A 52199-nucleotide genomic window follows, 5' to 3' on the forward strand; every position below is an offset into this window, starting at 1 on the left:
CTACGGACGCGGGATGGAGCAGTTTGGTAGCTCGTCGGGCTCATAACCCGAAGGTCGTTGGTTCAAATCCAGCTCCCGCAACCAATTTCACAAAAACACCCCCTACAACTCTCAGCAGCCAAGACAATATTCTCGTTATTGCTGAACCCTCTGCCGTGCTAACATCTCGTCACCCAACGCCACTTGCGCAAAATAACTCGATAATAAACAAAAAAGCCGCCTCGTAGGCAGCTTTCTCAATAAGTATTTATTTGGCAGACGGTTTGCTAATGCAGTTACGCTGCAGCGATTTGGCGCTTTACTTTTAAAGGTTGAAGACGGTCATTCATCACTTTAATGCATTCAAATTGACGCAATGACTTACTGCCATTGAGTGAGAGTTCAGGTTCAAGCAACATGACTAGCGATGCTTGGATATTTGACTCCACTACCATAACCTGTGCTTCGACACCTTGGCAGCGAAGTTGAAACACTTTAGCTAACTCGCTATATACGCACATACTACTGACATCAAAAAACCATGATTTTGGCATTTGCGGTTTCATAAGAAAATGCGCAGCTGTGGCATTCAGGGCTAATTGCACCCGCGCAGCATCCGATAACGAGGCAATTTTTACGAGCTTTTCAATAAACTCAATATAGAATTTGGCATGCTCAACATTAAACTCTAACGCCGACATCGCATCGGGAATCAAAGTCTTTGCTTTATAAGGAGTTAAAAACTCCATCTCTGAGCCTAACGAAACGCTTAACACACCATACGTATCGTTATATCTCCATTGCCAATCCCTTTTTGGCATTAATAACATAACGCTTACCTATTAAATAAATACCCCTCGATAATAGATGATTAATTGCCCAATATCAAAAAATTTTTATAAATTATAACTGAAATAACAATACCTTAAGACAAAAAAGCGCGATCGTTTTTCGATCGCGCGATCTGCAAATTAGATCAAATACGGATCAATTGATCAGCGCACTCGATAGGCATCAACAATCTCTTTGATCAATTGCGGGCCCTGATAAATAAAGCCGGAATAAATCTGTACCATCTCTGCACCGGCATCAAGCTTGTCCAATGCATCTTCGGCGCTATTAATACCGCCAACACCGATAATAGGCAGCTTGCCGCCTAAGGCGTCAGCTAACTGTTTAATCACTTTAGTTGACAATGAATTCAGTGGCTTACCACTTAAACCGCCAGCTTCATTTGAATTCATCAAGCCGCTTACACCGTCTCGAGTTAACGTCGTGTTGGTGGCAATTGCGCCATCAAACTCGTTGCGGATTAAGGAATCGGCAATCGACTGAACTTCTTCTTGGCTCAGATCTGGCGCAATTTTTAGCGCGATCGGCACATACTTACCATGCTGCTTGGCAAGATCTTTTTGTTTCGCTTTTAACGATCCCAATAGATCATCAAGCAGCTCACCATATTGCAAAGCACGCAGACCAGGCGTATTGGGAGACGAAATATTTACCGCAATATAAGCTGAATATTGGTAGACTTTGTCCATACAGATGAGGTAATCATCTTTACCCTGTTCAACCGGTGTGTCTTTGTTCTTGCCGATATTGACGCCGACCATCGCACCTGACTTGGCTGCTTTTAGGTTCTCGACGAGCGCATCAACACCTTTGTTATTGAAACCCATACGGTTGATGATGGCTTTAGCAGGTTTAATGCGGAATAATCGCGGTTGGTCATTACCAGGTTGAGGACGTGGTGTAACAGTACCCACCTCAATGTGGCCAAAGCCCATCGCATGAAACGCATCAATACACTCACCATCTTTGTCCATACCCGCCGCTAAACCAACAGGATTTGGAAAAGTGAGCCCCATAAATGTAACCGGTGCAGGATCAAACTTCTGGCCATAGAAGCAGTTTAATGGCGAATTAGCGGTAGATTTCAAGCTATGTATTGCGAGGTTGTGCGCTTTTTCAGGATCCATCTGAAACATCACCTTTTGCGCGATTTTGTAAAACATGCGTTCTCCTAGACCGAAAAAAGCCCCGGCAAATGCCAGGGCTAATAGTTATTATTAATTGTCTACTTTTGACCTTCACAATGAAGGATAAGTAAATTGAGCTCTCGCAGTGCGACAGAGAACTTCGCAAATTCGTGGCTTTGAGAAGTCTTAAAGTCTGCAAGCATGTGGAACCATCTCTCCAACAAGCCCTGGTTGGAGTCAATCCACTGCTCAATAATGGTTTCTGCATCACAGCTAGCTGTACATGTGCGTAAAACCACAGAGCTTAATGCACGTTGCTGCCAATCTAACTCTTCTCTAAATGCCGCTCTTGCCAATGCTTGCCAGTGATTCGCTACTGGTTGAGCACTAATCTGGTCAAGGAACCAATGCAGTTCTACACGTGCACCTAGTTTAAAGTAAGTTTCAGCAACTAATGCCACTGGCTTGTTTTCAAACTCAGCAATTTGAGAGATATCAAGTGCAGAGAAAAGTGTACTCATATTGACAACGTCAGTAGCAACACTTTCGGTCACGCCTTCTTTAGCAAGCGCGATAATCTCAGCTTGAATATCACCAACTTCATCAGCAACCATATACTGGTGAACGTTAGCGCGTAACTCTTCAAATACTGGGCTGTAGAAAGCCACCGTCTGCTCTATGCTTTGGTTACGATTGCGATGGCGTAGGAACCAACGACACGCTCGACGCATGTTACGACGTAACTGATGCAGCATTTCACCTTGTACAACAGCCGGCACAATACCGTTTAATGCCGTAATTGACTTAGTTAAATCAGCTAAACCAAATACTTCACGAGCCATAGTGTAACAGATTGCCGCTTCGGCAACTGAGGCACCTGTCTCATCTTGCATACGTTGTACAAAATTTAATCCCATATCGTTAACGAGCTCATTTGCCAACGATGTGGCAATAATTTCTGCGCGCAGTGGATGCGCAACCATACGCTCACTGTACTGGTCTTTAAGTTGCTGCGGGAAATAAGCAATAAGCAGCTGGCTCAAGAAAGTATCTTCGGTAATTTCCGGCGTCAGTAGTTGCTCTTTGAGCACCATTTTCGCATAGGCAACCAGAACCGATAACTCTGGTCGTGTCAGTGCTTTGCCATTCGCTAAACGCTCAGCTAGCTCATCTTCTGTAGGCAAGAACTCCAGCGCTCTATCAAGCTTATCTTCTTTTTCAAGATAATGAATGAAACGAATTTGTTCTTTAAGCTGCTCTGCACCGCGTACTTGAGTAACTGAAATTGTCCGCGTTTGATCTTTACAATCTTGTAAGACAATACGGCTGACTTCTTCTGTCATATCAAGCAATAAACGGTTACGTTGCTTCATGGTTAGCTCACCATCGGCAACTAAAGCGTTCAGAAGAATCTTAATATTCACTTCGTTATCAGAGCAGTCAACACCGCCAACGTTATCAACAAAGTCAGTATTCATACGGCCGCCATTAGCGGTGTACTCTATACGACCAAGCTGAGTGCAACCTAAGTTACCACCTTCACCTATGATTCGTGCTTGAACTTCATTACCGTTTACACGTAATGCATCGTTTGCACGGTCACCCACTTCAGCATGCGACTCAGACGTGGCTTTAACATAGGTACCAATACCCCCATTCCAAATCAAATCGACCTTCATTTTAAGCAGCTCTTTAAGCAACTCATTGGGCGTCATGGTTGATTTCTTAGTCTCAAGCATGGCTTTCATTTCTGGCGTCAAGCTAATTGACTTCGCCGAGCGAGAGAAAATGCCGCCGCCTTTTGAAATGAGCGATTGGTCATAATCTTCCCAACTTGAACGTGGCAGCTCAAACAAACGCGCACGCTCTTTATAACTGCTTGCTGCATCTGGATTTGGGTCGATAAAGATATGTAGGTGGTTAAACGCTGTAACCAAACGGGTGTGCTCTGATAGCAGCATGCCGTTACCAAATACGTCACCGGCCATATCACCCACAGCGAGACAGGTAAAATCTGTGGTTTGGCAATCAATGCCAATTTCACGGAAGTGACGTTTTACCGACTCCCATGCACCACGTGCGGTGATCCCCATCTTCTTATGATCATAACCATTACTGCCACCTGATGCGAAAGCATCACCCAGCCAGAAGTTATATTCTTCTGAGATTTCGTTAGCAATGTCAGAGAATGTCGCTGTCCCTTTATCGGCAGCAACAACTAAGTATGGGTCATCTTCATCATGTCTAACAACGTTAACTGGTGGCACAACTTCGCCATCGATAATGTTGTCTGAAATATCTAACAAGCCGCGAATAAACAAACGGTAACATTGTTGACCTTCAGTAAAGAATGCTTCTCTGCCACCTTCAACAGGGAGTTGTTTACAAACGAAACCACCTTTGGCACCCACAGGCACAATCACGGTATTTTTCACTTGTTGCGCTTTCACTAAGCCAAGTACTTCGGTACGGAAGTCTTCTCGTCTGTCTGACCAACGTAACCCGCCGCGAGCCACTTTACCGCCACGCAGGTGCACACCTTCTACACGTGGCGAGTAGACAAAGATTTCGAACTTAGGCAAAGGCTTAGGCATTTCAGGAATGTCATCTGGAGAAAACTTAAATGAAATATAAGCTTTCTCAGTACCTTGCTCATTGACCTGATAAAAGTTGGTTCTCAATGTGGCATTAATCAAATCTAAATAACGACGAATGATACGGTCGTCATCAAGACTTGATACATCATCTAGACGTAAATCAATTTGCTCAACAAACTTACTTAATGTCCGTGTTTTAAGTTTAGGGTTGAACTTACGAATAAACATCTTAACCAAGAGATCCGCAATTTGCGGATAGCGGCTAAAGGTCTCTTCAATGTATGCTTGGCTGAAAGTCGCATCGATTTGGCGCATATACTTAGCGTAAGCACGCAAGATAGACACCTCTCGTCCAGTCAGGCCAGTAGCCAACACCAAACGGTTAAAACCATCATCCTCTAGCTTCTTGTTCCATACTTCTGCAAGTGCAGTTTGGAAACGGTCTTGGCTATCGGCTAGATTTTCTGTAGCACCGCCCTGCACTGTCATTAAGAAGTCTAAAATCCAGAATGTCGCACCATCATCCGTTTTCACTTCATAGGGACGTTCATTGATCACACGTAGACCAAAGTTCTCAAGCATTGGTAGCACATCAGAAAGATGAATAGGCTCATCTTTATGGAACAGCTTTAAGCGTACTTTGTTGTCGTTTAATGCGGTCTCTTGCGGCTGATAAAACAACATACCCAGCTTATGCGAATCATCAAGTGCTTCTAGTTGCTGTACATCTACTACTGCCGAACTAGGCAACACATCTTCTTTATAACTGCGTGGGAATGCTTTGATATAACGTTTAACTAAGCTGTTACCAGACTCTTCACCTTGGGCAGTAGTTAGTGCGTTGTTGAGCTTGTCTTCCCAAGACTTCGCGGCCTCAGTCAGGTTATTTTCGATTGCAGCCACATCGACATCCATATTGTTATTATCAACTTTCACTATGTAGTGGGTACGAGCCAAAGTCGATTCTGAGAAATAAGTGGTAAATTCCACTTCTTCTTCACTGTTAAAGTGCTGAGCTAAAATGCGTTGAGTATCTTCACGTAGTTTAGTGTTATAGCGATCTTTAGAGACATAAACTAAGCAAGATAAGAAGCGACCAAAGTCATCTTTACGAACAAATAGCTTTAATTTGTCACGGTCTTGCATCTCTAACACGCCATGGGCCACTGATGCTAGCTCTTCAACATTGGCTTGGATCAGTTCATCGCGCGGCAGCGTCTCAAGAATATGCATTAATGCTTTGTAGTCGTGAGAGCGTGGCGTCAGACCTGAACGGTCAAGTACACGTTGTACTTTTTCAGCTAATAGCGGTATCTCGCGTGGACTGCGGTTATATAAATTAGATGCGTAAAGCCCTAAGAAGCGGTCTTCACCTATCACGTTGCCTTGCTTATCGAAGCGTTTAACACCGATATAGTCGACATAAGCTGGACGATGAACACGGCTCTTTTCACTGCTTTTAGTCAAAACCAGTAAGCTATTATCTAAGGCATCTTTACGAGCACTCTCTGATAAGCTTGATAGCATCAGCGACGCAGGCTTTGGCTTACCAGGAATATTCATTAGGCCTAAACCCGTTGATAGATCCGGTACTAGCTCTAAATCACCTTCAACTTTGTTCAAATCGTAGCGGCGGTAACCCAGCAAAGTAAAATGATGGTTGTTAAGGTAGCTTAAGAAATTAACCGCTTCTTCTAGCTCTTGCTTTTCACCTGGATAAGGACGTTTGGCTAAATCGCTAACGGTCTCTCCCAGCTTCTCAGACATTTTTTGCCAGTCTTTAACCGATGCTTCTACATCACCAAGGACTGATGCTAGCTCTTTTTCCAGCTGCTTAATGTCAGCGTTGCTGCTTAGACGGTCAATCTCAATTAGAAATACCGCAACTTTCTCAGCTTTGCTGCTGTCGTCATTGTAAGCAACTTTAGAAATCATCCCTTTGGTACGGGTAATTGCCATTGGGGTGTGCAGCATCATATGCGCGGTAATACCCATGCGGTTTAATGCCATGCCGACTGAATCGACCAAGAAAGGCATATCCGGCTGCACAACCTCGATAATGGAATGCGACGATTTCCAGCCATGCTTGGATTGAGCTGGATTGAACACGCGAATATGGCTACTACCTTTGGCCGTTTTATTTGTGGCATTCCAAAGGCTAAGCACTGCGCCATATAAATCACTATCATTACGCGCATACAGGTCGTCTTTTGACATATGTGCATACAGACAGGTGGCAAAGTGTTCTACTTGTTTGGCTTGTGTATTGGGAACTTTAGAGTGAATTAGGTTGACTACATTCTCAAGTAGTACTGAAGGCATTGCATCTTTCAAGGCCATGTTGCTGTTTCCTTAAGGGTCTATGGCAGCGTATTCTAGTTATATGGATGCTTGAGCATATGACGGGCCAGAAAATTGTGACCTAGGTCATAGCGCGAAGTTTATTACTAAATTTGCCATATTTCGAGAATTATTTTAGTGGTAGATCCTCATAAAAACCAGTTATAGCAACATTTTGCTGCGATAGATGCAAAAACAATCGACTATAGAGCGTAACTATGCAAAAAAAAGGAGAGCTAAGCTCTCCTTTTAATGACTAGGCGCGTGGTTTTCGCCAGAATACCGCCGCAATGGCTGGCAAAATAATTATTGCCCCTAACATATTCACTAAAAACATAAACGTGAGCAAAATTCCCATGTCCATTTGGAACTTAAGTGCAGAGAAGAACCAAGTACTGACACCAATAGCCAAAGTAAGGCCAGTGAATATCACCGCACTACCCCGTTCAACCAACGCCTGATAATAAGCATCTTGCACTGGTACGCCGTCCCTTAACTTCACCGCCATGGTCGACAAAATATAGATACCGTAATCCACCCCAATACCTACACCTAAGGCAATCACCGGCAGCGTACTGACCGCTAGACCGATATCAAGCTGGGTCATCAAGGCCTGAGCCAATGTAGAAACCACATACAAAGGAATAATCACTGCAACTGTTGCGCGCAATGAGCGGAAACTGAGTAAACACAGCACAAAGACCGCACCGTATACATAGAGCATCATGGGTAGCTGCGCTTCAGCGACGGCCTCATTAGTGGCAGCCATTACCCCAACAGGGCCTGAAGCTAAGCGGAATGTCAGTTGCTCATTATTCATCGTGGCGGCAAGGGTTTTAACTTTATCTACCACGACTTCAACAGTTTCAGCCTTATGATCTTGCAAAAACAGATACACAGGCATGACCGAGCAATCACTGTTAAGCAGCCCAGATGTAGTTGGAATACGCCCTACCGCCTGCACGAGACTCGCAGTTGTACGCGGCAAAACCTGCCACTTAGGATTACCCTCGTTAAAACCAGCATTAACCCTTTTCGCAACAGACGCTAAACTCGCGGTTGATTCAACACCCGGTGTATTGGCAACTTGCCACTCAAACTCATCTATTTGCATTAACTGATCATGATAGGTACACGCTTCAGGTTTTGCTTCCACAATGACAGTCATGACATCGGTTGTGATAGAGAAATGATCAGTGATGAAAAACGTATCTTGGTTGTAGCGCGAATCAAAATGTAGCGCTGGCGCACCGCCCTGCAGATCGCCAATTTTCATTTTATTGGCTTCATACAGACCAACCCCATAAAGTACCGCCGTGACGCTTAAGACAACCGCTGCATATTTTGGTGTGGCAAAACAGGAAAGTTTGCGCCAAATATCATTGCCATCAGCTTTTTTAACCGCTTTAACGCTTGGCGATAACTTACAGTATGAGATCAGTAACGGTAACAGGATCAAATTAGTCAAAATAATCACTGCCACACCTAATGAGGCAGAGATAGCCAGCTCACGAATAATACCGATATCGATAGCTAACAAAGTCATAAAGCCCACGGTATCAGACAGTAAAGCAATACCGCCTGGCACTAATAAGCTTCTAAAGGATGAAGCGGCAGCGGCCTTAGTGGTTTCACCTTCACCCACACGTCGGCGCACAGCATTGATCATCTGCACACTGTGGCTGACACCAATGGCGAACACTAAAAACGGGATAAGAATCGACATGGGGTCTAACCCAAAGCCAACAACCGTCAGCAAACCTAGCTGCCAAATTACTGCGACTAAACTACAAGCTAGCGGCAGCAGGGTAAGCAAAATAGATTTAGAAAACAGATACACCATTACCGCAGTGACTAAAATCGCGATTAAGAAAAACAGCACCACGCCTTTGGCACCTTCTGCGACATCGCCCGCCATTTTAGCAAAGCCGATAATGTGCACTTTGATATGCTCATTTTCAAATTCACCACGCAGCTGTTCTTCCAACTGGGCAGCAAACGCTAAAGTATCAAGTGGCTCGCCAGTTTGTGGGTCGAAATCCATCAACTGTGCGCTGACCATCGCCGCAGAATAATCCTCAGCAATCAGACGCCCAACAATACCCGCTTTTTCTATATTTCCGCGTACAATGGCAAGACCTGCATCGGTAGTTGAAAAATCGGCTGGGATAACCGGCCCACCGGCGAAACCATCTTCTACTACCTCAGTAAAACGCGTTGAAGGTGAATACAAAGACTTTACTTGGGCTCTATCCACACCTGGGATAAAAAACAGTTGGTCATGGACCTTTTTTAGCGAATCGAAAAAGTTAGCGTTAAAAATATCGCCGCTAGTGTCTTCTACCGCCACCATAATGCTATTTGCACCACCAAATTGTTTTTGGTGTTTCAAATAGGTCTTCATGTATTCGTGGTTCAGGGGAATATTTTTGACAAATGCCGCATCCATTTTCAAGTTACTGGCTTGCAATGCTAAAAATACTGTCACTAACAAGAAGGAGAAAATGACAACTAGCCTTTGCCTAAAAAGGAATGCCTCTAATCCATTTACAATTTTATCTAACATCTTAAGGCCCTATTATTCTTGTTCTAATTTAACGAACCCTTTGGTTCCAGCAATCCAGAGTTGACCTTGAGGATCGGTCATTATACTGACCAAATTTTCTCCTTGTCTTTGTGCGACCAGTTTAGCTTCGCCGTCGCTTTTAACATCAAGGATCACCCCTGCGTTACCAACCAAACGAACGGTAGAATCATTCAGCACTATGCCGCCGTTAATGGTCGACTGCGTTGGCAAACTGATTTCTTGCCATTGACCCGTTCCTGTATTGGAATAAAAAAGGTGGCCTCTGAGCCCCATCACGTACACACCGGTTTCGGTCACTACGCCATTAAACAGCGAACCTTCATAAAGAAAATCTTGCTTTTGCCAGGTAAAACCTAGGTCATCTGAGGTGGCCACAAGCCCTAACTCACCAACCATTAGTAATGCGCCACTATTAAGACGAACAATACGATTAAAGTGCGGCAGCAAGGTACTACGCTCACTTAAATAGAGTGCTTCATCCTCAGCTTTGAGTTCTTCAAGATAGGCAACGTCTTCTTCAAATAAGAGTTCGTGATGAAATTCGCTTTGCCATGTTTTACCGCCGTCCTGAGTGCGATAAAACAAGCCATATGCACCAACAGCAACACCGGATTTCTCGTCAAACATTAAAATATCAAGCAATGGCTTTTCAATTTCAGGAGAGCTCATCTGCACTTGCCAAGACTGACCTGCATCTTGGGTATAAAGAATAGTCGCATCGTGACCGACGGCCCAGCCCTGATCTGCATTAACCAAAAAAGCGTTAGTTAGGAGAGCTACCGTTGGCGAACTCACCTGCTGCCATTGACCGTTAAATTTAAATAGGTGACCACGTTCACCTACAGCGATAGCTGTATTACTAAAAGTCGCAATATCAAACACAAGAGATTGGTCGGCTAGTGGTTGCAAAGCGATCTCATTTACCGACTGCGCATAAGCGCTGATAAACAATGAAAGGGAGATAAAACTGACTACAACAAACCGAAGCATGCTAAACAACATACAAACTTCCTTAGATAAATGAGGGGCGCAACGCGCCCCTACTTTATTGCCGATTAACGTATACCTGCACGCCTTAGTGCTGCTGGAGTGAAGTTAGCTTCACTTAGCTTAGCGTCGAAATCATACATACGTCCTTCGTTATCTAAGCCCATAGCGATATAACGACGCGACTGTAAATCATGGAATACTTCTAAGGTACTCCAATGAGTTGGCACTTCGTAATAGTTAATCGCATGTGCTACCGCTACGCGATATAGCTCGTCACGGTTATCGTACATATCCGCTAATGACACCTGCCACGAATCTTCGTCAATATAGAAAGTACGTGTCTTATAAATATGACGCATGCCCTCTTTCAACTGAGCTTTAACCACCCAAACACGATGCTTTTCCCAGCGAACATGTTCTGGGTTAATGTGGCCTGCCTTGATAATCTGATCATATTTCAAATTGTCAGAATGCAGTTTGTAGTCATTGTAAGGAATATAGATCTCTTTTTTACCCAATAACTCCCAGTTGTAACGTACTGGTGAGCCGTTGAACATATCGAAATCATCGGTAGTACGCAGACCATCAGATACTGTACCTGGGGTATCGAAAGCCACATTAGGGGCTTTACGAACGCGGCGTTGTCCGGTGTTATAGGTCCAAGCCTGGCGTGGTAGCGCCTCTTGGTCCATCGTTTCTTTCACTAACAAAGCGGTACCCGCTAGACGTGCAGGCTGAGTCACTACCTGCTTAAAGTAAAATAGCGTATTGGTTGAGCTTAATTTATCTAAAGTAATTTCTGGTCGAGAATATTCAAAGCGAATCTCTTCTGCTGTTTCAACCAAGGTATACCCACCGCCGGCTGTTGGTGCAGCTTGGCTACGCGCAGTTTTGATATCAACACCGCGGAAACGTAATACGTGATTCCAAATAGCTTCTAAACCGTTCTGTGGGATTGGGAAAGGCACACCAATTGACGCACCTGAAATACCGTTACCATCTGCAACCAGCTCAGCGCGAGTCGCGTTGGCCTTTGTCGCTTCATAAACAAACTCAGGTACTGAAGCAGTACGGCGAGTTTGATATATATTCATTTTGAATGTATCTGGATACAGTTCAAACAGCTTACGCTGGCCATCAGTGAGATGGTCTTTATATTGATCTTTATTGGCATTGGTAATGGTAAATTCAATTTTGTCACCGGCAAAAGGATCTGGATGATGCATGCCTTTTTCATAGCCAGCAGGGGCAGAAGTGATGCCACCATCCCACGCTGGAATACTGCCATCTTCGTTCCCAGCCTTCTCGCCACCGAGTGGTGTTAATTCAGCACCCAGTTTAGCGGCTTCCGCTTCGGAGATTTTTGCATAGCTCGCTGGTGCACATAATGCTACCGCCACAGCTGCCGACAATATCGCAAGTTTGTTCATTATTATTGTCCTTGTGATTAAATTGAATACTTGATGTTGAAAGAGACATAGTCGCGATCTGACATCTGGTTAGTGGTACCTACTCCGCCGAAGAACGAGTTATAGGAAATATCCGCTCCCCAACGGCTACGGTAGTCAAAGTTAACGCCAACCGACACAGCCTTTTTACCTTCAGTAAACAAGAACATTGGATCTGGCGTAATACCGTCAACATCATGTGAGAAAATCACTCGTGGCGACATGTTCACACCGGCGAACAAGTTGTTGTAATCTGCTTTAGCCACTAAACGGTAACCCCAAGCGAAATCTGTTGGGAATGGGTTAGTCTCTGGTCCATTATGTAATGCTTCAATAATACCAGGCATATCTGGGTTGCCGCCTGAGCGCGCAGTTCCAGGTCCATTTAAGCGCAGCTCATCAAAACCTGGCATATCGTGGATCCAAACCCCGCCGACTTCGGCAAGCATTGTTAGGTTACTGGTACCTAGCACCGGACCAAACAAGTGGGTAAATGTCATCTGTGCTTGAGTTGTATCACGTAGGATATAACCCTGTGCACGCTCGCCAGGGCCTACATCGCTAACATAGCTGGTGTATTGCGATACACCATCAAGATCAGGACGTAAGCCAGCATTAGCTAGCTGTTGTGGCATCGCGGCAAATAATAGCTCAACATCATCGATTTGTAGCGGTTCATCTTGACGATGCGCAATTTCACCGGCAACCGACGTGTCACCCACTAAGGTGTTAAAGCTAAAGCCATAAAGTTTGATATCTTCTGGGTATTCAATTTGCGCTTTAGAGAACGTCTCAAGGGCGAGCATATCTTCACGCGTCACCGAGTTACCACTCGCAGCAATACCGGCAAGTGTAGCTATATCAGCTTGAATAGCATCAGCTTCAAAGTTGGCGGTAGTACCACTGATAAGTGGGCGACGGCTATGATAATTCATGTAGTACAAACCAAACTCAGTCTCACCTAACTGCGGTGCATAATAACCAAGCTTGATACCATACTGGCCAGAATCACTGGCACTTTTCTGATCGTCAACCAAGGTGACTTTCGTTGGGTAGGCCAGCGCTAAACTGCCCAGAGTCGCGGCATCATAGTTACCTGAGGCAATCATCGCCGCCAAGGTATTATATTCAGCTTGCAAGAAATCGAGGTTAATATCTGGGTTAGCATTAAAACCTAACTGAGCATTTTGCGAGTAACCGCCATAACCGGCAAAATCATTAGTTGAGAAATATGAACCTGGTGTTGGTACCCAAACTGGCTCCCAGTCGTACTGATAAAAACCTTCAACTGATAACGAGTCGGTAATGCCAAATGAAGCCCACACCATACCTTGTGGTCTAAAGGCTTCTTTGAGCTCCGCACCTGGCGCATTCAAAATATTCAAATCAACAGGGTTAATCACCCCAATACCATGGGCAATTAGCGTACTTTCACCCCAAGAAACCACTTGATTACCAACACGAACGGTCAGTGGGTTAGCACCATCATTAAAATCGAAATCAGCATAAACGAACGCATCTAACAAGCGAATATCTTTACATTGTACTTTTGACGCTTGGTCATCAGCACAGGGGTCATATTCTTGGCCAGTGATAGGGTCACTAAAGCCATAATCGCCATCATTGGCTTTTTGGTCATAAAAATACATACCACGGGCGAATAAGCCAAAGTTCTTATATTGCAAAGAAAGCTCATGCAAGCCCTTAAATACCATAGAGGTAACGTCACCTTGAGAGTAAAGCAGGTTACTCAAATCACCGTTACTTGAATATGAACCTGGCTGAGCCCAAATCTCAGACGAGGTATATTTGGTGTTATTAAATGCAGAGTAGTTAGACCAATCAAAACGTGGGTGATTCACTTTACCAATGTGATCGTTCCAGTTTCGCTCTTCAACACGCCAGCTAGCACCAGCACTGAAGGTCGAATCGAATGTCCCTTCTACTTCTCCCCAATTAAAGGATACTGCTTGCGCGGTAGTAGCACTTCCCATGCTTAGCGCTGCAACGATCCCCAAAGCAAGTGTCGACTTGTTAAAGCCGGTTTTCACGTTTTTCATTATTGCTATTCTCCGTAACCTGCTGGATTCTTGTTATAGGAATGATAACCAACAACTTGTTAGCGTTCAGATAACACCATTGTTACAGCATTTACATCGATGGAGCAAGACGAAAAATTAGAAAAATTACTCAAAAAATTGGTTACTTAAGTCAAAATTTAGACAGGAATTAAAACGGGTGATTTAAATTTGCAGAACATAATATAAGAATCAACAAGGTAAAAGGGTTAAAGTTATTTATAAACAATGAGTTAAAGCGCAGACGGTTGTTGAGCGGCAGTTCAAAAATATAATCAGTCGTTTGAAGTATATACTCTAAACTAGAGTTTATTGAGTGATTGAAATTCTCCTTGTTTGTTAAGAATTAATCGAAATTGGCCTTGTAATCCGTTTGCGGTGAGAAATTTTCGGAAGTAACGAGCATGGATCCACAAAGTCTTACCACTATGTTGATCACGCACCTCAATTTTGTCTACATACCCCTGATAATATTGTAAAAAGTCTTTATAGCTAATACGAACACTAAAATAAAATTCCATCATTTTTCGCTGTAACTTTTAAGTAAACCTTGCACATTAGGTTAAATCAATGTTGTAGAGGAGGCGCACTCAGCGCCTCCTCTATTTTAGCCTTAGGCTAACGCTTTAGATACTTTTTCAAACAGATCTTTTGATAGATTATCCAATGCTAATAGTTCTTTGAGTGCAGACTTTATCAACTCTTGACGCTGATCGTCGTATTTCTTGAATTGAATCATAGGTGTAATAATACGAGCAGCAACCTGAGGGTTCAACGTATTGAGCTTTTTAAGGGCCCCAAGCAAGAATTGATAACCACTGCCATCTGCGGCATGAAACTCGAATGTATTAGCAGCAGCAAACGCACCAATTAATGAACGCACTCGGTTAGGATTTGAATAACTAAAAGCAGGATCTTGGGTAAGCGCTTCTATCGCAGCCACTCTTCCTGCTGCCGGACACGTCGCTTGCAATACCAGCCACTTATCCATCACAAGCGGTGTATCTTGCCATTGATTGTAAAATTCAGCTAACAAACGCTCTCTAACCGCATTGTCTTCACCATTAATAGCCTGCAAAGCCCCCAGACTGTCAGTCATGTTAGTCGCACTTTCAAACTGACTAACGGCGTAATGCTGATACTCATCTGACACACGTTGTAATAATAGCAAACAGGCATTTTTTAACGCCCGTGAAGCAGGCTCGTTATACTTGAGCATTTCACGGTAAACCGTCGCAAGCTCATCTTCACAACGCGTGGCTATCTCTTCAACCACAAAGCTTCTAGCCTTTTGCAGCAAGTTAAGCTCCACTTGGTCGACTTGCTCAATTAGTGTTGATGCATTGGGTAGCGTTAAAATTTCGGCCAGTAATGCTCTATCTAATTCTGGATTTAATAACAATCCCTTAAAAGCATCGCTGACTTCGCTCGGTAAGCTCATCGCTTGGCGCTGCGACAACGCTGCCACATTGTGCCAGGTCGCGTCACTAAACAAGGCAACTGACGCCTCCCATTTGGCGACCTCACTTGATGCATAGCGGATAAGGTGAATAAGCTGTTTATTACTATAGTTAAACTGCAATTTAACTGGCGCTGAGAAATTTTGTAATAATGACGGTACAACGCCAGCGCCAACACCCTCAAATTCGAATGTTTGTGATGCTTCAGTCAAATTAAGCACCTGATTAATAACGCTACTTCCCTCTTTGCCAATAAGTTCTACATCAAAAGGAATGTGCAATGGTAATTTAGCTGCCTCACCCGCCATCGCTGGGGTATGTTGAGTCACGGTTAGCGCATATTTGTTGTTGGCTTCATCATAAGATTCCGTTACGTCAACAATCGGCGTACCGGCTTGGCTATACCACAATCTAAACTGCATTAAATCAATACCTGATGCATCTTCCATTGCCGCCACAAAATCATCACAGGTGACCGCTTGGCCATCATGACGCTCAAAGTACAACGCCATGCCTTGCTGGAATGCTTGTTCGCCTAGCAAGGTGTGCATCATACGAATCACTTCCGCGCCTTTGTTATACACAGTTACGGTATAGAAGTTATTCATTTCAATAACAGACTCAGGACGAATAGGATGAGACATTGGTCCTGAATCTTCCGCAAACTGCTGATTTTTTATGACTTTAATCGCTTGAATCCGGTTCACCGCTCGTGAACCTAAGTCTGAGCTGAACTCTTGATCGCGAAAGACGGTCAATCCCTCTTTCAAGCTCAACTGAAACCAATCTCGGCAAGTCACGCGGTTACCCGTCCAGTTATGGAAATACTCGTGGCCGACAACAGATTCAATACCATGGTAGTCATCATCAGTTGCTGACTCGGTATCTGCTAACACATACTTAGTATTGAAAACATTCAAGCCTTTGTTTTCCATCGCCCCCATATTGAAAAAGTCGACAGCAACAATCATATAAATGTCTAAGTCATATTCAAGATTAAACCGCTCTTCATCCCACTGCATGGCTTTTTGCAGCGATACCATTGCATGCTTAGCTTTATGGAGGTTACCGATATCGACAAACACTTGCAGCAAAACTTCGCGGCCACTTTGGGTTACAAACTTATCTTCCAATAAGTCAAAGTTACCTGCCACTAGAGCAAACAAATACGCAGGCTTAGGGAATGGGTCTTGCCAGCTAACAAAATGACGGCCATCAGCCAGATCACCACTGTTAACTTTGTTGCCGTTACTTAGCAGATACGGGAATTGCGCTTTGTCAGCTTCAACGAGTACATCGTAGGTCGCAAGCACATCGGGTCTATCAAGGAAGTAGGTAATACGGCGAAAGCCCTCAGCTTCACACTGAGTGCAATACGCACCATCCGACATATACAGGCCTTCTAATGCCGAATTAGCTTCAGGATCAAGCGCAGTCACAATTTCTAAACTGAATTCGTTTTTATCAGCAGCAATGACCAGCTGTTCATTATCAAAGTGATATTGGGCTTGGTCACCATCTATTTTCAATGACACTATCGTCATGTTATCGCCATCAAGGACCAATGACTTTTTAACGTCATCAATACGCTTCACTTGGCTTACAGCAGTAACCTGTGTTGCAGGGCCTTTAAGGTCAAAATTGAGATCGATATGATTAATCGTGTAGCTAGGCGCTTGATAATCCTTGAGGTGTTTAGCTTGCATTTGAGACATTTTCTTCCCTCTGTTTACGCGTTCGAATTCTTATATAAAAAAACGCGCCTAATGCGCGTTTTTGTGTTCAGGCTCAGTAACTTTTAATCACTCAGCTTGATTTTTGGCCAATCTACCCGCATCGACCATATCTAAAGTGATATTGACCGTTTCATCAAGGAACGCGTCAGGTGTCTCAACATCGTCCTCAACATCATCAAGGTTTTTAACCACCTCAAGGCCATCAGCAACACGTCTTTCGTTAAAACGATCTAACTGCTTCTTATCCGCGGTTTCACGCTCTTCAATGCGCTCACTTTCAACCAAAGAAACGGTTGTTTCATCGTGATGCTTCTTAAACTCAGCAATATCCTGGAAAATATAGCTAAACTCAACATCTTGCTTAATACGCTGCTCATGCTTACCGGCTAATTTAGCAATTAACGCTGGGTCTATGTCACCTAAGGTGCCGTATTGGGCAACCGGTACTTTATCCCATGGTAATGCATTGTCTTCCTCTGCCTCACCGTACTCACCTGGTTCTAAGGCACTTGGGAAAGCGATATCAGGTGTAACACCTTTTAGCTGAGTTGAACCGCCATTAATGCGATAGAACTTAGCAATGGTGTACTGTACATGGCCAACAGGCTTCTCATACATGTCATAAATCTGACCAAGGCTCTTATGCTGCTGCACGGTCCCTTTACCAAAGGTAGACTCACCAACAATCAGTGCACGATCATAATCTTGCAGTGCGGCAGCAAAAATCTCTGAAGCCGATGCACTGTAACGATCAACCATTACCGTTAATGGTCCGCTATAACTGGTGCGGCCATCGTTGTCACGATTTTGCGATACCGTTCCGTTAGCGTCACGGATCTGTACAACCGGGCCTTGCTCAATAAACAAGCCAGTTAATAAAGTCGCTTCAGTTAACGCACCGCCACCATTACCACGTAGGTCGATAATAATACCTTCAACCTTGGCTTCTTTCAGTTTAACCAGTTCTTTAGAGACATCTTGAGACAGGTTCATATAGAATCCTGGAATCTCAATCACGCCGACTTTGCGACCGGCATACTCTCCTTCAGTCGGCTCCATCACCTCTGAAGTTGCAGCTCTGTCTTCTAAACGAATTTTGTCACGAACGATGGTCACATCAAACGGTTTCGCCGCTGAGCCACCCTTTTTAGGCAAGATCTGTAAAACAACTTTACTGCCCTTAGGACCCTTGATGAGTTCGACAACATCATCAAGTCGCCAGCCAATCACGTCGACGATTTCTTCGCCGTCTTGGCCAACACCCACAATACGGTCCTCTGGGGACAATTTCTCACTTGCTGCAGCCGGGCCGCCAGCAACTAAGCTACGTATCACGGTGTAATCTTCATCCATCTGCAATACGGCGCCAATCCCCTCTAAACTGAGGTTCATCTCCATTTGGAAACGCTCGGCATTACGTGGCGACAGATAACTAGTGTGCGGCTCGACAGTTCGAGAGAAGGCATTCATCACGCCCTGAAAAACATCTTCGCTTTTCGTTTGGCTTAGACGTTTGATGGCATTGTTATAGCGTTTTTCCAATACCGGCACGATCTCTTCCCACGTTTTGCCAGTCAGTTTCAAATTCAATGCATCATACTTGACGCGCTGACGCCATAACTCATCTAACTCGGCTTCATTCTTCGGCCAAGCAGCATCTTTGCGATCGTACTGATACTTGTCATCGGGAACATCAAACTTGATTTCATTTTCAAGTTGACTCAACGCAAAGGCAAAACGGTCGTAGCGACGCTTTTGAATCAATTCATACATTTCATATGCTGGCGTCAAATTACCGCTTTTAAGCATATCGTCGAATTGAGTGGCGTATTTTTCTAAACTATCTACGTCCGATTGCAACATCACATTGCGGCGGAAGTCGAGCTGCTTTAGGTAGCGGTCGAAAACTTGTTTAGAAAATTCGTCATCTAAATCAAATCTATGATAGTGCGAGCGCGTGAACAGACGTGTTACGCGCTTACTTGCCACCTTATGTTGTGGCTCTTGTGACAGTGAGGGTAACTCGCTGAATGGAATGGTTGGCGATAGCGCCAAAGCTGAGAATCCAACAAAAAGACTGGCAATAGAGGCGGCCAGAGATAATTTTCGCATCAACAAGTTACTCCTTTATGACTATGAGGCAGTTACAATAGGATATGTTCTACCCGAACTTTAACGGTCAATCCCGAATCTAACTGCACTTGAACATCTTGCTTCTTAATGTCCAAGATAACGCCCTTAACAGGGGCTTTGCCAAGTTTGACATTCACACGTTGATTTGGTTTCAATTCATTTAACACAGCTGGTGTTAAATTAACCGGTTTAGCTTGCGCTTTAGGTGCAGCTGCAGGCTTACGTTTCGGCGGATTTTTCTTAACCGGCTTCTTCGTTGCCTTAGGCGCTTGACCTTCAGACTTAGCGGCTTTCTCAGCACGCTTGGCCTTGGCTCTGTCTTGGCTTTCTTTTAGCGTAGCTTGAGCGTGATCAATATGTTCCTGCTCTAGCTCACCACAAGGGTTACCGTCTAAGTCGATGCGCTGAGCGCCCGCTTTAACCCCTTTAAGGTAACGCCAACTACTAGTATAGCGTCTCAGTGCAATTCTCAACTGAGTCTTACTGACTTTTGAATCATCAGCTAACCTTTCAGCCAAATCCTGAAACAATCCAATTTTAAGCGGCTTAGTTTCACCTTCGGCGATAAAGCACAAAGGAAATGTTTCATATAAATACGCGAGTATCGCGTTGGTGTCGGTCAACTTTTCTGTTGATTCCATCATTACTTCCACAGTTAAAAAGGGGCACTTAGTTGCACTTTAGTTGAGTAGCAGCCAGTGTCGTTCATCATTGTTAGCTTACGCATAGAAACAAATAGTCGATCATTTATTTTCTGCGCGGTCACCAACATACCTTAGCAATTACAAATAACAAACACCAAGTGTGATTCACTCATAGAAATATGATGTAACACTTGGGTTCATTCCAGCAGCCTATTATAAGGAGGATACTGACGATTGCGACCTTCAATTGATAAAAATTGGTTGTAGTTTAGGCGAATAACGTCTTTTCAAACGAATTTACTAGCTTTTCTAACCCGATTTGATCAGTTTCACTAAATCTGTCCAACGAAGGACTATCGATATCTAACACCGCAATCACCTGATTATCACGACGAACCGGGATAACAATTTCAGAATTACTGGCCGCATCACAGGCAATATGACCATCAAACCCATGGACATCTGCAATGCGTAAGGTACGGTTTTCAGCCGCCGCCGTGCCACACACTCCTCGGCCCATCGGGATACGAGTACAGGCAACTTTACCTTGAAATGGCCCTAATACTAATTGGTCCTGCTTAAAAATATAAAAGCCAGCCCAATTGATATCATCAAGATTATCATTCACTAACGCCGAAAAATTCGCCATTGCTGCAACAAAGTCATCTTCGCCAGCCAATAAAGCTGCTGTCTGTTTTGCTAAAGTGTCGTAACACGGGGAGTTCATACAAATTTCCTAACAATTTATCTCGATGTTAATCAGCTTTCTTGGCTGCTTTTTTAGCAACCGGCGCCTTCTTAACCGGCGCGCCTTTAAGCAGCGCCATTAATTGATCTTTATGCTGTGCCAAATAAAAGCTCAGCTTTTCACTTGCTTCATCGTCGAATCCTAGGTCAGCTTCGCTGATAAAAGGAAGCAGGTTGTCGGCGATATCGAGCATCTTATCATATGCATCCGCCTCCTTTTTAGATGTGAATGTCATCTTCTCCACCCCTTCTCTGACCACGACAAATTTAGTTATAACTGCCATGCCTACCCTCATTACTGTTTTTATATACAGTGCTAGAATCTCACACAATCAACTTCTTATGCAAGTATTGGAAATAATCTGATATTATTGCGTAACCATCGTTTGCATAAAAACACTCTTTTTGATGTTAAAATGCGACGGTTAGCCTTTGTATCATAACGCTTTGATGTTTATTTGTGCTGGGTTTAGGTCAATAAACATTGGTTTTTTTTCATTTTTGCAAACCAACATCAATAGGTATTGAGTCACACAAGATATGCAGCAATGTGCTTTAGATAAAAGTGTTATTTTATGCCGTTCGTGTGATCTAGTGGTAAGCAAACGTGCGTTGCCCACCGGGGTGCGAGCCTTGTGCCCGCGTTGCCATACTGCACTTTACGACACACCTTATTGCTCTATCAATGGCATGCTGGCCCTGTGCTTAACTGCGCTTATCTTCTTTTTTCCGGCCAACCTACTTCCCGTTTTAGAACTGCATTTTCTTGGCAGTATCAGAACCACAACGATTGCAGAGGGCGCCATCAATGTCGCCCAGCAAGGCTACTGGATAGTGGGCATTGCGGTCATTACCGCAGCGGTCATCGCGCCTGGGTTGCTGATTGCATCCATACTGGCGCAAATTCTTATTGTAAAATACCAACTTAGCAGCCCCTTTTTCAGAGAAGTATTGCGCCAACTACTCAGGCAGCAAAGCTTGTTATCGCAGCTTACAATGCTAGAAATCTACATGATCAGTATTTTAGTCTCGGTGTTCCAACTGTCTGACTATACTGATCTATATTTTGGGATGGGCACTTTCTGCTTCACCATGCTGTTTGTTATGACGATTTTTTTACAGCGTGAATATGACCTTGAACATATGTGGAGCATGCTAGATGACTGATAAAGCCAAGCAAGTTCAGGGCAAAGACAATGGACTGGCACCGTGTAAGACCTGTCTTAAATTGTGCAAAATAGAAGATCGTCAGTGCCAACGTTGTGGCACAACGATTTCAGCACGGGATTATACCAGTGTGCAAAAAAGCTGGGCCTTGTTGATCACTGCAGCCATATTGTTGATACCGGCCAATGTCTACCCTATCACCATTATGACAAGCCAAGGTACCATGCGCCAAGATACCATTTTCAGTGGGATTACCCACTTAGTGGAACTTGAGTTGATGCCAATTGCCATCATCTTATTTACCGCCAGTATTTTGGTACCTATGTTGAAAATTGTCGGCCTTAGTATCTATCTGTGTGCAATTAGTTTTCGACTGCCCATTTCCAAAAAGAATTTAATGTCCGGTTTTCACATCATTGAGTGGATTGGACGCTGGTCAATGTTAGATCTGTTTGTGATTTCCATTACCGCCGCTTTAGTTAATATGGGACAGTTACTTGATGCTAAGCCTGCCCCTGCTGCTACCGCATTTGCCCTTGTGATTCTCTTGACACAGTTAGCTGCAAAAGTACTCGACACTCGCCTATTATGGGATAGATTGGAATTAGACAATGACACAAATTGAAACACCCAAAGTCGTTAAGAAAAAACTATTTTCACCTATATGGTTACTGCCGATCATCGCATTGGTGCTCGGCGCCTGGTTAGGGGTAAAAAGCATCCGAGAATCCGGTGTCGAAGTACGCATTCATTTTCCAAGTGCCACCGGTATCGATGTAGGTAAAACCTTAGTGCGTTATCAAGGTCTTACCGTGGGTAAAGTGGTTGACATCAGTATCGATGATGATCTGCAAGGCGTGAATGTAGATGTATTGATGGATTACCGTGCAGCGCCGTTTCTAAATGATAACACCCAGTTTTGGTTGGTTACGCCCAAAGCCTCTATCACCGGCGTCGAAGGCCTTGATGCGCTGTTTTCTGGTAACTATATCGCCATTAAGCCCGGTGACGGCGATTCTCGTTCGGTATTTGAAGCAGCGCGTGAAACGCCAGTGATGCTGCCGGGTAATGACGGATTAGTGATTGAACTATCCAGTGACACCTTAGGCTCGTTAGATGCTGGTTCACAGGTTTATTATCGACAAATACCCGTAGGTAAAGTCATTAGCTATCGCTTAGAGACCAGTGAAAAGATTGTTTTTAATGCCTACATTCAACAAAAGTACGCTGATTTGGTGAAAGTGGATTCACAGTTTTGGAATGTATCAGGATTTGATATTGATGCGTCACTCAATGGCATTAGCGTTAAAACAGAGAGTTTAGCGGCTATTCTAGCTGGCGGCATAAGCTTTAGCTCAACGGGTAATGCTACCGCACAAACCGGCCAGCACTTTAACCTCTATGAAAGTGAAGCGTTAGCCTATGGCGGCAAAGAGTTTACCTTAATTGCCAGTAATGCTGACCAAATCAGCGAAGGTAGCCGTATCCAATTCCGCGGCATTGAAATTGGCCGAGTCGTGCAATCTAACCTTGATGATACAGGGGTCGAGTTTAAGGCAAAAATAGACCACCAATATGCTGATTTACTTACGGGTACAGCCAAGTTTTGGATTGAAGGTGCCGACATTTCATTTGCTGGCGTCAAGCACGCCAGTCGACTGATAACCGGCAGTATCGTCAACTTTATGCCAGGTCAAGGACCGAGCAAAGACAGTTACAACCTGCTTGAGTCAGCCCCAGAAATAATCAATGCGCAGCCAATTACACTGCAACTGACGGCTAGCGAAAACCCCAATATCAAGCAAGGCGCTCAAGTTCGCTATAAACAACTCCCCATAGGTAAAGTCACCAAAGTGGCATTTAGCGATGATTTTAAAGCGGTTGAATATCAAGTCGAAATTGATGCGGTTTATGCAAGTTTACTGAAACAAAACAGCTATTTCCTGCCCGAGTCGGTATTTGCTATTGATGCATCTCTAGATGGTGTGAGTGTGACCACCCGAGATTTAGACACCTTCTCGCAAGGGGCAATAAGCCTAATATCGGGTGATAGTTCAAGCTTACTAAGCACGGGCAGCAAAGCCAACTTGTATGCCTCTGCCGATGCAGCAGAACAAGCAATGAGTCGCGCCTCACAAACCCTGATTACCTTAAGCAGTCCCGATGGCGGTCAACTTTCTGCCAATGCCCCTGTGTATTATAAGAAAATGCAGATCGGTCAAGTTAACCAAGTTAACTGGCAAGCGGACCAAGATAATTTCGTCATTGAAATCGGTATCGACAAAACCTTTAAGCGACTGATACAGCCAAATACCGTGTTTTGGCGCAATAGCGCAATGACAATCAATGCAGGTCTGAGTGGTGTTGATATTGACGTTGCCCCGATCGAGGGGGCCCTTAAAGGCAGCATCACCTTAAGCCTACTCGCTGAAGATCAGCAAGCTAACAGTGACTACCTCTACCAAAGCCAAGTGCTTGCTGAAGCCCAAGCCGTTGCTGTGAAGCTGCACTTCCCTGCTTCTACCAAGCTAAGCGCTAAAGCGGCTATTCGTTATCAAGGTCATCAGGTTGGCGAAATTGAGCAAGTGAGCCTAGATAACGATCTGCAAAACCTCACTGCAATTGGTTACTTATATGGCGACTACGCCGATAAATTTACTCAAGATGACGCCCATTACACCATTACCGAAGCCAAAGTATCGATTACTGGCATCGAAGCACCAGAGACCTTGATAACCGGGGCCTACGTTAGTGTGACACCGGGCAATAGCGGCACATCATCATTCGAGTTTTACGGCAAACAAAGCGCACCATTAACCCTCAACGAAGGCGACGTCCGCTTTACATTGATCCGCGACACACTGGGCAGCCTAAATATCGGTACGCCTCTGGTGTATCGCGGCGTTAAAATTGGCCAAATTGATCACTATCAATTGAACGACGCAGGTAATCAAATTGAATTGACAGCCCATGTTGAACAACCTTTTGCTCACTTGGTCAATCAGAGCAGTCAGTTCTGGGATCTATCTGGTATTAAAGTCGACTTTGGCCTGTTTTCAGGCGCGCAAGTAGAAACTGGCTCCCTAGAAACCATATTGGCAGGCGGTATTGGCGTGGCCACTGAATTAGTGACATCACAAAGCAATCAAATCGCCACCGGGCAACAATTTACCATTGCACCGAAAGCCGAAGAGCAATGGTTACAGTGGTCACCGGTCCAACAAAAACCCTAAACTCTCTTCGAACATAAAGGCAATAGCTGCAAAGTTATTGCCTTTTTTTATGATGAAGTCAGTTTTAATTGGACAAGTTGGCCGCTTCTCGTAAACTTTAACTTAGGCCTCAGCAATCACAGGCTTAAGTAGATAACGCGATAACAATCACTACGTCAGTGAGTAAGTCAGACAGGAAAATTATGTCAAAGAATCTGATGCAACAAGCAGCTGCCAACCTTAAAAAAGCTGTACCTTTGATGTTAAAGCATCAAATACCGACAACCCCAACTAACTATGCGTTATGGTACGCCTACGTGGGTGAGCAGAGCCCACAATTGGTTGAAAAACTCGATAGTGTGATTGAGCAATACCAGACCTGTCCGCCAATAAAAGCAGAGATGCTCTATCGCGAACACATTAGCGATCCCGTTGAAATTGATTTAATTGATATGCGCCAGAACCTAGAAGCTATGGCTACTGAATTGTCGCAATCGTTAAAAGACACCAACCACGATGCCAGCCAGTTTCAAACTCGAGTCGATACCAACTTTAACCGCCTAAACCGTATTGAAGAAGAAGGCGTAAGCTTGGAAAAAGTCCTAGGATTGGTGCGCGAATTAGTTAAAGAATCTGACGATATCCGCCAATCAACACAATTTTTTACCGGTCAACTGGACAAAGCTCAATCGGAAATTGAGTCACTTAAAAGTAAACTAAAGCAGTCTGAAAACGATGTCTATCACGATGCGCTCACTGGCGTGCTCAACCGGCGGGCCTTTGACCGCGATTTAGACGGTATTCTCAATCAATCCCCCCAAGGTTGCTGCTTAATCCTCACCGATATTGACCATTTTAAAGACTTTAATGATACCTATGGCCACCTACTAGGCGATCAGGTATTGAAAGTCGTTGCTAAACGATTAAGTGAGTCTTGCAGGGATGGCAGCCAAATTTATCGCTACGGCGGTGAAGAGTTTGCCATTATTGTCCCCAACAGCCATCAACGCAAAGCACGTCACTTAGCCGATGCAATGCGCCGTTCCATGGAGAAAATATCTTTAAAGGATCGTCGTAAAAACCAGAGAATTGATAATGTTACAGCATCATTTGGGGTAACAGAATGGCAAAAGTCTGACGACGCTATTACGTTAATAGAGCGCGCCGACGGACTATTGTACGAAGCCAAACGCTTAGGCCGAAATCGAGTAATGCCTATTTGATGAAACAGGCAGCGCCGTCACCACTAAACGATATTCAGTGTTTGGACTAATACGGTCAAATGGGTAGCAAGTCACTAGGGTTAACATAACCTCGTCATTATTAGTAAATTCAATTTGTGATTGATGCACTATCTGAGTATTAACAACCCGATAGGTCATTTCATCGGCATTGGCATCTTCCACTGCTATCGTATCACCAGGTTTAACATACTTAAGTAGTGAAAAATGACTATCTCTATGGCCCGCAATCACAGTATTACCCCATACATTAATTTCGTTATCTACCAACATTGCAGCTGGGCCAAAAGCTAAATTTCGCCCAGAAGCCCCAGCCAGCACATACAGATCATTTCTGTCTCCTTGCTGACGCTCAAAGCGTAACTTGGCTACCGGATAAGTATCAGCCCAACTCCAAGGCTTATGAAACTGACTGTCATTCAAGGTTTTTTGCCAAGCGTTTTCGATAAGAAACTGAGCAAAATGGGCTTTAGCTTGCATATATCCTCCAGAAATAATGAGTGCAACACCACCAAGTACCAATCCAAGCACACAGATCTTTAGCTTAAGTGTTGCCGTAAAATTTGCTGATTTGTTCATACTGGCTCCGTCACAGAACCCTCAAGGGCGAGTTTACTGCCCTTGATGTTGAATAAATGTCGATAACTGACATATAAAGCCCCACCGAGCATCAACATCACGCTGCCCAGAAATAGTAATAACGGACTCATCGTTGCAGTTTGCGGCAAGCGTCCAACCTGCCAGCCTTTAGGGAGATTTTGCGCTGTTTGCCCCTGCATTAATGACTGGCCTTGATTACGCCGTGCCACATCATCGATAGCGACTAGGCTGGTGTATTGACTAACAATGTGATGGGAAAGCGCTAAAGCAGTGACTTCGCGCTTGATAGCGTCACGGTTATCAGACCGTCTTGCCAGCATCAGACCAGCAATTTTCTCTCTCGCCCAGACAATATCGAGCCCTGGCATCTCGCTCGCCCGCTGAGGTTCGACCTCGGTATACCAGTATTGTCCATCCAAAAGGCCTGAAATAACGATGCTATCTGCAACCAGTGGTTTTTTATAGCTGAACATCAGTGCCTGATCTTGATACACATCGCGCTGACGCTGCGGCCAAACATCTAATGGCTGGCCACTTTTGGTTGCTATTTTGATGTCGGTAAGACGAGGAGTAGAGATTGCGCTTAGCAACTGCTGCATTTTGACTTCGACTTCATCAACTTTACCAATATAAGTATAAGTCCCGCGCCCGACCCTAGCAGCCTTTTCCATAAAATAACCATTTGGCGCCGCACCAATACCCACGGTAAATAACCGGCTGTCACCCAGTTGCTCGGTAATTTGATTGAATAGGGTTTGCTCGTTCCCTACCGCGCCATCGGTTATGAATATCACTTGGCGTAATTGCGCCTTGTTTGCATCATTGCCCTGATGTGGGTTGGCCAGCACTTGATGTTGTAAAGCCTCAGTTAACGCAGCGGACATCTCCGTGCCACCATCGGCAGACAGTTGCCTGATAAACTGCTGGGCCTTACCAAGCATTCTAGCCGTCACTGGCATCGCGTAAGGGGCAAAACTGCGAGTGTGAGAGTCAAAAGCAATGATATTAAAGGTATCTTGACTGCCTAAGTCAGCTAATGCCGTTATCAGCGCAGATTTAGCCTGCTGTATTGACTCACCGTGCATTGAGCCCGACGTATCAACCACCAATATCAGTTCACGACGTACTCGCCGCTCTGAGCCGTAAGACGGGTTCACCATCACTAAGCCATATTCTTGCTCAGCACTAGGTAACGAATCTTGCAAAAATTCATTATCTTTTGTGCTTGGCAACCCTCTATGAGTGATCCCTGCCTGACTAAATGCTGCTATCACAGGTTGCTGTGCAGATCGCATTTGCCAGTTGAGCACAAAATCACGCTCGGGTCGCGTCGCCTCCTTTAACGCAACATTCAACTCGCTACTGTTTTTCGAGCTGACCTCAATATCATGGTACGGCGCACTAATACTGCTGATATCAGCTTGAGCATTCAGCGTTATATTGAGGGTCATATTTGCCTGCTTCGCCGCGACAAAACTGGTATTTTCAGTAGTCAAAGCTGCATCATCAGTCCTTGAAGCTGAGCTCGTCTTAGCTGCCTCATACCTAGGAGTGATGGCAGTTGGAAAGCGTAATGCAAACTGACCATTACGTAACTGCAATCTTTGCTGGTAGACCAGTTCGACATGCAAGGTCTCGCCCGGTGCGAGGTTGGTAAAGGCATTGGTAAACAGGTTTGGTCGTCGCTGTACTGTTAATGTTGCAGTCTTACCCTGCTTTTGCGCCTGCTCGAACATGGCTTTGGCCTGCGCTTTGGGCTTAATCACCCCAACCAGCTTTCGTTCACCGACTCGCATGATTAGCGTATCAATAGCCGCATCATGGGGTAAGGGAAATTGAAATTGCCCCCGCATCCAGTGCTCGGTGTGATTAACAAAAGTCTGTTTGACCCGTGCACGATTAACCCAGCCCGTGACCTGCATTTCTACATCAGTTTGAGTGGGCAAGCTAACCAGTTGTGTGGGGCTACCATCAACAAGCTTGCCGCTTTGTTCAACCAGTTGATAGTTAATGTAGCTTTGACCTAAAGTCGGTTCTGTGGCGCTCATCGCCATAACTGCGTCACTTAACAGCATAACGGCTACAGAAAAGGTCACTAAAATGTGTTTGGCCCAAGTGGCTCCCAGCGGGAGCCCTTTTGGGTGGTGTTGCCATTCCTTCGAGCATGCAATGTCCATCATATTGCTCCCAAAATCACTTAGTGGTTGGCTGCAACAGCGGTTTCTTCGGTCACTAAGCGTAAGGTGACACGGCGATCAAAAAAGTCATTCTCAAAATTCTGTTCTTGATTCAGTGGTGAGCTAGCACCAAAGGCACTGGTGTCTAGTCGTGCCACTTCCACCCCCTTATTAACTAGGTAACCTCTCACTTCTGCCGCTCGCTGCTCAGACAAAGCTTGGTTGTAGGTTGAATCGCCACGTCTGTCGGCATAGCCGGTGAGGTCGAGTCGTAAACTAGGTGATTGATTTAGTAAATAGGCCACTTCATCTAACTGCGCTTGAAAATGCGGCTGGATTTCTGAAGAGCCGGTTTTAAATTGCACATTGAGGCCTAAAGTCAGCTCAGCTAAACGAGTAGACTGCGCCTGTTTTAACGCCACAAGTTGCTGTTTGGTTTGCTGCTGGTTGGCCGCCAGGCGCTGTTTTTCAGCAGCAAGGTTGGCAATTTCATCTTGTTGCATAGCTAATTGTGCGCTATTACTTTTCAGCTCTGATTCATCCCCAACAGATTTACCAATGATGGTTCCGGTAAAGGCACCAATAATCGCACCAACGGGGCCGCCTACCACAGCACCTAGGACAATGCCTGAGCTTAGGCCAATGAGCTCTTCATTATGGCTGCGGGTTTCAGCCTCTTGTGCTTGCTCGGCAAAGCTAGCTTGAGAGAAAGTAACGCTTGAGATGATTAATGCGCTTAGAAGTTGCTTTTTCATAATGTATTCCTTTATTTCAACTGTTTGTTAGATGTCGACTTAATGTGTCGATGAACTTGATGTCACCTATTAAAACGATTTGAAATGGCTACATTGGGCGGCAAAAATGGCATTGCGTCGATCAAATGTGGCAACAAAATGGCAATTGGCCTGCACGCCTTTAAACCCGCAAAAATTACTGTATAGTTCGAACAATCAAAGCAGTAAAAGAGACTCGTTGGTTATGAAACGTATTGCCATCGTCGAAGATGAAGCGGCTATCCGCGAAAACTATAAAGAAGTGTTGCAGCAACAAGGTTACCAAGTTCAAGCCTATGCCAATCGTCCTAGTGCGATGGAGGCATTTGCCACACGCTTACCCGATTTGGCAATAATAGATATTGGCTTAGAAGATGAAATTGATGGGGGTTTTACTCTCTGTCAATCGCTGCGAGCCCTATCCAGTAGTTTGCCAATCATTTTTCTGACGGCCCGCGACAGTGACTTTGATACGGTATGTGGCCTGAGACTGGGTGCGGATGACTACCTCACTAAAGATGTCAGCTTCCCGCATCTGATTGCACGCTTAGCGGCGCTGTTTCGCCGCAGCGAGCTCATCGCGCAAACGACTAAACAAGATAACTTAATTGAACACGGTGATTTAACTATCGATGCCAATCGCATCCAAGTCTATTGGAAGCAACAAGCCATTGAGCTAACCGTTACAGAGTTTTGGATGGTGCATGCACTGGCCAAGCACCCTGGCCATGTCCGCAGTCGCCAAGCGTTAATGCAAGATGCAAAAATCTATGTCGACGACAGCACGATCACATCGCACGTGAAACGGATTCGAAAAAAGTTTTTACATCAAGATAGCAAGTTTGATTGCATTGATACCGTATACGGTATGGGTTACCGCTGGGATCCACAAGGTTAACTATGTACCATCCACCCATTGGTCTACGCTCAAAAGTTGCCATTTTATCGTTGTTTTTATTGTGCCTACCTTGGTTGGGTTATCAGTACGTGTGGGAGATGGAAAAATACCTCAGACACGGACAGGAAAAAACCCTTGAAGGTACGACTCAAGCGCTGGCAACCGCCCTGCATGAAAGACCAAAGCTGTTTGACAAACAAGCCAGTTTTCTTAATCAAGTACAGCTAGGCCGCGACCTGTATGCTTACCCGTTAGCACGTCCAATTCAACTAGATGGCAAGTTAGGTGATTGGGATGCCTATCGCCACCGCTCTATCAATTATGCTGAGCAATACCAGATTTACCGCGGTGATCCCGCTAAGCCATTAACCCTGAGTTTTGAGCATATGGTCGGCAAGTATTCTGGCTACCTATATGCATTTTTTGAAGTCACAGACCCTAGCGTAATATATCGAGGCAGTAACAGCCTACAAATCGATAATAATGATCATTTAAGTATTGCCACCTTGGCGCCAGACGGCGAGTTTAGGCGTTATATCGTCTCCACCACTCAAGATGGTTGGGTTAGCGCGTTTGAGCTCCCCCTTGACCCCAACAAGCGCACGCCGGTAACGCCTGAAGTACGGATTCAAGGCAAATGGCTGAAGACCGACAAAGGATACAATGTTGAACTAAGAATGCCGCTGCACATGGTTGGCAGTAAACTTGGTTTTGCCATTGCCGATGTCAATTCCAAATACAGCCGCAACATCGAAGCCATTATCGGTACCTCGGGCATTGATGATGTTGAAAAGCTTGGAACCGTACTCGTACCCTCCCCCGAAATTGAAAGCATAATCAAAGGTATGAGCCACAATAGCTCGCGTATTTGGGTCGTAGACAAACATGGACGCGTATTGGCTAAATCGGGTGACATTCGCGCCAGCCAAAGTGTGTGGACAAAAACCGCAGCGGATAAACCAGCAGACAATGCTTGGGACCAATTCAAGCAGCAGTACCTACACCCGCTTTATTATAAAATTCTAACTACGCCACCGAAAGATTTTGTCGACTCTTTGCAAGATTCAACGGTTCTCAACGGCAGTCACATTGAGTTGGCCTTAAAAGGAAAACAAGGCTCTACATGGCGACTGACTCCCGATAACAAGGCTGTAGTGCTGGCGGCAGCCAGTCCAATTTGGATTGACGATAAAGTAATGGGAGTTGTCATTGCTGAAGAGACAACCCATGGCATTCGCACTTTGCGTAATCGCGCACTAGAAAAATTGTTTAATGTCATTCTCACCATTATGAGTATGGGAACACTGGCGCTGTTTTTCTTTGCGTCGAGCATCTCTAGCCGCATTAGACGGCTACGTGATGATGCCGAACAAGCCATTGATAGCCAGGGCCGAATTCAAAAAGCCATTGAAGGCTCCAAAGTGAGGGATGAGATTGGTGATTTGTCACGCAGTTTCTCTAACATTGTTAGTCGTTTAGGTCAGTACACCCACTACTTGGAAAACATGTCATCTCGGCTCTCCCATGAACTGCGCACACCTGTGGCGGTAGTGCGCTCCTCACTCGAGCATCTCAACAACCAAGCCTTGGATGAAGCCAGTCAGAAATACGTTGATCGTGCGCAAGAAGGGGTCAGCAGGCTTAATATGATCCTTAACAACATGAGTGAAGCCACTCGCTTAGAACAAAGCTTATCGCAAGCTGAGCTAGACGAGTTTGCATTAAACAAGGTTATCGCGGGCGTGATGCAAGGTTATCAGTTCACCTACCCAGAGCAGACATTTAACCTTAATCTCAGTGAGCAGCACCTGCCAATGCAAGGTGTACCGGAATATATCGCCCAACTAATGGATAAACTGATTGCCAATGCCATTGAATTTAGTCCTAAAGAGAGTGCTATTGCCGTGGATTTAAGCGCCAGCAGCAAACAAGCCATCATCACAGTGAGTAATCATGGCCCGGCATTGCCTAGCGATATGGGTGAACAAATATTTGAATCTATGGTGTCAGTGCGCAGTCAAAAAGCCCAAGAAAAGCCGCACTTAGGACTGGGGCTCTATATTGCTAGGCTCATCTGCGACTTCCATCAAGGCAGCATCACAGCCAAAAACCTGCTTGATGAACAACAGCAGGCCATTGGCGTCCAGATCACCATTAAACTGCCATTGTATTCAGGCTAATAATACGGCGCGTTAATTCGAAATTATTCAACTTAGCGCGCGCACCACTTCTATTTAGCCGTACAGATGTTAAGATGGCTAAATAGACGTCAGCGACAGAGTGTAATGTTCATGAAAAAAGAAACAGCAATTGTTAGCGTAGGCCGCGATAAAAAGTGGACTAAAGGGGTGATCAACCCGCCGGTATTTAGAGCCTCGACTATGGTGTTTGATACCATCGAAGAGATGCGGTTTGCCACCAAGAACCGCGCCAATGGTGAAATGTTTTATGGTCGCCGTGGTGGCCCGACTCATTTCGCGTTTCAAGCTGCCATTGCTGAACTCGAAGGCGGAGTAGGCACCGCACTCTACCCTTCAGGTAGTGCCGCCATTAGCGCCGCGCTCATGTCGTTTTTAAAAGCCGGCGATCACTTGTTGATGGTTGACAGCGCATACGAGCCGACTCGTGATTTATGTAATAAATTATTGGCCGGCTATGGTATCGAAACCACCTATTACGACCCTATGATTGGCGCAGGTATTGCCGAGCTTATTCAACCCAATACCAAGGTTTTGTTCTTAGAATCGCCAGGTTCTATTACCATGGAAGTACAAGACGTCCCTACTTTATGCAAAATCGCGCATCAACATGATTTGACAGTTATGCTCGACAATACTTGGGCTTCGCCTATTAATAGCCGCCCATTTGACATGGGCGTCGACATCTCCATTCAGGCGGCCACTAAATATATTGTGGGCCACAGTGATGTAATGATGGGGACTGCAACCGCCAATGAAAAACATTGGGAGCAACTCAGGGAAAACAGCTACCTGATGGGTCAATGCACCTCCCCCGATGACGTATACCTTGCCAGCCGCGGCCTAAGAACACTGGGTGTACGTATGGCTCAGCATGAACAAAACGCCCTTAAGATTGCCAACTGGTTGGCTAGCCGCCCAGAAGTTGATCATATTCGTCATCCGGCATTTGAAACTTGCCCCGGCCATGAGTTTTTTAAACGCGACTTTAGCGGTGCCAATGGTCTGTTTTCGTTCGTTTTAAAGCAAGGCAACATCAAGTCTGTTACCGCATTTGTTGAGAACATGGCGCACTTTAAGATGGGCTTTTCTTGGGGCGGCTATGAGAGCTTAATTTTGGGCGTGTTTGGCATCGACAAATTGCGTACTGCGACCCAGTGGGATAGCAGTAAACCTCTGATACGTTTACATATTGGATTGGAGAATGTTGACGACTTAATTGCCGATCTTGATGCAGCGTTTGAGCGGTTCAACCAAGCACTATAATGGATCCTTTTCAGGGTGGTATTGGCCACCCTGATTAATTGACCTCAATATCTTGATAGTCATCGCTGATACCTTTACCTTCGAGTAAACGGATTTTCACTTCTAAATTATGGCGTGAATCGCCAAAATTAAGCGCTGCTTGTTTATCTATTCTCCCCTGCTTATACAGCTGCAGTATCGCCTCATCAAATGTCACCACTTCTTGTTCCAAGTTACGTTCAAGTGCATCACGAATATCATCAATTTTAGCGCGTCGAATGAGCTCTCTAATGAAGGGGGTATCTCGAAGGATTTCAATCGCAGGCCAACGCTTTTGATTTACGCCTGGGACTAAACGTTGGCAGATAACCGCTTTAAGATTGTGAGATAAATCAATTAATAACTGCTTATGGGCAATTTCAGGGAAAAAGTTTATTACTCGATCTAAGGTTTCTATACTGTTGCTTGCGTGAATGGTCGCTAAACACAAATGGCCGGTCTCAGCATAGGAAATCGCATTTTTCATTGTCTCTTGGTCGCGGATCTCGCCAATGAGTATCACATCCGGTGCTTCGCGCATCGCACTGCGCAATGCTTGAGCATAGCTTTTAGTGTCCTCACCAACTTCACGTTGATTAATAATGGCTTGTTTATAGCTATGAACAAATTCGATGGGGTCTTCAATGGTAAGAATATGTCCAGGTTGGTTAGCATTGCGATAATCAATCATTGAAGCCAATGTGGTCGATTTGCCTGATCCCGTAGCGCCAGCAACCAAAATTAGTCCTCTCGGCTGCATGACTAAATCTGCTAAACACGGCGGTAGATTCAGTTCATGTAATTGCGGTGGCTCAGTTTTTATATGTCTAATGACCATCGCCACATCAGCCATTTGCCTAAAAATACTGACTCTAAATCGACCTACACCTGCCAAGGTTATACCAATACTGACATCCCACTCAGACTCAAATTGGGCTAATTGGCGATCTTTCATTAATGAGTACGCCAAACTCTTAACATCATCAGCATGCAATATCGTTTGCTGTTCGACTGGGCTGCATTGACCTTCTATTTTAATCAGTACAGGCGCATCAGGACTGAAAAACAGATCCGATGCTTGCTTTAACACCATTAACTTTAAGTACTTTGCAATTCCCATAGGCATCCCTTACCTGCGAGTTCAATAAAAAAGGCAACCCTCAAGGTTGCCTTTAAAACATAGCAGAAAATCAATAACCTGTAGTACTAACCACTAATTTTTGGCAGATTCACTTTGGTTGTCGACCCAAGCCTCTGTGCCATACAAAGGCACTGTCGACAGTGCGTGTTTATGGCTCCCATTGGTCTCTTTGGTTGAATACGACAAATACAGCAAAGTTTGATTTTCTGCATCGTAAATTCGACGCACTTTTAGTGATTTAAATAAGATGCTTAACGACTCTTTAAATACAATTTCACCATTTTTACTGCGGTCAATCGCTGCAATATCGGCACGACTTATCGGCCCGGTTTGTCGGCAGGAAATGCTCATGTCCGACGGATCGGCAAAATCTAAATTGGCTTCCACTCGGCTAATATGGCAAGTCACCCCGGCAATTTTTGGATCGTCACGAGCATCTATCACCACATCTTTGGTGGTAAACAGCCCCAAACTCACTTTACCAACATCATCGCCGCAACCCGCCAGCAAGATTGTGCCTAATAAACCCAGCAATAAACGCTGTATCATTGTCAAATTTCCCTTATTCCATTAGTATCTTCAGTCTATCAGCGTTCAACGCCAATAGCTTATTTCCCATTAAATACTTTTTGCGCCCAGCGCGTTAAACCCGCAGTTACACTACCAAAGTGATCCCCTACCACAATCGGTACTTGCGGATAGAGCGATGCGATAACACTGTAAATCGCAGGGCTTCGTGCGGTACCGCCAGTGACGTATATTACCTCTGGTGCTTGGCCTGCTTGTTCAACCGCCCGCTGCATTAAATGAGTAATTTTACTACTAGGAGCCTGAATTGCTTCAATAAACATAGCCTCAGTCACATTGGCGTGTAGTCCACGGTGCAAATAATCTAGTGGCGCGTCGGTGGCAACATTATCCGATAAAGCAATTTTTACTGATTCAGCACTTCGCACAATACGATAGCCCAATTGATCAGCTTGCACCTTTAATAAACGCTGCAATAACTGAGGTGATTGAGCATCTTTAATGAGATCTAAAATGAGTGTTTTTGAACCCAAAGCGGCAAATTCGCGCTGTGCACTGATATCATTGACTGCAACCGCATTCCAAAAAGGTTTACTTGGCACTGGTAGGCCATTGGTCATTAGCGTATCTAAACCCAGGTGTGGCATAAATGCGCCCATAGCGAGCGCTATATCAAGATCGTTACCACCAATACGCTGTCCGGTATGAGCCAGAAAGTCAGCACTTCTGTCGGAGTTACCACTTAAAGTCGGCCCCATGTTCACCACAGAGCAGTCAGTAGTACCACCACCCACATCGACCACTAACACACATTTATCTTCAGTTAGGCTCGCTTCATAATCCATACCTGCGGCAATCGGCTCAAACAAGAAAGCCACATCAACAAAGCCGGCACGCCTTGCCGCTAAACGTAGAATTGATTCTGCTTGTTGATTGCTCTCTTCACCGCCAATCCCTTGGAAGTTTACCGGACGCCCCACGACGGCATGGGTAATTGGCTCACCTAAACTTTGCTCGGCAGATTGCTTCACATGGAGCATCATCATAGTGACAATATCTTCAAACAGAGCAATCTGTTCGCTACGCAAGCCTTTTGCGCCCAAAAATGATTTGGGTGAGCGGACATAAAAGCCTTCTTCAGGCATATCTAAATAAGCATCAATTGCTGCTTGTCCGACAAATACAGCCTGCTCATCAGCGTAAAGATCTAACTCTCGTCTCGCCGCTCGGGCACGCGCTAATTGGGAGGAACGTAATTTGGCATAGTCTGGTCTAAATGCAGCTGGCATTTGATTTAGCACTGCTTCAGCGATCAGTTCCCTGTCCATTGCATAAAGGGTGGAGCTAATGTACTGGCTACCATCAACTAGCGGTACAAGCTTCACTTCACCCGCAGCCATTACACCGACAGCACAATTGGCACTGCCGTAGTCAAAACCAACAAACATGGTTCACTCCAAAGACTCTAAAAAAGCCGGCAAAGTTAACACACTCGGTGTAAAAGGCAATGGCAACAACAAAAATTCCTACAGGTCATCACAAATAGTAAAACGCCGTAATCGACTACTAGCGTTGCAACCAATATTCAAAAATAAGAAATATATAATTTCCCATAGTACTTCTGACTGTATATTCGAAATCAAGTTTGATTAATTAATAACCTATAACTAGTCTAACTATTCAACTTATTTTACCTGAAACGTCTCATGGATGCGGACAAAAAAACTCAAAAGAAAAGCAATTTAACTGCCTACTTAATTTTAATACTCGCCGGTGTTGTCTCCACTGGAATCTATTTTGACTATAAAAGCGATATAGATAGGCAAGTTAATGTCGATTACTTTCGTCAACTATCCGAAGTTGAAGACTCTTTCAGCCATACAATAGCCAGAATAGCAGCGCTTAGTAAATATGATGATTCAAAAACCCTGGCGAGACAATACAATACCTATAGTGAAATAAACCTAGATACTGCAAATGGAACCTGTTTATTCTTGGGTCCGCCCACTAGAGAGGATGCTAGCCGAGAACTAAATGGGGATAATCCCAAAAAAGGCGTAAGTGATATTTGTATTCGGAAAAAAGGTGAAGATAAAATAGACAACAATGATGAAGGTAATTTCCAAGCCATTGAGATTAACGAAGTACTGTCCCAGCTACCCAACCAGTTTGATGAAATACTATTAGCTAACAATGATGACAAAATAATCGGCCATTCAAATAAATACAGCATCCATAACATCAGTAATATTAACAAGCTAATCAATAAAATTTATAAAGAGGCCGAAAAGTCCGGCATATCGAAGATATTATCTAGCCGTGCCCAACCTTTAGCACCTACTGAAGGAAAAATAAGTTTGGGTCAAACCAGTTTTACGGATACAGAGTTAGGTGGACAACGTTATCGAATATTTTTTCATCCCATGGTTTACTCTGAACTTAACCAAGGTGATGAGCTGGTTTTAGTCGCGATACTCTCCCATGCGAAACTGATGAGTCGAGATCCGCTGTCCCATAACCTACCATTTTTAGTCAGTGGACTATTTTTGCTCTTAAGTATCTGGGTTGCGACGCTACTTTGGTTTTACCCTATCAATGCAAGCTTAACAAAGCTAACAAGAAACCTATCGATCGTTACGCTCTATGGACTACTGTTTACAGTTTTAGCACTGACCTTATCCCTAAGTTTCAAAAATCGAGTCAAAGACCACCGACATCAATTAACTGTCGAAAAAATCAAACAGTTTAGATTAGACTTTGAAAACGACATAAATTATGCCACAGCAAATCTTTTAGAACAGAAACAACTATTTGAGTACATTTGGTCCATTGATGATAAAGTTGATTGCGAAGAGCTAACCGCTAAAGCAAAAAAAATTATCAACACCAACTTTTACCAGAAAAAAACAACGTCAAGAACTAAAAAAAATGAACAGTTAGAGGAGACTTTCAATCAGGGTAGTTGTTTCTTATCTAGTGAGACATTGCAATTTATAAAAGAAAATGTACAAGACGAAGATGAGACAGAAACTCATAGCATAAGGTTTATCGGTAACGACCTTATTCCACCAAACGAAAGAAAAAACCATGCCCAAGATGGACAGCGACTTGATATAGAAAAAATCAAAAACGGCCTGACTCAGTACAATGGCGATCAACCATTCCCCCTTAGTGCTTTTATTGCCAACGATAAAGGTATTACAGTTTTATCCATTCATCATCACGAGGCCAATTTAACTAGCGGCACCAATCTGTCACATCGAAACTATATAAAACAAATTCAACGAGGTAATAGCTGGTCTCTCCCAACAAATAATAACCCGCAGATAAAAGGAGAAAAGTTCTACTTACAACGCCTTTACAACGTCACCAACGGCTCTCTAGGCACTACCATCAGTGTACCGTCGAGCTTTCCGAATCAGGTTATCGCTGGTGATTACTATCTACCTAGTAGTCTATTAATGTCCGTAGATAAACACGATTCAATAGAAAATAACCAATGGATATCTGATCTGATTATTATGATCAGTAATATTAATACTGGCGAAGTCATATTCCATACTGAGAATGAACGAAGTCTTAAAGAAAATCTAGTCACACTTAATAGCGAAAACTCAAAAGCCTTTGCAACATGGTTAGCCACTTCAGTCAGCAACGAAGAGGAACAACTTAGCTTTAAAGGTTTTTACCATGGTGAACCAGGGCGATATTACAAAACTCACAGTATTACAGGCCCTTATACTGTGACAGCTTTTCTACCTGACAACAGCCTTAAAACGCTAACGGTTAATCAATTTTCATATTTACTAACCGCTATAACTATAGTAATAGCTATAACCTCATCATTGATGTATTTGTTCTATACACTCTATGTCGGTTTTAGAAATAAGTCGCGTACAGAAGTTGTAGTCAATGGTATAAAGCACCCTTTTTTCTATCGATTGCACCTACCAACATTAATTACAGTCTGGTACTTAGTAGTAATAGAGTCATTGCAAGTCTCTGCAGCCATTTTTTCAATTACTTTAGCGAGTACTTTAGCATTAGCTGCGCTTTATATTCTCAAGGAGTTAAAAAAAAGCCGATCCCACTTCACCGATTTTAAGATAGAAAGCATTGTTAAGCATAAAGCCACATTCTCTACTGGAATTACGCTAGTAGCTTGCATAATAGTCATCACACCTACCTATCAATCTAGCCTGTTCACCTTCAATAAATATCAACAACTAGTGCACGAACATATTATGAAAAATAATACTCGAGACATCTCCAAGTTCTACCGTGAGTATTACCCAAAAACACTGAGTCATTGTGTTAGTAAGCAAACTAAAATACCTATCTGCGAATGGTTTACCCAAGATATAACTAAAGCCTCCAAGCCTGTCGATTTTACAACTTACACACAGTTAAGGTTACTTGAGCACTATGTAGATGAACAGTTGTCTGCGGTTGTAGAGGAACAAGCTAAATTGCCCCCGGTTGAGCTGTTAGGTCTTTCAAGCCTATGGGTAATACTCTCGATTTTGCTCAGTGCGAGTTGGCTCATAATATACAGCTGGTGGGTCAAGCCAAGATTACTTTTGTCTACAGGTACTCGGAAACACTTAACACTCATGCGGAGGCTTAATCGCAGTCTAGCTTTATCTGAGCTAAAAACAAACCAAGACGCGAGTGGGTCACAAACGGCCAAGTTAACAATTTGTTTGGGCATGACTAAGCGCCATGGCGAAAGCCTACCGCATGCGCTTGCTACTAGGGATGACGACTTATTTCGTGAACTAAAATCGGCAGTTAGTGCTGATCAATCAAATTACCAGCCCTTAGAGCAATTGAATGAACACCCACAGCAAGCTAACCAAACGATCAATTATAGAGAAATGTTACCTAGCATAAAATATTCATACGACGCTGCTGAAAATGCCATGTCTCTATGGGATCTAGAAATTTGTCTTGAAACTCACTTCACACGCACACAATTGCTGCGTCTTATTGAAGAGCTCAAGCAACAAAATCAAGTCACCAACCTAACCGTTACCCTGCATTGCTCTAGTTCTACATTAGATAAATTGAACTGGCTGGACGAGTTACAGCTTAAGAAGTTTGAAACTTTGGAACATAGAGATATGTTAGCTTGGTCTGAATGTCTAATGGACTTTGATGTTGAGCTGGCAAATGAGCTGGATACTTACTATATCGGCCTAGACAAAAGCATCGCTGTCAAAGAGCAAACGTCCCTACCCGAACTAGCAGCTATTCCGTTGCAACTAAAGCGTTTCTATTGCAACGAAAAAAGTTCAGACCTCACTACTAAGTTTAACCGAAATTTATCTCGAGCCCACACGTACAGCTATTTACTACATCATTACAGTGCGACCTATCGATATAAGTGGGAAAGCTGTAATGACAATGAAAAGCTAGCCTTATTCTATTTAGCACGAGATGAACAAATAAACCCCCAAAACAAAAACTTAATTAGTATTCTTGGTCAAAAAGGTTTGATCGAGCTTCACCCTAACGGCATCGATTTAAAGATAATTAATGAGACATTCAAAATCTATGTCAAATACGCAGAATCTCAAAAGGTATTCGAACAGTTAAAGCGCCGTGGTTCAGCAGGCACTTGGAATAATTTCAAAGTACCTTTTACTATCCTAATTTTTATGGCTGTCATAGGTTTAGCACTAACGTCTGGCCAATCAATATTTGTGTTGTTAGGCGGCATCAGTGCGGCTCTTTCATCTATAGCCAGCATTAGGACTAATATGGGGAATGGTCTACCTAAGTAGGTAAACGTTTAAATTAACTTAAAGCTAATCACGTAAAGCTGCTCGGTATCGGGGTAGACATCGCGGATAATTTGCTTGAGCTTATCTAACGGAAGATATTCTTGTTCAGCATGAAACTGATTAAGCTCGCTAAACAAGATGGGCTCGACACTCAGGATTTCAATGTCGCACACTTTGACTTGGGTCTCTAAGGTAAACACAGCGACTTGAGTACCAGGAACATAATGGCTTTCAGCTTCGTCACGAATGGTTATGGTCTTCTTCCCCGAAGCCACTAGCGGGGTTAAAAACTCAAAAAAGGTAATGGTTGATGGGGCAATATCTGGCATATATTAGTTCTTTTAGGAAAAATGACAGCTAGTACATGTCTAATTATACCATGTTTATTGGCCAACTAACGCGACATATTTATAAAAGTAATTGGTGTTACTTAATGTACAGTTACCAAAAAAATCAAAACCACACATTAGAGTTTTATTGCATATACTTCCCCCTTTTAGTTCGGCTTAAAAAAATAAGGGGGTAAACATCAAGAGTTACACCCTTATTTTCTTAGTTCGTCTATTTAGTAGTAATTACAAGAACCCGGTACTTGGCGGGCACACGCTCTAAACTCATTACTGCATTGCATCGGTGTTTTGTCGCCCGACACTAAACAAGCCTCCCAAGCACGATTACACTGAGAACAAGATGGGTTAAATGCGTATGCAGTTACAGCTGCGCCTAACCCTAAACCCACTATTACAACTTTAAACATTTTGCTAATTGTCATTATTATATCCTTATAATCAGTTACTCATTGCCCAATATTAGACAAATTTAAGTTAGCACTATTAAAATCCTACCAGCAATAACCCAAAAGTTTATATTCAGAACTGTTAGGTCAACAAAATGTCGTCAAAAATAGCACAAACAAATTGACAAGATATAAAGACAATCGAGATTAGACCAAAAATAAATAAGGCCGCATTAGCGACCTTATTTAAATATATTGTTTAGAAAGAGTTTATTTATTCTGCTGACTTTGCTTCACTTGTGCTTTACGGTCACGGCGTTGTTCAATAACTTTATTTACATCACTGCCGATATGACTTTCGCCACGTTTAGCGGCTAGTTGCACCTGCTTTTCACGCTCAGCAAATCGCTGTCTTTGTTTCTCAGAAATACTATCAATACAGTGCGGGCAACTGACACCTTTTACATAGTGTTCGCTGGCTTTATCTTGCTCGGTAATAGGTAATCGACAGGCGTTACATTGGTCGTAATCACCTTTCTCAAGATCGTGATTAACTGAAACACGATTGTCGAATACAAAACACTCTCCTTGCCATAGGCTGTCTTTTTGATCGACTTCTTCTAGGTATTTAAGTACGCCACCTTCTAGGTGATAAACCTCATCGAACCCCTGCTCTTTTAAATAAGCGGTCGATTTTTCACAGCGAATACCCCCCGTGCAAAACATGGCCACTTTTTTGTGTTGTTGCGGGTCTAGGTTATCTTTTACGTAGTCAGGAAACTCTCTAAAGGTCTTAGTTTTAGGATCTACCGCATGTTTGAAGGTACCAATATCGACTTCATAATCGTTACGAGTATCAATAAGCAACACTTCTGGATCAGAAATCAGTTTATTCCAATCTTTAGGTTTCACGTAGGTACCAACCACTCTACGTGGATCAATACCTTCAACACCCATAGTCACAATCTCTTTTTTAAGTTTAACTTTGGTGCGATAGAACGGCATTTCGTCGTCAAAAGAGAGTTTGTACACAATATTGTCTAGTCCAGGCTGCTCACCCAACCAAACTAGTAGTGCATCAATCGCGCTTTGGCTGCCAGCTACGGTGCCGTTAATGCCTTCGTTGGCTAACAGTAAAGTACCTTTAATTTGCAAGCGTTCCATCTGTTGTAACAACGGCACTTGTAATTGCTCGTGATCGGCTAAGGTGACAAATTTATATAGGGCACACACAACAACTTTTGACATAACATCCTCTTTGCTCGCTGAGGCTTAATCCCCAGTGCAGGTAACCACAATGATTGCTATTTATGAGTTAACAGCACTGCAATCATCACATAATCGGGCGCAAATTCTACCTAGATCACACCCCAACAAACAGGGACAAAAAGTAAGGTTATTAAAATTATTCATAAATCTTGCTTGAGCCAAGGCAATAATCACGCAAAAATGGCGCCTATAAACGCCAAATAGCGGCGAACTTTGCAAGGAACTGCCAGTGTCGACTCAACTTAATCAATCAACGCAACTACCGATATTATACTCTTTTAGGCGTTGTCCTTATGCCATGCGCGCTCGACTCGGATTACTACTTGGGCAGCAGTCGGTACAACTTAGAGAAATTATCCTTAAGCACAAACCACAGCCCATGTTAGATGCCTCACCCAAAGGCACAGTGCCAGTATTAATATTGGCTAATGGACAAGTGATTGATGAGAGTTTAGACATCATGCTGTGGAGTTTAAGTCAATCTGATCCCAACAACCTATTATTAGCTGGCAGTGCAAAACAAGAGTTAGCGCAAGCGCTCATCGCAACCAATGATCAGCAATTTAAACCTTGGTTAGACAAGTACAAATATGCAGACCGCCATCCCGAACATGACGAGCAATACTACCGTCAGCAAGGTGAAACCTTTATTGCTCAGCTTGAAGCCCTGCTAGGTAAACATGACAATTTATTAAGCGAGCACGCTAGCATTGCTGATTTTGCAATCTTTCCGTTTATTCGCCAATTTGCCCATGTTGATCGCGATTGGTTCTTTCAGGCCAACTATCCACAGGTGCAAAGGTGGTTGACCGGGCACATCAACAGTGAGGTATTTACTCAGGCAATGAAAAAATACCTACAGTGGCTCGATGACCCTAGCCCTATTACTTTTGGTGCCAGCTAAGCGCTGCTAGCTTACACGGCTCCGCCAACATCCACTAACCAATGCCAACAAACGGCATCGACACACGAGCACCAGCCAAAAAAAGCCCGGTGATCCAATTGGGTCACCGGGCTTAACTCACTAAGCTAATCTGATTTGCTATGGTTTCGCGATTAACACCATGAATTATAGCGCCATAGATAATCGCACCATCGACTAGCAAGCGCGTTAGCTTAAAGGCTCAATTGGTACACTGCCGTGGTGCCACTCACTTCATTGCCAATAATCAACAAAGGCTTAGCCGTCGGGCTATATTCTGCCGCGACAAACTTCATGCCTTCAGGGCCCAAGTCGCCAGCCAGTTCCGGTGTGCCAGTAATGTCACTGCCATCAATCTCAAAATCGACATCAAAATCTCGATTAACAATATAATCAACAAATTGCACAGCAAACGGATTAGTTATGTCAAAAATCATAAAGCCAGAGGTGCGCTCCAAGCCAACAAATGCATAGTGCTTACCCGCAATTTGCCCCAAAGCCAATGCTTCTGGCTCGGCGCCTTTGTCATCGCTACGGCTATCACCTTTGCTTTCTTCGTTATGATTGTTGAAGTTGTCGCCCAACACTGCCGCTGTAATGCGAGCAATCTGGTTGCCGCTATCAAACACTTGGTTACCAGACGTATCCCAAATTGAGAACGAGCGTCCGCCATAACCCACTATTTGGTCGTAGTCGCCATCACCATCGGTATCACCCATTGATGTCGTGACTTTTAAGCGGCCTAACTGGGTTTCATCTTGCGCTGCGGCCACTTGTGGGTGGTTGGCATCCAAGGTGAGATCTTCGGCACGAACTTCTTCAGAGAAACCACTGTAGTCTCGGGCGTCACCTTCATTGGCCGACACAATAAAATGCGCGCCGTTCCATGAGTAGCTGGCAATGGTATCAGGCTGATACAGGCCATATACCCCTTCATAGGCTTGGATATTGATGGCATCATCTTTATCACTGGCATCAATGGCGTTATGCGCTAATCCAAAGTCCTTTAGCCCCAATGGCATTATTGATACCACGTGCATCTGCTCAAGGTCGATAACAGCAATGGCATTATTTTCCTGCAGGCTCACATAGGCTTGGGTGTTATCTGCTGATACTGCAATGTACTCAGGCTCTAAATCTTGGGCAATGCTTGCACCCGGTCCGTTAACTTTGATTTTGTCACTAAACTCACTATTGCGCTCGGCGCCAACATTAAAGGCAGTAAAGTCAATGGTGTTGGCGGTATCTGCTGGCACCCTATCAGCCAGAGTAATAATTGATACACTGCCTTCAGGATCAACGGTGTAAGCATCATTAGGTTCCCCCTCGTTAGCAACAATCACTTTGCTACCGTCATGGCTAAACACCACATTGTCAGGCAGTGCGCCAACTTCTACTGCTTTAAGCAAACTAGGTTGCGCTTCTGCGTCAAGTTGGTAGAAAGCAATATAGCCATTACCCTGCTTACTGTTGCCTTGGCCGTCTCCGCGCTCGACCGCCACTGCCAATAGGTCATCGAAAATTGCTAAGCTATTTACGCCACCTAAATCGGTAAGCCCCAAGTCACCTGCAACATCAATTGACGCGACTTTATCGATATTATTAAGGGTGTATTGAGCATCCGCTGCAACCTCGCCACCACTTAGGGTACTGGCATCAATGATATCAACTTGACCACTTTGGGCATTCACAACAAAAATGTGCTGCGACGTTTTATGAAAATCGACAATTTCAGCGGCACTTTGACCAAATATGCCAGACTCATTCCGCGCAATTAGCTGCGCAGAAAGCTGACCGATCGCCTCTTTGCACAGCGCTTGAGTTTGACTGGCATCGACTTCATCGGCGTCAAGCACACTATTGCCATTAGCATCTAGGCCAGTTTCGATTAACTGACCGCCCAACGCACACTGTTCGCTACCCATTGCTAGCTCAGTAATCGCCACTAAAGAACTTAAACCCTGGCTACCGTCGGTACCATTTGTACCGTTAGTTCCGTTAGCGCCTGCCGCACCGTCGTCGCCATCACACCCAGTTAGCAGTGCTGATGCGACAAATAACGACAATATGGTTTTTGTTGTTTTCATTTTTATTTCCCTTAGGTTTCAGAATGGGTTTCAAAAATTGCCAATTGGCCCGATAAGTGCCGCTAATTTAGAACCCTAGTAAGAAAATAAAATGAAACAAACATGACACTTTTAATACGTTAATTTAACAAAGTTCGCTATTGGTGATGCAAACATGAGATTTGTTACAAATAAAGCGCGAAACAACAGGCTTAAAGATGGTCAAAACACCAGCATGAGCGTAGACTAATCCACCTCTCAGAAATTGCTGTGCCCTCAGCAGTTCATCGATAAGTCATCCAAAATTCACAAGAGGTATGAGTGAAAAGCGATCCGATCCCAACAGCCCCATCTCAAGCCGAGTTAACGATCAGCCTAGCGCTGTTGATCCCAATGCTATCAGCCATTGTGGCCATTACTCCGCTGGCCATCGATCTGTATCTGCCGGCTATGGCAACCTTGGCCACCAGTTTCCACACCGATATCACCATGGTGCAGCAATCATTAAGCATCTACCTCGCAGGTTATGCCGTGGGTATGCTGACTTTTGGTCCTCTTGCAGACCGATTTGGTCGCAGACCGTTAGTGATTATTGGGCTAACAGGCTTTGCCATCACCAGCCTAATACTGGCGTTTGTTAATAATATCGAGCTATTTCTCAGCTTAAGGTTTGTGCAAGCGTTTATTGGAGCCGCAGCAACGGTAGTTGTGCCGGGGTATATTAAAGAGGTGTACGGTAAAAACACCGCCAAAGGCATGTCTTATGTCAGCCTGATTATGATGCTAGCGCCGTTAATCGCCCCTAGCATTGGTAGCCTAATTCTTGAGTTTGGTGATTGGCATCTGATTTTCTTCATCTTGGCCTTCTATGCCATTGCCCTGTTGATGTTGGTCATCGTTAAACTCAAAATGCCCAGCGACATCAACCATGGCCAGCGCAGTCAAAAATCATTCTTTGGCGCATACGCAGTGGTATTTACTAAACCCGGTGTCAAACTGCATATCACCAGTGGTGTACTGACCTCGTTTGCGTTTTTCTGCTACCTCACTGCATCGCCTTTTGTGTACATGGAAGTGTTTGGGCTGGATAAGTCTTTATTTGCGGTGTTGTTTAGTACCAATGTTGGCGCCCTTATGGCTGCAAACATCATCAATACCCGCATTGTAGGCAAGTACGGTTCGCGGCGCATGCTTCGAGCCTCAACCATATTAGCGATTTTCGCCGGCAGTGCCTTACTGAGTGTTAACTTACTGGATTTAAGCTACCACTATACCGTTGCCGCGCTTATTCCCTTTATGGGCTTTTTGGGGATTATGTCGGTGAACGCCGATGCCATCGTGCTGATGAAGTTCCAACAAGAAACCGGCACCGCGACTGCAGTTATCGGGACGCTAAGGTTTGGCTTTGGCGCCGTTGCGGGGCCATTACTGGCGCTATTTTATACTGGCACCGCCGTGCCGTTTTCAGCGTTAATGCTCGGTGCCGTCATGCTAGTTGGCGTGTGCCAAATTGCCAGTCGGCGTACCAGTAACTAGTCACATACAGTGTCAATAAGGGATGCCTTGCCACATATTGGATGTGAGGCAAACGCCTAAATCAGGTGCGCCGTAGGCGTCACCTGGATTTACTTGTTAGCTTCCTGCATGATTTCACCAAATGTTAGAAACTGCCTGATTGTAGGAAAATCCCACTCATTTAGCCCTAAAGACATCAGGTGTTTAAGGGCTCCATCTTTAGGACTGTCGCTGAACTCATCTGGGTATGTACTGACGAACCAACTCCAGAAGACCTTTGCTTCGAGAGGAATTTCACCCGCAATATTTTGAAGCATTAGTATTGCATCAAGCATAAAATCAGATGTAAATCTCTCAATTGGAGCGATATTTATCTTTCCTTCAGGATCTTTATCTGCATGTTTGAAAAAGTTATAAGGTTCATTGACAGTTCTTACATGTTTCCTGAATTCCTCTCTCGTCACGCCTTTTGGGTTCTTAACTAAACTTACTACGCCTTGCTCTTTGCCAACATCAACTAACACCTGATGAGCAGATGCAATAACAGTATGAATCACTACAAAATCACGTGACTCAAAAAATAGAGTTACCGCTTCAGTAATCTGTCGTCTAGCAACTTCTATCTTGTCAATCCAAATTGGTTGCATGTTACTCCTTGGAAGCTAACGTCGCCGTAACGGGCCGAAAGTCGCTCAGCGGTTGAGGTCCAGCACAGCTCTGCTGTGCATTCGTTGACGGCCTTGTTAGGTTTAAATTTTATAGATAAGGTCGCCCGCCTGGTCTGTACGATCCGGTAAGCTATTTCTTAGGTCCTCGAGGTTGTTGTGATGAGGATCTGGATGATTGTAAGAATTATCACCTACAGAAATAGCACAGTCCTCTACGGTTAGTTCTTTTGCCCATTCATTCACTGAAAAATGACCCGCGGCGCCTCCATGATGGGGGGCAACTAAAAGTGTTTTACGTTTACGATATTTTCCAGATATTGCAGCTAATATTTTACAGTAATGGTGATCACCAGTTAGCAGGGCTAACTTCTCACTCCCTTTAATCGCCAAAACTATGCCAGTTTGGTTTCTAGAGCGCCCATTTGTAGCACGGTAAAGGTCTAATGAATTTGAAGATAAGAGTAAGTTAAGATCTATTGTTCTACCGGTTCTGTCAGTATTAGGAATTAAATGAAAAGGAACATTATTTTCTAAAATATTATCTATTGCATCTTGATAAACCAGTGTGGACGGTACGTTTGTGGGTCCATACACTGCAATTATTTTTGAGAAGTGTTCTTTACTCAAGTATTTAAGTGATTGAAAATGATCCATATCCCAGTGACTGATTACAATGTATACAGATCTTTCAAGGAAATTCTTAAAGCGCCTATCTATAAGTGCCTTTATTTGGGTTTCGGAATATCTAGAAGAAGCTCCTAAATCATAGATGATAGTATGTTTACGTGTTCGAACCTCATTCCAATTCCCTTGGCCACAATCTACAACCACTAACTCATTGGCGATATCTACAGGCTCAATGTCGATGGTTGTATCGAATTTAAAATCCAATGAATCTACACTAGTTAATAACTCACTAAACGAATCTACTTCGCGCTCAATTTTAAATTTGTTTCGATAGAAAGCTCCACCCTCCCCTTCATTATCTTCAGACACATCGATAACTTGAATATCTTCATCATACATATGCTCTAAAGGGAATTTATACCAAGACCCTGCATACATTACCTTCCTGCCTTGGTGTGGCAAGGTCAATCCAAAAAACTTAGGATTGCTAGCATCATACTCGATATTGACAGCCTCTAAAAAAGTCGAAGCGTCTTTTTCAGATTTAAAATCTATAGTGTATTCTACGATACCCATGTCTTTATCGGATGAATAATTCTCTATGTATATATCAATAAAGTTCATAATTTCTCTACATTGTGGATATCGTAAAACCTAACGCCCTTGTTAAACAGCTTGTTAGGTAGTCAGTCTTTATACCAGTGCTCTGGCAAATTTTTGAAGTTAATAAGCCTGTCGAAAGTTTGTTTTACTGTCCATCGATTTAATAATCCAGTAACCAAAGCTGTAGCTAAATATGAAATAAAAAATGTAAAAACAAGCACAACTAAAACTAGGTAGTCATATTTGTTAAGTTCACCTCTTGGTTCACCTGACGCGTATTCATCGACTCCAAACACTTGCAAAAAAGAGTACAAACTTTCCCAGAGTAAATAGAAAACACCAAGCGAGACAATAAACAGAATACTCAAATATAGGTTGTACTTAGCCTTTAATCTCAACTGTCTTTTACTATCCACCTTGACTACCTAACGCCCTGTTAATAGGCAAAATAAAGTTGGCTAGAATCAGCGACGAAGGAGCAAAAGCCAACTGTATTTTGTGATCTTCACCCGATAAGGAAAACATTAGCCAGCCATTATTAATCAATAACATAGCAAAGCTACTGTGTACTACTCAAGGGCAAACTAGATTTGTACCTTCAAATGCTTTGCTCAATACAAAAAAACTTTTTGAAATTAGCAAAAATGAGGAAATAAGCCATTAATTGCTGTATTTGGCGCGAGGGGGGGGTATTCTGCGGAAGGAGCTGAGGAGTTATGTGAAATATGAACGTTTGAACTTAGTTGACAGGCATAAATTGGCAACTACTTGAGAAATGTCGCCTTCGTTTGTTTAGATGTTCACAGTAATGGCTAAACTCTTCCAATGTACCCACAGGGCCATGGAAAAGCTGTCCAAATTCCGTGACAATTTTAACCCAATTGGCTGAGGGGATGTTTAACCTGCTCAGTATGTCACAAACCTGTGAATCAATAGCACCACGCTTATCGTCTCGAATCACCCTGCCCGTTTCATCTACCAGTACAAGATAGTCTTGCAGTGAGACAGCAATGCCTTTGGGTTGGTTAGTGCGTTCATTGCCTATAAAAGGTAAAAGACGCTTAGGTTGTTCTCCTGTAAGTGCTGCTTTTACTCTGAGTTTGATACTCGTGAAGTCCGATTGCTCAGGTTTTGTCGCCATTTTAGCCCGTATCGGATTAAGCTCTACATAGGCCATACAGGCCAATACAGCTGCTTCATCAAGCAATGCTTGTGATTTGAACCGCCCTTCCCAGAAATGCCCTGTGCAGTTATCTTCAAGGTTAGCTTGTCTTGCAATAGGCTCATTTAAACAACGCATAAACCAGCTTATATCGCAAAGACGTGAGCGATACGTCGCTATCAGATGTTTAAGCTGAGCAACTGTGTACTCTTCTATCACTTCACCTTTAGCAAATTTCTGCGTTAAGACTGTTCCTTTAAACAATTTATGCCATTGCAGTACGACATCCCTATCTGACCAGGCATTAACTTGTTCAATATCAATATGTAGGACAACATGAAGGTGGTTGCTCATCACTGAATAAGCCGCCACATCAATGGCAAACACTTCGGTAAGTTTTAAGATTTGAGCCTCTACCCAACCACGGCGATGGTCATAATTTTTGCCAGTGTACTTATCATCACCACATAAGAAAGCGCGTCGTACAACACGACTGCAACAGTGATAATAAGGTGTGTCTTCGAGACTAATGAGGGTTCGTCTGGGCCTTGGCATGCAACCTCCTTGTTATATGCGCAAATCAAGCATAGTCGGAGGTTGTTATTTACGCCATTAACTATGGGTGTCTATATGTTTTTCTTTTCGCCAACGACTCAGCATTAACGGGTGAATATCAAGCGCTAGCGCAACATCCTTAGACATGACATCGTCTCTTAAGCTTAGCTGGACAGCTTTGACTTTGAATTTTACAGGGTAAAACCATGTCTTTCTTGGTTGGGTATATTTAGGCATTTTAGCCTCCTCAAAGTGATGAGAAGGTGTCCACTAAAACGGGGGAAGAGCAAGTTCCGTTTTAAATGCCTTGTTAGTTGGTGAACTGCATTTAGAAAGCCACTGCAAACACCAAG

Annotated in this window: 37 protein-coding genes, 1 tRNA gene and 1 pseudogene; 11 read left to right on the top strand and 28 right to left on the bottom strand. The window is 43.9% G+C overall.

Annotated elements, in window-relative coordinates; translation table 11 throughout:
• The first annotated feature begins 7 nt into the window (after positions 1-7).
• Positions 8-84 (top strand) — tRNA-Met (locus L865_RS0115050).
• 191 nt (positions 85-275) lie between these two features.
• On the opposite strand, the gene L865_RS0115055 is transcribed toward L865_RS0115050, so the two are convergent.
• The 13 genes from L865_RS0115055 to L865_RS0115115 all read right to left on the bottom strand — a co-directional run bounded on the left by L865_RS0115055 (position 276) and on the right by L865_RS0115115 (position 21002).
• Positions 276-809: a cell division protein ZapC gene (locus L865_RS0115055; protein WP_028773989.1), complete on the bottom strand. Its 534-nt coding sequence runs from the start codon at positions 807-809 to the stop codon at positions 276-278.
• Between the two features lie 165 nt (positions 810-974).
• Complete coding sequence (gene pyrD / locus L865_RS0115060; protein ID WP_028773990.1) at positions 975-1994, bottom strand: quinone-dependent dihydroorotate dehydrogenase; 1020 nt, start codon at positions 1992-1994, stop codon at positions 975-977.
• Positions 1995-2056: 62 nt separating this feature from the next.
• A complete protein-coding gene (locus L865_RS0115065; RefSeq protein ID WP_028773991.1) occupies positions 2057-6895 on the bottom strand; it encodes an NAD-glutamate dehydrogenase in 4839 nt (1612 codons plus the stop codon).
• A gap of 256 nt (positions 6896-7151) precedes the next feature.
• The gene (locus L865_RS0115070; protein WP_028773992.1) at positions 7152-9461 is read right to left on the bottom strand and encodes an efflux RND transporter permease subunit; all 2310 of its coding nucleotides are present in this window, start codon (positions 9459-9461) and stop codon (positions 7152-7154) included.
• 12 nt (positions 9462-9473) lie between these two features.
• Positions 9474-10484 carry a WD40/YVTN/BNR-like repeat-containing protein gene (locus L865_RS0115075; protein WP_028773993.1) on the bottom strand — a complete coding sequence of 337 codons (1011 nt, stop codon included), beginning with the start codon at positions 10482-10484 and terminating at the stop codon, positions 9474-9476.
• A gap of 53 nt (positions 10485-10537) precedes the next feature.
• Entirely contained in the window at positions 10538-11902 is a 1365-nt protein-coding gene (locus L865_RS0115080) for a DUF1329 domain-containing protein (protein ID WP_028773994.1), read from the bottom strand.
• Between the two features lie 17 nt (positions 11903-11919).
• The gene (locus L865_RS0115085) at positions 11920-13980 is read right to left on the bottom strand and encodes a DUF1302 domain-containing protein (protein WP_028773995.1); all 2061 of its coding nucleotides are present in this window, start codon (positions 13978-13980) and stop codon (positions 11920-11922) included.
• A 320-nt stretch (positions 13981-14300) separates the two neighbouring features.
• Positions 14301-14519 (bottom strand): DUF2835 family protein, encoded by a 219-nt coding sequence (locus L865_RS0115090; protein ID WP_028773996.1) that lies wholly within the window; start codon positions 14517-14519, stop codon positions 14301-14303.
• A 92-nt stretch (positions 14520-14611) separates the two neighbouring features.
• Positions 14612-17173, bottom strand: coding sequence for an aminopeptidase N (gene pepN / locus L865_RS0115095; protein ID WP_028773997.1), 2562 nt, complete (start codon positions 17171-17173; stop codon positions 14612-14614).
• An 87-nt stretch (positions 17174-17260) separates the two neighbouring features.
• Positions 17261-19306, bottom strand: a complete 2046-nt coding sequence (prc, locus tag L865_RS0115100; protein ID WP_028773998.1) for a carboxy terminal-processing peptidase — start codon at positions 19304-19306, stop codon at positions 17261-17263.
• A 32-nt stretch (positions 19307-19338) separates the two neighbouring features.
• Positions 19339-19968 carry an RNA chaperone ProQ gene (gene proQ / locus L865_RS0115105; RefSeq protein WP_028773999.1) on the bottom strand — a complete coding sequence of 210 codons (630 nt, stop codon included), beginning with the start codon at positions 19966-19968 and terminating at the stop codon, positions 19339-19341.
• Between the two features lie 271 nt (positions 19969-20239).
• Complete coding sequence (locus tag L865_RS0115110; protein ID WP_028774000.1) at positions 20240-20698, bottom strand: GAF domain-containing protein; 459 nt, start codon at positions 20696-20698, stop codon at positions 20240-20242.
• A gap of 28 nt (positions 20699-20726) precedes the next feature.
• Positions 20727-21002 (bottom strand): YebG family protein, encoded by a 276-nt coding sequence (locus tag L865_RS0115115; RefSeq protein WP_028774001.1) that lies wholly within the window; start codon positions 21000-21002, stop codon positions 20727-20729.
• A gap of 256 nt (positions 21003-21258) precedes the next feature.
• On the opposite strand from L865_RS0115115, the gene L865_RS0115120 reads away from it, so the two are divergent.
• From L865_RS0115120 to L865_RS0115135, 4 genes are all read left to right on the top strand, one after another.
• Entirely contained in the window at positions 21259-21885 is a 627-nt protein-coding gene (locus tag L865_RS0115120; RefSeq protein ID WP_028774002.1) for a paraquat-inducible protein A, read from the top strand.
• Positions 21878-22510 (top strand): paraquat-inducible protein A, encoded by a 633-nt coding sequence (locus tag L865_RS0115125; RefSeq protein ID WP_028774003.1) that lies wholly within the window; start codon positions 21878-21880, stop codon positions 22508-22510. The genes L865_RS0115120 and L865_RS0115125 overlap by 8 nt, the downstream gene beginning before the upstream one ends.
• Positions 22497-25118, top strand: a complete 2622-nt coding sequence (locus L865_RS0115130) for an MlaD family protein (RefSeq protein ID WP_028774004.1) — start codon at positions 22497-22499, stop codon at positions 25116-25118. The genes L865_RS0115125 and L865_RS0115130 overlap by 14 nt, the downstream gene beginning before the upstream one ends.
• Positions 25119-25300: 182 nt before the next feature.
• Positions 25301-26320 carry a GGDEF domain-containing protein gene (locus L865_RS0115135; RefSeq protein WP_028774005.1) on the top strand — a complete coding sequence of 340 codons (1020 nt, stop codon included), beginning with the start codon at positions 25301-25303 and terminating at the stop codon, positions 26318-26320.
• Here the strand turns inward: L865_RS0115135 and L865_RS0115140 are convergent.
• Genes L865_RS0115140 through pdsO form a run of 3 tightly spaced genes read right to left on the bottom strand, consistent with a single transcriptional unit; the run spans position 26291 to position 29870 of the window.
• Positions 26291-26917 carry a class GN sortase gene (locus L865_RS0115140; protein WP_051484642.1) on the bottom strand — a complete coding sequence of 209 codons (627 nt, stop codon included), beginning with the start codon at positions 26915-26917 and terminating at the stop codon, positions 26291-26293. The genes L865_RS0115135 and L865_RS0115140 overlap by 30 nt on opposite strands.
• Entirely contained in the window at positions 26914-29118 is a 2205-nt protein-coding gene (locus L865_RS23960; RefSeq protein ID WP_084632553.1) for a marine proteobacterial sortase target protein, read from the bottom strand. Before L865_RS23960 ends, L865_RS0115140 begins: the two co-directional genes overlap by 4 nt.
• A gap of 17 nt (positions 29119-29135) precedes the next feature.
• Positions 29136-29870: a sortase-associated OmpA-like protein PdsO gene (gene pdsO, locus L865_RS0115150; protein WP_028774007.1), complete on the bottom strand. Its 735-nt coding sequence runs from the start codon at positions 29868-29870 to the stop codon at positions 29136-29138.
• 223 nt (positions 29871-30093) lie between these two features.
• Between pdsO and pdsR the strand changes: the two genes are divergently transcribed.
• The 3 genes from pdsR (at position 30094) to L865_RS0115165 (ending at position 34250) form a co-directional block, all read left to right on the top strand.
• A complete protein-coding gene (pdsR, locus tag L865_RS0115155; RefSeq protein WP_028774008.1) occupies positions 30094-30786 on the top strand; it encodes a proteobacterial dedicated sortase system response regulator in 693 nt (230 codons plus the stop codon).
• Between the two features lie 2 nt (positions 30787-30788).
• Positions 30789-32966 carry a proteobacterial dedicated sortase system histidine kinase gene (gene pdsS, locus L865_RS0115160; protein ID WP_028774009.1) on the top strand — a complete coding sequence of 726 codons (2178 nt, stop codon included), beginning with the start codon at positions 30789-30791 and terminating at the stop codon, positions 32964-32966.
• 111 nt (positions 32967-33077) lie between these two features.
• Positions 33078-34250 (top strand): cystathionine beta-lyase, encoded by a 1173-nt coding sequence (locus tag L865_RS0115165; protein WP_037471304.1) that lies wholly within the window; start codon positions 33078-33080, stop codon positions 34248-34250.
• Between the two features lie 34 nt (positions 34251-34284).
• On the opposite strand, the gene L865_RS0115170 is transcribed toward L865_RS0115165, so the two are convergent.
• From L865_RS0115170 to yegD, 3 genes are all read right to left on the bottom strand, one after another.
• Positions 34285-35388: a PilT/PilU family type 4a pilus ATPase gene (locus tag L865_RS0115170; protein ID WP_028774011.1), complete on the bottom strand. Its 1104-nt coding sequence runs from the start codon at positions 35386-35388 to the stop codon at positions 34285-34287.
• Positions 35389-35481: 93 nt separating this feature from the next.
• Positions 35482-35958 carry a CreA family protein gene (locus tag L865_RS0115175; protein ID WP_037471306.1) on the bottom strand — a complete coding sequence of 159 codons (477 nt, stop codon included), beginning with the start codon at positions 35956-35958 and terminating at the stop codon, positions 35482-35484.
• A gap of 59 nt (positions 35959-36017) precedes the next feature.
• Complete coding sequence (gene yegD / locus L865_RS0115180) at positions 36018-37385, bottom strand: molecular chaperone (RefSeq protein ID WP_028774013.1); 1368 nt, start codon at positions 37383-37385, stop codon at positions 36018-36020.
• A 258-nt stretch (positions 37386-37643) separates the two neighbouring features.
• On the opposite strand from yegD, the gene L865_RS0115185 reads away from it, so the two are divergent.
• Positions 37644-41723, top strand: coding sequence for a hypothetical protein (locus tag L865_RS0115185; protein WP_028774014.1), 4080 nt, complete (start codon positions 37644-37646; stop codon positions 41721-41723).
• 8 nt (positions 41724-41731) lie between these two features.
• On the opposite strand, the gene yqfB is transcribed toward L865_RS0115185, so the two are convergent.
• The 3 genes from yqfB to trhO all read right to left on the bottom strand — a co-directional run bounded on the left by yqfB (position 41732) and on the right by trhO (position 43707).
• Positions 41732-42052: a N(4)-acetylcytidine aminohydrolase gene (gene yqfB, locus L865_RS0115190; RefSeq protein WP_028774015.1), complete on the bottom strand. Its 321-nt coding sequence runs from the start codon at positions 42050-42052 to the stop codon at positions 41732-41734.
• A 236-nt stretch (positions 42053-42288) separates the two neighbouring features.
• A complete protein-coding gene (locus L865_RS0115195) occupies positions 42289-42495 on the bottom strand; it encodes a hypothetical protein (protein ID WP_028774016.1) in 207 nt (68 codons plus the stop codon).
• Between the two features lie 234 nt (positions 42496-42729).
• Complete coding sequence (gene trhO, locus L865_RS0115200) at positions 42730-43707, bottom strand: oxygen-dependent tRNA uridine(34) hydroxylase TrhO (RefSeq protein WP_028774017.1); 978 nt, start codon at positions 43705-43707, stop codon at positions 42730-42732.
• Positions 43708-43957: 250 nt separating this feature from the next.
• On the opposite strand from trhO, the gene L865_RS0115205 reads away from it, so the two are divergent.
• On the top strand, positions 43958-44632 hold the full coding sequence (locus tag L865_RS0115205; protein ID WP_028774018.1) for a glutathione S-transferase: 675 nt from the start codon (positions 43958-43960) through the stop codon (positions 44630-44632).
• 212 nt (positions 44633-44844) lie between these two features.
• Here the strand turns inward: L865_RS0115205 and L865_RS0115210 are convergent, their stop codons facing one another.
• Positions 44845-46737, bottom strand: a complete 1893-nt coding sequence (locus L865_RS0115210; RefSeq protein WP_028774019.1) for a choice-of-anchor I family protein — start codon at positions 46735-46737, stop codon at positions 44845-44847.
• Between the two features lie 300 nt (positions 46738-47037).
• On the opposite strand from L865_RS0115210, the gene L865_RS0115215 reads away from it, so the two are divergent.
• Positions 47038-48252, top strand: a complete 1215-nt coding sequence (locus L865_RS0115215; protein WP_037471309.1) for a multidrug effflux MFS transporter — start codon at positions 47038-47040, stop codon at positions 48250-48252.
• Between the two features lie 89 nt (positions 48253-48341).
• Here the strand turns inward: L865_RS0115215 and L865_RS0115220 are convergent, their stop codons facing one another.
• The 5 genes and pseudogenes from L865_RS0115220 to L865_RS23965 form a co-directional block, all read right to left on the bottom strand.
• Entirely contained in the window at positions 48342-48878 is a 537-nt protein-coding gene (locus tag L865_RS0115220) for a hypothetical protein (protein WP_028774021.1), read from the bottom strand.
• Positions 48879-48980: 102 nt separating this feature from the next.
• Positions 48981-50150: a ComEC/Rec2 family competence protein gene (locus tag L865_RS0115225; protein ID WP_028774022.1), complete on the bottom strand. Its 1170-nt coding sequence runs from the start codon at positions 50148-50150 to the stop codon at positions 48981-48983.
• Between the two features lie 62 nt (positions 50151-50212).
• Positions 50213-50545 (bottom strand): hypothetical protein, encoded by a 333-nt coding sequence (locus L865_RS0115230; RefSeq protein WP_028774023.1) that lies wholly within the window; start codon positions 50543-50545, stop codon positions 50213-50215.
• Positions 50546-50868: 323 nt separating this feature from the next.
• Positions 50869-51846 (bottom strand): transposase, encoded by a 978-nt coding sequence (locus tag L865_RS0115240; protein ID WP_028774024.1) that lies wholly within the window; start codon positions 51844-51846, stop codon positions 50869-50871.
• An 81-nt stretch (positions 51847-51927) separates the two neighbouring features.
• A pseudogene (locus L865_RS23965) lies at positions 51928-52083 on the bottom strand (transposase); the annotation flags it as partial.
• Between the last annotated feature and the right edge of the window lie 116 nt (positions 52084-52199).

Origin of the sequence: Shewanella waksmanii ATCC BAA-643 (genome assembly GCF_000518805.1) — a bacterium.
In the GTDB taxonomy this organism is placed as follows: Bacteria; Pseudomonadota; Gammaproteobacteria; order Enterobacterales; family Shewanellaceae; genus Shewanella; species Shewanella waksmanii.

What these genes read in the sequence shown, in the direction of transcription:
- L865_RS0115055 (WP_028773989.1), bottom strand. Translation starts at nt 809, where the DNA reads ATGTTATTAATGCCAAAAAGGGATTGGCAATGGAGATATAACGATACG.
- pyrD (WP_028773990.1), bottom strand. Translation starts at nt 1,994, where the DNA reads ATGTTTTACAAAATCGCGCAAAAGGTGATGTTTCAGATGGATCCTGAA.
- L865_RS0115065 (WP_028773991.1), bottom strand. Translation starts at nt 6,895, where the DNA reads ATGGCCTTGAAAGATGCAATGCCTTCAGTACTACTTGAGAATGTAGTC.
- L865_RS0115070 (WP_028773992.1), bottom strand. Translation starts at nt 9,461, where the DNA reads ATGTTAGATAAAATTGTAAATGGATTAGAGGCATTCCTTTTTAGGCAA.
- L865_RS0115075 (WP_028773993.1), bottom strand. Translation starts at nt 10,484, where the DNA reads ATGTTGTTTAGCATGCTTCGGTTTGTTGTAGTCAGTTTTATCTCCCTT.
- L865_RS0115080 (WP_028773994.1), bottom strand. Translation starts at nt 11,902, where the DNA reads ATGAACAAACTTGCGATATTGTCGGCAGCTGTGGCGGTAGCATTATGT.
- L865_RS0115085 (WP_028773995.1), bottom strand. Translation starts at nt 13,980, where the DNA reads ATGAAAAACGTGAAAACCGGCTTTAACAAGTCGACACTTGCTTTGGGG.
- L865_RS0115090 (WP_028773996.1), bottom strand. Translation starts at nt 14,519, where the DNA reads ATGGAATTTTATTTTAGTGTTCGTATTAGCTATAAAGACTTTTTACAA.
- pepN (WP_028773997.1), bottom strand. Translation starts at nt 17,173, where the DNA reads ATGTCTCAAATGCAAGCTAAACACCTCAAGGATTATCAAGCGCCTAGC.
- prc (WP_028773998.1), bottom strand. Translation starts at nt 19,306, where the DNA reads ATGCGAAAATTATCTCTGGCCGCCTCTATTGCCAGTCTTTTTGTTGGA.
- proQ (WP_028773999.1), bottom strand. Translation starts at nt 19,968, where the DNA reads ATGGAATCAACAGAAAAGTTGACCGACACCAACGCGATACTCGCGTAT.
- L865_RS0115110 (WP_028774000.1), bottom strand. Translation starts at nt 20,698, where the DNA reads ATGAACTCCCCGTGTTACGACACTTTAGCAAAACAGACAGCAGCTTTA.
- L865_RS0115115 (WP_028774001.1), bottom strand. Translation starts at nt 21,002, where the DNA reads ATGGCAGTTATAACTAAATTTGTCGTGGTCAGAGAAGGGGTGGAGAAG.
- L865_RS0115120 (WP_028774002.1), top strand. Translation starts at nt 21,259, where the DNA reads ATGCAGCAATGTGCTTTAGATAAAAGTGTTATTTTATGCCGTTCGTGT.
- L865_RS0115125 (WP_028774003.1), top strand. Translation starts at nt 21,878, where the DNA reads ATGACTGATAAAGCCAAGCAAGTTCAGGGCAAAGACAATGGACTGGCA.
- L865_RS0115130 (WP_028774004.1), top strand. Translation starts at nt 22,497, where the DNA reads ATGACACAAATTGAAACACCCAAAGTCGTTAAGAAAAAACTATTTTCA.
- L865_RS0115135 (WP_028774005.1), top strand. Translation starts at nt 25,301, where the DNA reads ATGTCAAAGAATCTGATGCAACAAGCAGCTGCCAACCTTAAAAAAGCT.
- L865_RS0115140 (WP_051484642.1), bottom strand. Translation starts at nt 26,917, where the DNA reads ATGAACAAATCAGCAAATTTTACGGCAACACTTAAGCTAAAGATCTGT.
- L865_RS23960 (WP_084632553.1), bottom strand. Translation starts at nt 29,118, where the DNA reads ATGATGGACATTGCATGCTCGAAGGAATGGCAACACCACCCAAAAGGG.
- pdsO (WP_028774007.1), bottom strand. Translation starts at nt 29,870, where the DNA reads ATGAAAAAGCAACTTCTAAGCGCATTAATCATCTCAAGCGTTACTTTC.
- pdsR (WP_028774008.1), top strand. Translation starts at nt 30,094, where the DNA reads ATGAAACGTATTGCCATCGTCGAAGATGAAGCGGCTATCCGCGAAAAC.
- pdsS (WP_028774009.1), top strand. Translation starts at nt 30,789, where the DNA reads ATGTACCATCCACCCATTGGTCTACGCTCAAAAGTTGCCATTTTATCG.
- L865_RS0115165 (WP_037471304.1), top strand. Translation starts at nt 33,078, where the DNA reads ATGAAAAAAGAAACAGCAATTGTTAGCGTAGGCCGCGATAAAAAGTGG.
- L865_RS0115170 (WP_028774011.1), bottom strand. Translation starts at nt 35,388, where the DNA reads ATGGGAATTGCAAAGTACTTAAAGTTAATGGTGTTAAAGCAAGCATCG.
- L865_RS0115175 (WP_037471306.1), bottom strand. Translation starts at nt 35,958, where the DNA reads ATGATACAGCGTTTATTGCTGGGTTTATTAGGCACAATCTTGCTGGCG.
- yegD (WP_028774013.1), bottom strand. Translation starts at nt 37,385, where the DNA reads ATGTTTGTTGGTTTTGACTACGGCAGTGCCAATTGTGCTGTCGGTGTA.
- L865_RS0115185 (WP_028774014.1), top strand. Translation starts at nt 37,644, where the DNA reads ATGGATGCGGACAAAAAAACTCAAAAGAAAAGCAATTTAACTGCCTAC.
- yqfB (WP_028774015.1), bottom strand. Translation starts at nt 42,052, where the DNA reads ATGCCAGATATTGCCCCATCAACCATTACCTTTTTTGAGTTTTTAACC.
- L865_RS0115195 (WP_028774016.1), bottom strand. Translation starts at nt 42,495, where the DNA reads ATGACAATTAGCAAAATGTTTAAAGTTGTAATAGTGGGTTTAGGGTTA.
- trhO (WP_028774017.1), bottom strand. Translation starts at nt 43,707, where the DNA reads ATGTCAAAAGTTGTTGTGTGTGCCCTATATAAATTTGTCACCTTAGCC.
- L865_RS0115210 (WP_028774019.1), bottom strand. Translation starts at nt 46,737, where the DNA reads ATGAAAACAACAAAAACCATATTGTCGTTATTTGTCGCATCAGCACTG.
- L865_RS0115220 (WP_028774021.1), bottom strand. Translation starts at nt 48,878, where the DNA reads ATGCAACCAATTTGGATTGACAAGATAGAAGTTGCTAGACGACAGATT.
- L865_RS0115225 (WP_028774022.1), bottom strand. Translation starts at nt 50,150, where the DNA reads ATGAACTTTATTGATATATACATAGAGAATTATTCATCCGATAAAGAC.
- L865_RS0115240 (WP_028774024.1), bottom strand. Translation starts at nt 51,846, where the DNA reads ATGCCAAGGCCCAGACGAACCCTCATTAGTCTCGAAGACACACCTTAT.